Below are 51,153 nucleotides of genomic sequence, written 5' to 3'. Positions count from 1 at the left end.
CCGAGATCGAGAACACGTCCTCGATCGGCATCAGGAACGGCTTGTCCAGCGGACGCACCGGCGTCGGGATGTAGGCGTCGACCTGCGCCATCAGCTCGCGGATCGCGTCCTCGCCGATGGTCTTGTTGGAGTCTTCCAGCGCGGCAAGCGCCGAGCCCTTGACGATCGGAATGTCGTCGCCGGGGAACTCGTTCTTGGTCAAGAGCTCGCGAACCTCGAGCTCGACCAGCTCGAGCAGCTCGGCGTCGTCGACCTGGTCGACCTTGTTCAGGAACACCACGATCGACGGCACGCCGACCTGGCGGGCGAGCAGGATGTGCTCGCGCGTCTGCGGCATCGGGCCGTCGGCGGCCGACACGACCAGGATCGCGCCGTCCATCTGCGCGGCGCCGGTGATCATGTTCTTCACATAGTCGGCGTGGCCGGGGCAGTCGACGTGGGCATAGTGGCGGTTGGCCGTCTCGTATTCGACGTGCGCCGTCGAAATCGTGATGCCGCGCGCCTTCTCTTCCGGCGCCGCGTCGATCTGGTCATAGCGCTTGTATTCGCCAAAATACTTCGTGATCGCCGCCGTCAGCGACGTCTTGCCATGATCGACGTGGCCGATCGTGCCAATGTTCACATGCGGCTTGGTGCGCTCGAATTTACCTTTTGCCATAGTCTCTTTCCTTGGACGGCCTGGACATTCAGTTCAGTCGAATGCGGGGCGATTAGCGACAACGGCTGAAAAACACAAGTGCCTTGTGGCTGAGCGCCCTCGCCCGGTCCGAACCCATGATCCGATTTCGGGGGGATGTGGCGTGGATATAGGGTCGCCCGGTGGAAAATGAAATGGGCGAAAGCCGCCCCGGCCGCTGGCCCATTGCCGCTGTGGCGTCGGTCTGATTTTCTTCGCCGCATGCAGTTCATCCCGACGAACATCCGCGGCCCGCTGTTTATGGTCGTCTCGACCGGGTCCTACCTGGTCAACGATACGATGATGAAGCTCGCGACCACCGGCCTGCCGCCTTACGAGGTGCTGTTCCTGCGCGGCGTCGCGGCGGCGCTCTGGGGAATTCCGCTGCTTGTCCTGCTCGGCTATGCCAGGCAGGTCCCTTTGATCTTCGAAAGGAAGGTGCTGCGCCGCAACCTGCTCGAACTGGCGGCGATCCTTTGCTACGTCGTGGCGCTCGCCAACATGCAGATCGCCGATTCAACGGCGCTCGGGCAGATCACACCGCTGCTGATGCTGGTCGGCGCCTCGGTGCTGTTCGGCGAGCGTATCGGCGGCGCGCGCATGGCGCTGATCGGGGTCGGCTTCATCGGCGCGCTGATGGTGGCGCAGCCGACGATGCAAGGGATTTCGGTCTATGCCTTGCTGGCGCTCGGCAACGCGGTCCTGTCGGCCGCGCGAGATCTTGCCGGCCGCAAGGTCGGCGCCGAGGTGCCGGGCATGATCGTCGCCATTTCCGCGGTCGTGGTCGTGCTGGTCGGCTCCGGCGTCGCGCATCTCGTTTCCGAGCCCTGGGTCATGCCGGAGCCCCGCCACCTCTTGCTCATCGCCGGCGCCGGACTGTTCCTGATCTTCGGCCATTTCTTCATCTTCATGGCCTATCGCGTCGGACCGACGAGCGCGGTGGCGCCGTTCTATTATTGCTTCACCGTGTGGGCGGTCATCTCGGGCCTGCTGGTGTTCGGCCAGTTTCCGAACGCGCTCGCCGTCTGCGGCATCCTGCTGGTGGTGGCCAGCGGCCTTGCCATCGTGTCGCTGGACGAAAGAAGGCGCCGGCTGATACCGGTTGCCTAGGCCAGGCAGCCAAGCGTTTGACTCCCAGGATTTCTGGGCGGCACTTCCGTGACTTTCATTCGGGAAATCTGGAGCGGGTAGCGGGAATCGAACCCGCATATTCAGCTTGGAAGGCTGCTGCTCTACCACTGAGCTATACCCGCGCCTTACACTGAAGTACCGGATTCACCCAAAAAGCGCCATGCGCTTTTCGGTCCGAGACTTTTTCGTTTCAGGGCTTCCGGGCCGGCAGTGGTGGAGAGGGTTGGATTCGAACCAACGTAGGCTAAGCCAACGGATTTACAGTCCGTCCCCTTTAACCACTCGGGCACCTCTCCAGTCTGCCGCCGGAGCCATGCAACGAGGCATTGCCGATCCGGAGCCCGAGTAGAAGTCTTCTCCGAAATCAGCGAAGCGCCTTATGGCGGCAAGGCTGGTGGGTGTCAACCGCACGTCCCGGCAAAATGCGCTGAATTTGACAGCATCCTCGGCAAGCCGGCTTCTGCCAGTATCCATGGCCCGACGACACGGCTATAGAAGCCCGCCATGAGCAAAGTCAACAAGCCCGGAACACCCAAAGACACTCACTACGCCAAGCTGCGTCGCGCCCACCGCGACCAGAAGGCCGGCGGTGCACCCGCATTCCGGCCGCGCCAGCCGCTGCCGCCGGGCGAATCCCCCGGCGACGGCTTGGTGCGGCTCTATGGCCTGCACACGGTGCGAGCCGCGCTCGACAATTCCCGGCGCAAGATCAGGAAGATGCTGGTGACGCGCAACGCCGCCGAACGGCTTTCAATCGCCGACCTTGCTGCCCTGCCCTTCAAGGCCGAGCTGGTCGAGCCAAAGGACATCGACAGGATCACCGGGTCGGATGCCGTGCATCAGGGCGTGCTGGTCGAGGCCGAGCCGCTGAAGCCGAAGCGCCTTGACGCGCTCGGCGACACAAGGCTGGTGCTCGTGCTCGACCAGGTCACCGATCCGCACAATGTCGGCGCGATCCTGCGCTCCGCGGTCGCCTTCGGCGCCGGCGCGCTGATCACCACGGCCCGCCACAGCCCGCAGGAATCGGGCGTGCTGGCGAAATCCGCCTCCGGCGCGCTCGAACATATCGACCAGATCGAGGTGAAGAACCTCGCCGACGCACTGGGACAACTGCACGAGGCCGGCTTCCAGACCATCGGGCTCGATTCCGACGGACCGGCCGAGCTGGAGAAAACATTCGCCGGCGACAAGATCGCCCTGGTGCTGGGCGCCGAAGGCAAAGGCCTGCGTCAGAAGACGCGCGAGACGGTAACGGCGCTGGCCCGCCTCGACATGCCGGGTGCAATCCGCTCGTTGAACGTTTCCAACGCGGCGGCGGTGAGCCTTTATGCGGCGCGCGCATTCCTGAAGCGCGGCTGAGACCGAAGCGGCAGTCCGCCTTAACCGGAAAGATCAAGAACGAGAAACGGATCCCAGCAACAACGCTGGAAGCCGTTCTCGGACAGGAAAGGAGCAGGCGGCTTGGGAACGTTGCGCCGCCCTCTCCTGATCCTATGCTGCCTTGCCTTTGGTTTCCGCCGCGTCGCCGCCGACCTCGAAATTCGCCATTCGCTCCAGCGCCCTGACCAGCGCCGAGTGATCCTCCTTCGCACCGCCATTGGCAGCGCAGGAATTGAACAGCTGCTGTGTGGTCGAGGTGTTGGGCAGCGAGACGCCAAGCGCCTTGGCGCCCTCCAGCGCCAGGTTGAGGTCCTTCTGGTGCAGTTCGATGCGGAAGCCCGGCGCGAAGGTTCGCTTGATCATGCGCTCGCCATGCACTTCGAGGATGCGCGAGGCGGCGAGCCCGCCCATCAGCGCTTGGCGAACCTTGGCCGGATCGGCGCCCGCCTTCGAGGCGAAGACGAGGGCTTCGCCGACCGCCTCGATCGTGAGGGCAACGACGATCTGGTTGGCGACCTTGGTCGTCTGGCCGACGCCGTTCGGGCCGACGAGCGTGATGTTTTTTCCCATCTTCTCGAACACCGGCTTTGCACGCTCGAAGGCTTGTTCCTCGCCGCCGACCATGATGGTGAGCGAGGCGGCCTTGGCGCCGACCTCGCCGCCCGATACCGGCGCGTCGAGATAGTTGCAGCCGAGATCGTTGATCTTTTTCGCGAATTCCTTGGTGGCGATAGGTGAGATCGAGCTCATGTCGATGACGAGCTTGCCCTTGGACAGGCCGGAGGCGACGCCGTGCTCGCCGAACAGGACGTCGGCGACTTGAGGCGTATCAGGCACCATCGTGATGATGATATCAGCCGCCTTCGCCACGGCGGCATGGCCGGTGACGGTCTTCAGCCCCTTGCCGATCAGGTCAGCCGGCGGTTTGGAGCGATGGTCGCTGGCGACTACGGGGTAGCCGGCATCGAGCAGATGCCCCGCCATCGGCGCGCCCATGATGCCGAGGCCGATAAAGCCGATGGTTTCCATTTGTTCGCTCCTGAAATTCGTAACTGCAACTAGCCGAAGGTACGGCGCTGCCCCTCATCCGCCTGCCGGCACCTTCTCCCCGTATAGTGACGGGGAGAAGGAAGACTTTAGGCGGCCGCGCTGCCCTGGCCGGCCAATGCCTTGAACCAGCCCAGCCCTGCGTCCGTGCCGGCCTTCGGCTTGTATTCGGCGCCAATCCAGCCGGCATAGCCGAGCCGGTCGATGTGCTCGTAGAGGAAGGGATAGTTGATCTCGCCCGTCCCCGGCTCGTGACGGCCGGGATTGTCCGCAAGCTGGATATGCGCGATGCGGCCGAGGTTTGCCTCGATGGTACGGGCGAGATCCCCCTCCATGATCTGCATGTGGTAGATGTCGTATTGCAGGAACAGGTTCTTCGAGCCTATGCGGTCGATCAGCGCCAGCGCCTGGTCCGAATAGTTCAGGAAGAAGCCGGGAATGTCGCGCGTGTTGATCGGCTCGATCAAAAGCCGGATGCCGGCCTGCTCCAGCTTCTCGGCCGCGAAAGCCAGATTCTCGGCAAAGACGTTCTCCAGCACCGCGCGATCGGCTCCCTGTGGGGCGATGCCGGCAAGGCAGTTGATCTGCTCGCAGCCGAGCGCATGCGCATAGGTGATGGCCTTGGCCACCCCTTGCCGGAATTCCGGTACCCGATCGGGAAGCACGGCAATGCCGCGCTCGCCCTTTGCCCAGTCGCCCGGCGGCAAGTTGAACAGAACCTGCGTCAGCCCGTTCTTCTTCAGGCGCGCGGCGACGACGTCCGGCGCATGATCGTAAGGGCCGATATATTCGACGCCCTTGAAGCCGGCGCGGGCAGCGGCATCGAAGCGGTCGAGGAACTCGTGCTCGCCGAAGAGCATCGACAGGTTGGCTGAAAAACGCGGCATTCTTTTTCTCCTTCTCCCCGCCGGGCTCAATCCAACATCATGATCGCCGTCGGCGCATCCTCATTGCGTTCGGCCAATTCCTCGAACTCGGTGATCTTGTCGATTTCCGTGCCCATGGAAATGTTGGTGACGCGCTCGAGGATGAATTCGAGCACGACCGGAACCTGGTGCTCCTTCATCAGCCGCTGCGCCTGCTTGAAGGCGCCGGCGAACTCTTCCGGCTTACGCACCCTGACCGCCTTGCAGCCCATCGCCTCTGCGACCGCGACATGGTCGACGCCGTAGCCCGCTTCCGGATCGTTCGCCCGGTTGACGTTCTCGAAGGCAAGGCTGACCTCGTAGTCCATCGAGAACCCGCGCTGCGCCTGGCGGATCAGCCCGAGATAGGCGTTGTTCACGACGACGTGGATATAGGGCAATTTGTGCTGCGCCCCGACCGCCAGTTCCTCGATCATGAACTGGAAATCGTAGTCGCCGGAGAGCGCGACGATATCGCGGTCCGGATCGGCCGCTCGCACGCCGAGGGCGGCCGGCAGCGTCCAGCCGAGCGGGCCCGCCTGGCCGCAATTGATCCAGTTGCGCGGCTTGTAGACATGCAGGAACTGCGCGCCGGCGATCTGCGACAGGCCGATCGTGGTGACATAGGTGGTGTCGCGGCCGAAAGCCTTGTTCATCTCCTCATAGACGCGCTGCGGCTTCAGCGGCACCTGCTCGAAATGCGTCTTGCGCTTCATCGTCTTCTTGCGCTGCTGGCATTCCTTCGCCCAGCCCGACCAGTCGCGCAGCTTGCCCGCCGTCCGCCATTCGGTGGCGACGTCGAGCAGCATCTTCAGCGCCGCACCGGCATCCGAGACGACGCCGAGGTCCGGTGCGAAGACGCGGCCGATCTGGGTAGGCTCGATATCGACATGGATGAATTTCTTGCCCTTGGTGTAGACGTCGACCGAGCCGGTGTGACGGTTGGCCCAGCGGTTGCCGATGCCGAAGACGAAGTCGGCTTCCAGCATCGTCGCATTGCCATAGCGATGCGAGGTCTGCAGGCCGCACATGCCGGCCATCAGCCGATGGTCGTCGGGGATCGTGCCCCAGCCCATAAGCGTCGGAATGACCGGCACGCCGGTGACCTCGGCGAACTCGATCAGCAGGTCGGACGCGTCGGCATTGATGATGCCGCCGCCGGCGACGAGCAGCGGCTTTTCCGCCTGATTGAGCATCGCCAGCGCCTTCTCGGCCTGGCCGCGCGTCATCGCCGGCTTGAACGGGGCGAGCGGCTCGTAGGCGTCGATGTCGAATTCGATCTCGGCCATCTGCACATCGACCGGCAGGTCGATGAGGACCGGACCCGGCCGCGACGAGCGCATCAGATGAAAGGCCTTCTGCAGCGCCATCGGCACCAGATAGGGTTCCATGACGGTGACCGCCCATTTGGCGACCGGCGAGGCGATCGCGGCGATGTCGACGGCCTGGAAATCCTCCTTGTTGAGGCGCGCGCGGGGAGCTTGGCCCGTTATGCACAGGATCGGAATGGAATCGGCCGCCGCCGAATAGAGCCCGGTGATCATGTCGGTGCCGGCCGGGCCGGAGGTACCGATGCAGAGGCCGATATTGCCGGCCTTGGCCCGCGTATAGCCTTCGGCCATATGCGAGGCGCCTTCAACATGGCGCGCGAGAACGTGGCGGATGGTGCCCCTTGCCTTCAGCGCCGAGTAAAGCGGGTTGATCGCCGCGCCCGGCACGCCGAAGGCGCACGAAATGCCCTCCTTTTCGAGAACGAGAACGGCAGCGTCGACAGCGCGCATCCTGGCCATTTGCAAAGCCTCCACGAATTTGTTGGTGGCTGAGAATGCCAGTACGCTCGCTATTTTTCAATTTTTTCAGAATATTTTTTCATTTCTAGAAATTAGCTTTTACGCTATGATTTCACTACGTTTCCCGTTTTCCAAGAATTCAGCCTCGTGGAGCGGTGAAAAACTTTTTCATTGCCAAATCGGCGAAATCGGCGAGAATGCCCACCATGGAAACCAGCGAAAAACGGCAGCGCGGCCGTCCGCGCTCCTTCAACGGCCCGTCCGAAGCCGCCTCCGTGCAGTCGCTCGACCGCGCCTTGCGCATCCTTGCCATCGTCGCCGAAGGCAGCGGCCTGTCGCTGAGCGAGATATCGGCGCAAAGCGGCCTTGCCGCCTCCACCGCCTACCGCATGCTGACGACGCTGGAGAACCACGGCATGGTCGAATTCGACGGCACCGACCAGCTGTGGTCGATCGGCGTCGAGACCTACCGCATGGGCGCCGCGTTTCTGCGCCGCCGCAAACTGGTCGATCGCGCCCGCATCGTCATGCAGGAACTGATGGAAAAGACCGGCGAGACCTCCAACCTCGGCGTCGCCGAGGACGACTGCGTCGTCTTCGTCAGCCAGGTCGAGACGCACCAGGCGATCCGCGCCTTCTTCCGGCCGGGCACGCGCAGCTCCTTCCATGCCTCCGGCATCGGCAAGGCGGTGCTGGCGCATCTCGATCCCGAGCGTGTCGCCGCCATCCTGCGTCGCGCCGGGCTCGAGCGCTTCACCGACAAGACGCTTTCCGACATCTCGGCGCTGGCCCGCGACCTTGTCGCGATCAAGCATCGCGGCTGGTCGGTCGACGACGAGGAGCGGCACCCGGGAATGCGCTGCGTGGCCGCCGCCATCTTCAACGAGTTCGGCGAGCCGATCGGCGGCGTTTCGGTGTCCGGGCCCACCGTTCGGGTGACGCCGGAGCGTCTGGCCGAGATCGGTCCGCTGGTGCGCGAAGCGGCGACCGAGATAACCAGGATGATCGGCGGGCATTCTTCACAAGGCGCTGCCGAGGCATCGCTGTTCGAGGTCAGCGCCACGCGCTTGCCTTGACTCTGGCCCGACTTGACACCGGTCCGGCAACGGCCGAAGTCTGCGCCTCCGATCCATTCCCGCCCGGAAACGCATGAGCCTCCAGTCCGTCAAAGCCTTCTTCGCCGAGCATGCCCCCGACATCGCGGTGATCGAAACGCCGACAAGCTCGGCGACCGTGGCGCTCGCGGCCGAAGCGCATGGCGTCGAGCCGGGACAGATCGCCAAGACGATCTGCATGCGGGTCGGCGAGCGGGTGCTGCTGGTGGTCGCCCGCGGCGACGCGCGCATCGACAACCGCAAATCGCGCGACGCCTTCGGTGGCAAGCCGCGCATGCTCGATGCCGAACAGGTGGCCGAGATCACCGGCCATCCGGTCGGCGGCGTCTGCCCCTTCGGCCTCGCCTCGCCCCTGCCGATCTACTGCGATGTGTCGCTGCGCGCCTTTGACGAGGTCGTGCCGGCCGCCGGCACCACCAATGCCGCGGTCAGGATCGGCGTCGATCGCATGGCGGGCCTGGTCAGCGCCGAATGGTGCGACATCTGCCAGTAGCTACCCGTTTGGCAGCGCGCTCTTGCCCGCGATCTCGAAGAAGTCGAGCAGGATCGCCAGGCCGACGCCGCTTGCAGTGAAGATCAGGCCGGTGATGAAGATGCGGTTGGCCCGCTCGTAGATCGGCTTTTGCAGCGAGCTTACGTCGAGCAGCAAGGACAGCGCCCGCATCTGCAGCGCGATGCCGATCAGGATCGGCAGCACCGCCAGCAGATGGTAGGTTTGCCATGGGATCGGGTTGGCGGCCCAATGGGTGATGAAGCCCAGCGAAAATGCCAGCAGGATGCCGACGGTGGTGACCGTGCCGTTGCGGAAAACGGGCTCGATCAAGTCTTGCTTCGGATCCTGTTCGTCCAAGCGTCCCTCCTCGGTTTGGCCGTTGGGGCGAGATTAGACGCTCGGAAAATCGCTGTACACCGCCGAGGGCGGAGGCTTTTCAACTTGAAAGCCTTGTCAACGCAACAGGGCCAGCCCCCCGACGGCAGAAGAAGGGGCCACGGAGAAGCCCCTTCTTCCGGTTGCCTGAGGCGGTTCACCTCCTCTCAGAGCTGGCAGTAATGACGATAGCCGTCGTAGCCGGCATAGGTGTCGGAGTACGGGTCGTAGCTGGCGTAGCGGGCGAGGCAGCGGCGGACGTGCGAGGAACCGCCGCCATATTCGTCGACATAGACGGGCTGCGGCTGCTGCTGGGAGAGCAGGCTGCCGAGCACGAACCCGCCGACGCCGGCAGCGATGCCTATGCCGATTTCGCGGTTGTGATGGTGGCTGTGGGCGGCCGAGGGCTGCACGGTGCCGACGAGCGAGCCGGCGGCGACGGAGGTGGCGATGAGGCCGGAAACAATGGTGCGCTTGAACATGACGATCTCCTGTTTCATGGAGAGGCGACATCCGCCTCTTGATCATCAGTCGTCGCGGCTTGGAAAAAGGTTCGAAGTTTTTTGAAATTTTTTCGAGCGGCGGAAAATAGTCCGTTCGGCGCGTGGACTTTGCGTCCGTCAAAGTCGACGATGCCCGCCGACAGCCTCTGTCATCGACCTGCAGATCTCTTTGGAGGTCAACCGCCCCGGCCGGTGATGTGGCGGAGCCAGAAGGCGAGCGCGATGAAGCCGATGATGGTGGTGACGCCGGTCCAGTCGATGCTGGCCTTCTTCAGATCGCTGACGAGCTTGACCACGAGAAGCCAGGCCACCACGACAAGCGGGAAGATGATGATGAGCCGGATCATGCGAAAACCCTCGACCAGGTAATTGCATCTCTCCAGGATATAGGAAGCCGGCCGGCCATTTTCAGCATGCCACCCGGCCACCCTCGCAGGGTCCAATAGCCGCCGCGAACGGAGTTTTGTCTTTACTGGCGCACGGAATATGCTACCGGAGCGCCATGCCCTTGTAGCTCAGCTGGTAGAGCAGCGGTTTTGTAAACCGAAGGTCGGCGGTTCGATCCCGTCCGGGGGCACCAGCTGTCTGATCAACTTCCAGTCTGATGCCGCAGATCAAGAGGGGTAACGGGCGCGTTCGGGAGTGCCGCGTTCCGGCATCTCGCCGCTGTTTCCATAGCTTTGAAGGAGGCGATGAAATTACCCACACGGTTACCCCGTGGGGTGGCCACATTGGAATCTCGCACTCCGCTTTCCTCGCTCACGTTGCAGCGCCTGTCTGAATGCTTGCTGCTCTCCATCAGTCGGCAGCTTGCAGTGCGGCCTCTTGGCGAATTGTCGAACCCTGACTCCCGATGGCCCACTGATAGGAATTGCGCCGTGAGCGGGTGCTCTCAGCGTGATGGAGTGGGAAAATGTCTGTATGTGAAACTGAACATTGGGTCCTCGACTGTGGTTCAGGCGGGTGTGCGCTTTGGGAGGGGGAGGCTGGCGAGGTCCTGTTCTGGAAATGCTACCCCACCGTCGTGTCGGCGAGCCAAGTGGTCTCCGCGCGGAGGAAATCTCCTGGTGCTGAGCGGCTTGTTCTGGATCCTTCGCAAAAGATGACACTGTGCTACTCGGACCTAGATAAGTCGCAGATCGCCGAGGCCTTTAGGGAGTTGACCGGCCGCTCGGTCGTCGCATCGCAGACCGGAGACGCCGGCGTTCGGACGTTGTGCCAGACCGGCACCTTCAATGAACTGCTTCAGGCAAGCGGGCTGGTTCTTCAGAAGTAAGCACGCCTCGGAAGACGCAAAACGGCCGTCCCACGGTTGCAGTGGCTCATTGGGGGCGGTTCGTTGCGAATTTCGCGGCTAGTGTTGTTCGGTTTTGCTGCTTACCTAAGGCCTTCCGGCTCGACTACGCGCGCGACGTTCCTCTACGAAGCACTCGCGACTTGGCGAGGTGCGCTTGTCCTGGTGAATGTGTTGCTTACCCTGACCGATCTGTAGACATAGGCGGCCCAAATCCCGGTAAAGACGAACGAAGCCAGGGGCGTTGCCAGCGCATCTCCGGCAAGTACCTGGTTGACCGGGACAGCAAGCACAGTTGAAATCCACGCCGTATCCAAAATGAAAGCGGCAGGAATCGCAAACCACTGGACTAGAAACAATTGCGGGAAGCGGTGGCTTCGCCGCAGCATCGAAACGAGCACAACCAGCTGAAGCGCCAGAAATGCGAGATTGAGAGCAACCTCGCCATAAACCGCCAGGGGTCCGTTTGGCAGAGTCATGAGTTGTTGGAAGCCTTCGGCCGAATTGCCCAGGCCGGCGAGTGTGCGCAGTGGTGCCAGTGCCTGACCTATCGCCAGCAGCATCAACCAGCCTCCAAACCCCACCAGGTCCGCCGGGCTCTGTGAAGGTTTTCTTGCAGACTGGACAGCGAAGAAGACAGGCACGCCGATCAGCAGCAGCACTATTGCCCAATGCCAAATGGAAAACTGCATTTCATACCCCCCCTGATGCACCAATAAAGTGCATCAGATTTCAATCACATCTCAAGGGGGAAGTTCTCTAAGGCGCTCGCCGAGCGGCATTTCGCCATTCAACCAATTCCGGTGTTGCCCTCCGCACGATGGCCATTTGTGCGAGCAGCTTCGGTAGCCGTCGAACTTGATGTCATGCGACAAGTCGCCGTCCGTTGGCGGATCATCGAACCGCTCCAGTTCCGTCTCAATGAACTTCAGCCGCTCACTGGCGTTAGGCTCGCTACTCCTGACCGCGCTTCAAGCCAGGCAAGGCGATCCGCTTCCAGGTATTTTAGCAAAGTTGTATAAGTGCGTTTGTAAGCCCAGGGCGTTGGCCATAAAGATGTTCTGACGACCTGCACGTGACCCAAGGCCTGCCGCGCGGATGATTTGGGTGATTTATGTCCTACGAAGGTTACCACGAGTGGAAAGGATGGGACAAAGATCAATTCGGCAGATACGACAAAGGAGAGGATCTTTTTTATGACCTTGAGGTGGCGACGCTGCTTCCGAGCCCTAGCGAAAGCGTGTCGTCGATCTTTGAAATTGGATTCGGCAATGGGTCGTTTCTCGGCTGGGCACGCGAGAAACAATATGACGTATTTGGATCAGAGCTTCAGCCAGAGCTGATTGGCCGCGCTCTGGATATGGGCTTCATAGTGAAAGATGGCATTGAAAATATGCCGGCGAGTTCGTTAAGCGCTGTGGTGGCATTCGATGTTTTCGAGCATATCCCTTACACGGAGCTACTGAAAACATGTAAATTTGCCTTCTTTGCTCTGAAACCGGGTGGCTATTTGATAGCCAGGTTCCCTAACGGCGATAGTCCATTCTCCCTTCCGATCCAGAATGCAGACGTAACGCATGTGCATGCCCTCGGTTCTGGCATCATACGTGAATTGATGCGTTCGGCTGGCTTTGTGATCGAAGAGCTTCGCGCGCCTAAGGAATCTCCCGTAACGTTGAAATCCAAGATCGCGCTTCCGATTAAGAAGGTAATGCGTTCGCTGTTCGCATACTATGTGCGGTTTGCGTATTTAGGCGGCGCTACCCCATCAACGTTCGCGCTGAACTATCTTCTGGTAGCTCGAAAACCGCACAAGGTATGAATTGCTCCGCACGATCCCGAAATCACAGATTCCAGAGAGTCTCTCGTGGAAGAGATCGATTCCAACAGCAGCGCCAACCTTAGGATCGTGATCAATTCGCCGCCTCCCCGGTTTTTGTCGCTGAGACGATCGCCGCCACCAAAATCCGGTTCTGCCGTCGTATCGCCGCGCGCAGCTCCGGTATTCTCGCCTCCTCCCGCTTCACGAACTCGATGAACATCATGTTCATGTTGTTGAAGATCAGTTCGCCCAACGCCGCCCCGTCGATGTCGGCGCGCACCAGGCCGATCTCCTGCAGGCGGGCTATCAGCGCGCGGATCTGCTCGGTCAATTCCCGGTCCAGCCCGGTGTAGGCCTGGCCGAACGGGCTGTCGGGCTGTTGCGTCGAGATCGCCATCGCCTGCCGCCACATCTCCTTGCTCAGATAATGCAGCGAATGCTCGATGTAGATGCCGAGCAGCGTGTCCAGCGCATCGCCGACATTGGCCGGCGGGCTGGCGACCACGCCTCGTCCGGCATTCAGCACCTCGTTGACCTCCATCGAGACGATGGCGCCGAGTATGTCACCCTTGTTCTGGTAGTAATTGTAGATCGTACCGATCGACACCTCGGCTTGGGCGGCGATCGTTTCGATTTTGGCGCCCTCATAGCCGGCCTCGCGGAAAAGTGCGGCCGCCGCCTCGATAATGCGCCGGTGCCGATCCGCCTTCTGCCTTGCTCGCAATCCGCTCATATCGCTTCCTTGCCACAAAAACAGAATTGACTCAATTTTAGAATTGGTTCAATTTTTCATTAACAAGCCAGCAAGGCAGGGAGAACACTCGAATGTCACTGAAAACCACCAATCCGCTTTCCGCTCTGAAGTCGCAGCTTGCCGCCGCCTGCGCGGCCACGGCGCTGCTGTTCGCGGCGGGCGCCGCTCAGGCCGCCGACCTCAACGCGCTGATCTGGTGCGACCATGCCGATCCGGCACTGCTCGAACCCTTTGAGACGGCCAACAACGTCAAGGTCAACGTCAAGGAATTCGAAGGCACCGGCGCAGGGCTCGCCATCGTCGAGCAGTCGCAGCCGGGCGACTGGGACGTGATGGTGATCGATTCCATCGATGTGCCGCGCGGCGTCGAAAAAGGCCTGTTCGAGCCGCTGCCGGAAGACAAACTGCCCCTCACCGACCTCTTCCCCGAAGTAAAGATGGACGGCTCTACGGTCGTCGGCGGCAAGCGCTACGGCATCACCGAAAAATTCGGCTACAACACAATCGGCTTCAACAAGACCAAGGTCGACCCGGCCGACATGCAGTCGCTGGCGGCACTCACCAGCGACAAGTACAAGGGCAAGGTCGCCATTTACGACTATTATCTTCCGGTCATCGGCATGGCGGCTCTTGCCATCGGCAAGAAGACGGCGGATCTCACCGAGGCCGACCTTCCCGCCATCAAGGCCGAGCTGCTCAAGATGAAGGCCAACGCCAAGCTGGTTGGCGAGGTCACCGCCAGCCAGACCGCTTTGGCCACCGGCGAGGTCGACATCCTGGCCGGCGGCGGCGAATGGGTGACAGCCGGTCTCGCCAAGGAGAACCCGGCGCTGGACTTCTCCATCCCGAAGGAAGGAGCGGTGCTGTGGTCGCAGTCACTCGCCATGTTCAAGGATTCCAAGAACAAGGACATGGCGCTGAAATTCATTGAGTACATCATGAGCCCGGAAGGCCAGGCGCGGCTTGCCACCTCCTCCTGCTACTGGGGCATGCCCGCCAACAGCAAGGCGGCGCTGAGCGACGAGCAGAAGAAGATCCTGCGCTTCGACGAGCAGCCCGGCTTCCTCGCCCGCGCCCAGGCCTATCCGGCGCCGAACCCCGACCTCGACAAGAAGATGCAGGACGTCTGGACCGAAATGCTGCAGGCGCAGTAAGCGGCCGATGAGCGTTGCGGAAAACAAGTCGCGCCCCCTGCCCCGGGGGGGCCGTGCCCTGCCCTGGGCGCTGGTCACGCCGGCGCTCGGCTGGACGCTGGCGTTCTTCGTGCTGCCCTTCATCGCCATGGGGCTTTCCAGCCTCACGGCGCATGAAGGCGGCGGCGTCACTTTAGCCAACTACAGCCAGTTCTTCACCGATCCATCCTACTGGCGGGCGATGGTGAACTCGCTGGAAGTGACGGCGATCGTCACCGTCATCTCGATCCTGCTCGCCTATCCCTTCGCCTGGATCCTCGCCGAACAGGTGCCGGAACGCTGGCAGCGGCTGGCGCTGATGCTGGCCGTGCTGCCGTTCTGGACCTCCTATGTCGTGCGCTCCTATTCGTGGCTGCTGGTGCTGGCACAGAACGGCGTCATCAACCGGACGCTCATAGGCCTTGGCCTCATTGCCGAGCCGCTGCAGCTTGCCAACACGCGTTTCGCCACCGTCACCGGCTTCGTGCACTTCTTCGTCATGCTGTTGACGCTCACCATCTTTGCCAACCTCAAGCAGCTCAGCCCTAGCTATCGCAAGGCGGCCGCCGACCTCGGCGCCGGGCCAGTGCGCACCTTCCTGCATGTCGTGCTGCCGCTGACCTTGCCCGGCATCATGGTCGGCGCCTTCCTCACCTTCGTGCTCTGCATCGGCGACTACATCACGCCGCAGATCCTCGGCGGCAACAATGAGCTGGTCATGCCGCAGCTCGTCATGATGCAGATCGGAAGGCGTGGCGATTTCCCCCTCGCCTCGGCGCTGTCGATCATCCTGATGGCGGTCGTAACCGTCGCCTACCTCGCCTGCGCCCGCTGGCTGAAGATCGAGCGGGCCTGACCATGCGCGCAATCGTCCGCACCGCTGCCTGGCTCTACGCGATCGCCATCTACGGCTTCATCTTCCTGCCGGTGATCGTGCTGGTGCTGTTTTCGCTGCAGGCGACGTCCTTCCCGATCCCGCCCTTCACCGGACCGTCGCTGCGCTGGTATCAGGCGGTGCTTTCCGACACGCGGCTGACTTCGGCGCTGGTCAATTCGCTGCTGGTGGCGATCCTCTCCTCGGCTGCCTCCGTCACGCTCGGCTTCCTCTCGGCCTGGGGTTTTGCGCGCTTCACGCTGCCCGGCTCGGCCCTGCTGCGCGGGCTGATCACGCTGCCGCTCACGGTCAGCTACCTCATCATCGGCATGGGGCTTCTGGTGCTGTTCAACTGGGCCGGAGTGCCGAAATCGCTGCTCGCCGCCGGCATCGGTCATGTCGTGATCAACCTGCCGCTCTGCTTTGCCATCATCTACAGCCAGATGGGCGACCACCAGATCAACATTGAGCGCGCCGCGCGCGACCTCGGCGCGCCGGAATGGAAGGTGCTTTTGCTGATCACGGTGCCGGTGATGGCGCCGGCGATCTTTGCCGGCTTCTTCCTGTCGATGACCTTCTCCTGGGACGAGTTCGTCATCTCCTTCCTGCTCACCCGTTTCGACACCACGCTGCCGGTTGAGATCTGGAACCTGCTGCGCTCCGGCCTCAATCCCAAGACCAATGCCGTCGGCTCGCTGGTCTTCGCCGTCTCCATCGTCCTGGTGGTGTTTTTCGAGCTGACGCTGCTGCGGAGAAAGCCGGCATGAGCACATCCCTGGTCGACATCCGCAACGTCTCGCATCGCTTCGGCCAGCAAGCGGTGTTGAAGAACGTCTCGCTGACCATCGAGCCCGGCAGCTACACCATCCTGCTTGGGCCGTCCGGCTCCGGCAAGACGACGTTGCTCTCCATCCTCGGCGGCTTCGTCACGCCCAGCGAAGGCAAGGTGTTCATTCGCGGCGAGGACTGCACGTCCGTGCCGCCGGCCAAGCGCCCGACCACCACGGTGTTCCAGGACTATGCGCTGTTTCCGCACATGAGCGTCGGCAGCAACGTTGGCTTTGGCCTGCGCATGCAGGGCGTCGACGCCGCAACGCGCACCGCGAAGGCGCGCGAGGCGCTGGCGCTGGTCGGGCTGGCCGCCGCCTTCGACAAGAAGCCGCATCAGCTCTCCGGCGGCCAGCGGCAGCGCGTAGCGCTTGCCCGCGCCCTGGTCATCGAGCCGGCCGTGCTTTTGCTCGACGAGCCGCTCGGCGCGCTCGATTTGAAGCTGCGTCGGCAGATGCAGGACGAATTGAAGGCGATCCAGAAGCGGGTCGGCACCGCCTTCGTCCATGTCACCCACGACCAGGAAGAGGCGATGGCGCTGGCCGACCATTGCGTGGTGATGAATGACGGCCGCATCGAGGATGAAGGCGCGCCCGAGCTAGTCTATGCGCGGCCGGCGACGCGCTTTTCCGCCACCTTCATGGGCGAAAGCACAATTCTTACCGGAACCGTGACGGAGGCGAAGGACGGGTCAGTTACTATCGCGACGCCGGCCGGCGCGATTTCGCTGCCCGGCAGCGCGGCGGCAGGTGCGAAAGTCGCCCTTGCCGTTAGGCCGGAGCATCTTGTCCTCGGCGAAGCGGAAGGACACGTGTCGCTCGGCGCCGCCAAGGTGAGCGACGTCGTCTTCCAAGGCAGCTTCAAACGCGTGCTCGCCACCTCGACTTTCGATCCCGCCCTGCAGTTCATCGCCAAGGCGCCCGCCTCGGCGACCGTCAAGCCCGGCGACACGGTGGCGGTTTCATGCAAGGCTGCCGACATCATCCTGCTGGCGAACTGAGCGGCGAACATGCTTCCGGTCATCGAGGCCCCGGACTGGTACGAAACCATTCGCATGGGCGACGGCGTGACGCTGATCCATGAGCCGTGGATAAAGCCGTTCTACCGCTGCAACATCTGGCACGTGCGCGGCCGCGACCGCGATCTGCTCTTCGATACCGGCCTCGGTCATTTCAGCCTTCGGCGCCACGTGCCTCTGGTCACTGAACGCAAGCTCGTCTGCGTCGCCAGCCACACCCATTTCGACCATATCGGCTGCCACCACGAATTCCCCGACCGCTGCGTGCATTCCGCCGAGGCAGCGATCCTCGCCGACCCGCGCAACGAATGGACCGTTGCCGACCGCTATGCCACCGACGCGATGTTCGATGGCATGCCGCAAGATTGGGACACGGCGCGCTACAAGATCCCGCCGGCGCCGGCGGGTCGCATGCTGGAGGGCGGCGATGTCGTCGATCTCGGCGACCGCGCCTTCGAGGTCATCCACACGCCCGGCCATTCGCCGGGCGGCATCGCGCTCTTCGAAAAAAAGACCGGCATCCTGCTGTCGGGCGACATCGTCTATGACGGGCCGCTGATCGACGACGTCTACCATTCGCTGGTCGACGACTATGTCGCGACGCTGCTTTCCATGCGCGACCTCGACGTTTCGGTCGTGCATGGCGGCCATTTCCCGAGCTTCGGCAAGGTGCGCTACCGCCAACTCATCGACGAGTATCTGGCGCGCAAACGCCAAGCCGGCTGCCATCTGCGGCAGCCCGCCTGAGCGAGCACTAGCGCATCAAGTCAAAGTGCCGGGGAAATGCCTGATGCAGCAGCAGCAGCATGGTCTTGCGCAGCACATTGGTGTCACGGCCGGAGGGGTTCAGGTGATCCCAGTACCATGCGCCGTGCACCAGATAGTTCAGGCTCTCCGACAGGGTGTTTATGTCGACGCCGGCATAGCCGCCGCTGCGCGAGATCTCGATCAGCAATTCGCGCGCTTCGGCGGTGTAGGCAAGGTCGCTCGGCAAGCCGATTTCATTGTAAATCTGCATGCTCTTGCGGTCGCTGGAGAACACGACGAAGACGGAAACCCATTTCGGATGCTGGCGGGCGAAGCGTTGCGCGCAGTCGACGGCGCCCAGCAGCCTGTCGACCGGCGACAGGCCGGGCGCCCGCACCAGGGTGGCCCACAGCTCATCATATCGATCGCTGAGATATTGCAGGACGGCCCGGAACAGGTTCTCCTTGCTGCGGAAATGAAAAACGACGAGCGCGTTGGACGAGCCGACCTGCTCGGCGATGCGCTGCATGGTGACGCTCGCCAGCCCTTCCTCGGCGATGAGGTCGATCGTGGCATCGATGATGCGCTGGACGCTCGCCTCGCCGCGCTCGCGCCGACGGTCCTTGGGTGGCGCGGCATCATTCGCCGACCCCCTGCCCTCAGCCATCGTGGGCCGCTTTCCGGCAGTTGCGGTTGCCTTGCGCTGCGCCATTTTCATCGGCCTTTTCTAACCTGCGGCGGAACCTCCGGTCCCACCGCCATTTTGCGACATCGGGCGTCCGCCCGCCAGAACCCACGCAAGAGAGCCCGGGATCGCTCAAAGCGAAGGGCGGGTCGCGGCACTGCCATACCATTGGCCCCGGGCCGTCTCATAAGCCATCGCCGCGCGAAATACATCGGCGTCGCGATAGGTGCGACCGACGATCTGGATGCCTGTCGGCACGCCGCTCGCCGCCCTCCCCGACGGCATGGAAAGGACCGGACAGCGGCTCATCATGTTGAACGGGGTCGTCATCACCCAGCCGAGCGACGGGTTCACCTGCTTTCCGTTGATCTCGACAGTGTCCGTGGTCTGATCGAACTCGGCCGACACCGCGGGAAGTGCGTTCGTCGGGCAGATCAGCACATCGTATTTTTCGAGCAACGGACCCAGTGTCTGATACATCCGGGCCGCCACTTCCAGGGTTCCGACAAAGTCCGTGGCCTTCGATTTGCGCCCATCCTCGGCGAACCGCCGCGCATAGCTGGTCATGTCCTCGCCATGCTCCTCGAGCAGTTGCGACAGCGAGGCGCCGAAGAGATGCTCCAGATAGGTCATGCCGGCCTTGAGCACCTCATCGCCCCAGCCCAGGTCGACTTCCTCGACCGTGGCGCCGAGCGAGCGGAAGACATCGCATGCGGCAAGCGTGTTCCTGCGCACATCGGCATCCACTTCGAAGGAACCGAGGTCCATCGAGAAGGCGATCTTCCAGCCCTTGATCGGCTTGTAGTCGAGCGGCAGGCGCAGCTTCGGGCGCAGCGTGGCGATATCCAGCGGGCTCGGTCCAGCCATGACGTTTTGCAGCAGGATCGCGTCCTTGACGTTTCGCGCCAGCGGTCCGGTGTGGCAATAGAAGTCCAGGTTGAAAGGCGGCTCGTCGGGATTGCGGCCGTAAGGCGGCTTGAAGCCGACAAGGCCGCACGCAGATGCCGGGATGCGGATCGATCCGGCGATGTCCGAACCGGTCGCTATCGACGACGTGCCCGAGGTCAGCGTCGCAGCCGCCCCCCCGGACGAACCGCCCGGCGTGAAATCCGGATTCCACGGGTTGCGGGTGACCCCCCATCGCCTCGACCAGGTGTAGCCGGCGCAGCTGAATTCGGGCGTCGCCGTGCGCGCATGCACGATGCCGCCGGCCTTGATGATGCGCTCGTTCATCGTCGAGGTATGGCCGCATACGGCATCCCTGGTCAGCAGCGAGCCATGCGATGTCGGCTTGCCCTTGATGTAGCTCTCGTCCTTGATGCCGATCGGCAGGCCCTCGAGAGCCCCGGTCCTTGCGCCCCTGGCGTATTTCGCCTCTGCCTTCCTGGCCAGACCGATGGCCTCCTCGAAATGCGTGAAGGTGAAGCAGTTGATCGTCTCCTTCGTGGCCTCGGCGCGGTCGATGACGGCCCGCATCAGTTCCACCGGCGAGAGCTTCTTTGCCTTGAACAGCCGCAGCGCCTCGCTGGCCGGCATGTAGCAGAGATCGAGATCGGTCATGGGCAGTCTCCTGCGGTCGGCGGAACCGCGCTTGGTGCGAAGGGACACACCGGACCGCGCGTCGCGGTCCGGCGACTGTGGCCGGACAGACTTCGGCGCGGCTATTTCTGGAGATCGGTCCAGATCCTCGTATAGAGCGCCTGCACGTCCGGCGGACAGGTCGGCATGAACTTGCCCTTGGCGGCGAATTCAGCCGGAACCTCGACCTCCGGCGCACCCTTCATCTCGTCCGGCATGAACGGCTCGGAGCCCTTGATGCCGTTCGCGTAGTGCGCAAACGCCGAGATCATCGCCGCGTTCTGCGGGTCCATGATGAAGTTCTGGAACAGCTTGGCGTTCTCGACATTCTTTGCGTCCTTGAGAACCGCGACATTGTCCATCCAGATCGGATAGCCTTCCTTCGGATAGCCGTAGACGATCTTGTCGTTCTCCATCCGCTCGCGCAGCGATATGCCGTTCCAGTTCACGCCGGCCGCGATATCGCCCCTGCCGAGGCCGTCGACGGCCGCATAGTCGAACGACAACCATTTCGCCTTGGCCTCGACCAGCTTGTCGCGCACCTTCTTCAGCACCTGCTTGTCGTCGGTGCAGTATTCGCCGCCGAAATAGGAGATGGTGAGGAAAAAAATGTCGCCCATCTCCGGCACGACGTTGATCTTGCCGACGAGTTCGGCGGGCGGATCGAGGAAAACGGCCGACGTGTTCGGGTCGCCGGAATAGACCGACTTGTTCACCGAGACGCCGGTCGTGCCCCATTGCCAGGGAACGGTGTATTTGCGGCCCGGATCGAACGGCACGTCGACCCATTTCGGATCGACGTTCTTGAAGTTCTCCATTTTGTTGGGATCGGTCTCCAGCAGCAGGCCTTCGCTGATCCAGACCGGCATGACACTGGCCGACGGCACGACGATGTCGTAGCCCGAAGCGCCCTGGCGCACCTTGGCCAGCGCCGTGTCGTTGGAGTCATAGTCGGTGACGGTGACCTTGACCTTGTAGGTCTCCTCGAACTTCTTGATGAGGTCGGGATTGGTGTAGTTGCCCCAATTGTAGATGTTGAGCTCGCCGTCGGCGCGGGCTGCGCCTGTCGCGGCCATCAGCGACAGCCCGGCGACAGTCGCGATCGATTTCCAGTTCATGCTGTTCTCCCATTGTTGGGACCGGCCGCAAGAGCGGCCTCGGGTCCGACGAAAATAGTTCCTCTCATGCGTGGCCATTCACCGGCGGAGCCGGCTGTCCAACTCGATCGTCAATGTTAGCAGTAACTATGACTAAATATACAGTCAATATCTTTTTAACGCCGCGATCCCGGTTGGACTGCCGCAGGCGCAATCACTGATTGGCACGGCAAAGTGCGCGCCGGCGACGTCTCGCAGCCGTCGGAAACCCGGACCAATGCGCCGATGCGCCGGCAAACGTCTCATGGTATCGTCAAGGACGAGGGCATTGATGGATTGGGGCAAGCTTGGCGTGAACTGCCGCGGCTTGCAGGGTTAGGTCGGGGTCATGCGCCTTTTTTGGGCGACCGTGCTGCTGATGATCATGGGGCTCGTCTCCGCCGTGCGCGGCGGAGAGCGTATCGCCTTGACCGTCGCCGCTCCGGCTCATGACGGCGCACCCACCCTCGCCAAAGTCGATCGGATCGCGGCAAGCTTGCGGCTGATGGGCTTTACTGTCCAGTTGCTGGATGACGGCGAGCGCCGAACCGGCCTGCAGTCCGTCAGGCTAAGCCTGCAGGAGCTGATGCCAACGGAGACGAATTCCGCACCACAGGGCTTGGGCATATGCGCGCCAAAACTGTCATCCTGATTGTTCTCGCCGGCATGTTGGGCGTGCTTGCGGTAGTTTTCGCCAACAGCTGGCTGGCCGACCAGCGGAGTGCAATGGCACCGATGGCCAATGCGCCCGTCACCGCGACGCCGACGGAGAACGAGGCGAACGACGGCGGCTACGACAGCCCACAGGCCGGTCTTGGAAATGGCGGCTCGGGCAGCGGCGGCAGCGGCGGTGGTTCGGGTGGCGTCGGTTTGGCCGCCGGCGGCAGTTCGGGCAGCGGCGGCGGCGGTTGGGACAGCGGCCAGGAGCCTTATCCGATGGACGTCGCTCCGGAGACGAGCGAGGCCGAGGAAGCCGCAGCCTACGAGGCATACAAGCGCGAGCAGGCCCAGCGCGAGGCCTATGAGCAACAACTGCGGGCACAGGCTGAGGCGCTCAGGGCCGAAATGGAGCGCGCCGCGGAAACCGCCAAGGCCTCGGCCCCGGACCAGCCGTCGACGAGCGCTGGCCCCCCGCCCGCCGGCAACACCGAGATCGATCCCGGTGACGGTGTTCCGCCCCTGCCCCCTGATCCGGCACCGGCCTCAGCCCAGGACCAGCCCTCGACCGGGCCGGTCTTGGTTCCTGCCGGCGGCGCGGAGGTCGATCCCGACGATGGCAACCTTCCACCCCCGCCGCCCGCTCCGGAGCCGGCCACGGAGCAGGTCGTCCGGCACCCGGCCATCGATGCGCCGGACGAGGTGGTGGCGGGTGACGTCGTGACAGTATCGATCGCGTTGACCGAGGAGCAATTGACGCCAGAGGTCAAGGTGAAAGCCGCACCCGGCACGACAGTGACCGAGGACGGCGCACTGCGCATGGCGATGCCTGCCGGCACGGAGCAATGGCCGATCGACATCGATCTTTTCGCCTCGGGCTTCGATCTCGCCGATGGCGGCAAATGGAGCCGGCCAGCCACGCTCTATCGCAAAGGCGACAGCGATTTCGTCCGCTTCGAGCTCAAGGCGCGGCCGATCGGCCAGGACAGCAAGCCAGGCCAGTTCATCGCCCGCATCTACAGCGCCGGACGTTTCCTCGGCTCGGCATCGCGGCCCGTCACCATAGCGCGAACGCGGATACCCGCTCCCGGCGCCGAAACCGCCACCCCTGCCCCGACAATGCTGCTCGCCTCGGCGCCGAGACAGCCATTGACCGGCAGTATCGACCTCAACGGCGCCGGCGACGTGCCCGATCTCGACGTCACCATCCTCTATGACGATCCGAGCGGCCTCGGCTCCGGACAGATCATCATCCATTCGCCGCATCTGGCCGGACCGGTGACCGACAGTTTCTCGACGCCGCCGGAGATGGCGGCATGGCTGGAGTCCGAATACCAACGCCTGCTGCAGCTCGGCCTCAGCCTGCGCGGCGCGGTTTCGTTGCAGCAGCCTGCCGCAAGCAATGACCCGGAAGCGCAAAAGCGCTTCGTCATGCTCGCCGCCGAAGGCTTCGGCGATGTGCTCTATCGCGACTATGTGCCGAAGGTGTTCAAGCATGTTTTCTGGTCGTTGCGTGCTAAGGGCGAACTGCGCTCGATCCAGATCACCTCGAACAGCCCGACACTGCCCTGGGAATTGATCCGCCCGCGAAGCGACGACGGCGCGACGCAGGACGGCTTCCTCGGCATGGGCTATCGGCTGGCGCGCTGGGCGCCGCGAAGCATGTCCTCGCAGGTCGACAATCCGCTCGACCGGCTGGTCTTCACCGGGGTTGCGGCGGTAGCGCCCTCCTACGCCGACAAGCAGTCGCTGTCGTTCCAGCAGATCGAGATAGAGGCGCTCAGCAAGCTTTCCGGTTATCGCCGCTTCGACGGCGATTTCGTCTCTTTCGAAAGGCTCGTCGGCGAGGTCTCGACCGGCTTCATCCATTTTTCCGGCCATGGCGAGGTCAACCAGCCTGGCAGCGGCCGGCCGGTTTTTGCCATCGACCTCGTCGACCAGTCGCTCGATCCCGACACCTGGCGCGCGCTGGTCGCGGCCGCGCACGGGACGGGCAATCCCTTCTACTTCTTCAACGCCTGCGACAGCGGACGCTCACAGATGTTCGGTGGCTTCGTGCAGGGCTGGGGACCGGCGGTGCTGGCGAGCGGCGCATCCGGTTTCATCGGCGGCATGTGGCCGCTGACCGACCGCGCCGCGGCCGCCTTCTCTGCCGATTTCTACGGCGGCATCACCACCCGGCTCAAGGACGGGCCGGTCTACCTCGCCGAAATCCTGCAAGGCGTGCGCAAGCGCTTTTACGAAACGGGTGACCCGACCTACCTTGCCTATACTTTCTACGGCAACGCCAATCTTCAGGTCGTGACGCAGTAGGAGCCGGAAGCGCGGCCACGTGGGATAGCGATCTTACAGCGCTCTTTGCGGACAAGGCATTCCGGCGGTGTCGCCGCAACGCGAGGCCGTCGGCTGGGGCCGGGAACTCATATCTTCCGAATGCCGTACCAGTTCGGCGAAGACGAGGGCAAAACTTCCCAGCATCAGGAAGACGATAATCATGCGTGTCACCGGCAATAGACAGGTCTCGACTTGCTGGCCCCCGCCAACCCATCCACTGCCGGCTAACATGGCCCATCCGGCTTTACGAGAGCTTAAGCTTCGTCTTAACCATCACGTTCGGCCATCTGGCGACACAATGCGCGAGCAACTGCCTTTCATTGCCGTCCTGTGCCGCCCTTTGCAGATGCGGGCGGCCCATGCTACCCCGGCGCTGGCGCGGTCCGGAAACGGGCCGCCGCCAGCCGCTCGTCATCGGGAAGCCATGAGCAAAGCCGCCAGCCATTTCGCCTTCGTCTCGTCCGACACCGCCGACGCCAAAGCGGCGCTGGAAAGCCTGTCGTCGCACTATGGGCAGACATCGGTCGAAGAGGCCGAGATCGTCGTCGCCCTCGGCGGCGACGGCTTCCTGCTGCAGACGCTGCGTGACACGATGAGCAGCGGAAAGAAGGTCTACGGCATGAACCGTGGCACCATCGGCTTCCTGATGAACGAATACCGCGCCGGTGGCCTTGAGGAACGCATCGCCGCCGCGGTCGCCGAGACCATCCGTCCGCTGGAGATGCTGGCCGTGACGCATGAGGGCGAGACCGTCTCTGCGCTGGCGATCAACGAAGTGGCGCTCTGGCGCCAGTCCTACCAGACGGCCAAGATCCGCATCACGGTGGACGAGCAGGTGCGGCTCGAGGAACTGAACTGCGACGGCGTGATGATCGCGACACCCGCCGGCTCGACCGCCTATAACCTCTCCGCGCACGGCCCGATCCTGCCACTCGACGCGCCGCTGCTGGCGCTGACGCCGGTCAGCCCGTTCCGTCCGCGCCGCTGGCGCGGCGCCCTGCTTTCCAACAAGGCGACGGTGCGCTTCGACATACTGGAAGCCGAAAAGCGGCCGGTGAACGCGGCCGCCGACCATACCGAAGTGAAGGCCGTGGCCTCGGTCACGGTGCGGGAGTCACCGACCGCGACGGCCACGCTGCTGTTCGATCCCAACCATTCGTGGAACGAGCGCATCCTCGCCGAACAGTTCCGCTACTGAGCCGGCGCCAGGACAGGGCCTCGATTAAGCATCGCGATTAAGCTTACGTCTTCACAATCGCAGCATTTCCGGCCGTTTCTGTTGACAAATCGTGGGCTTGCGCCTAACTCCAACGCCGATCTTGCAGGCGCGCGGCGCCTGCCGCGACGGATACCGTTGCGCTTCCCCCTGTAAAAGCCAAAGACAGCCAAACTTGTCCTCAGACACCCAGACTGCTCAAGAAGCGTTGACATTCGCGGACCTCGGCCTTTCGCCGAAGGTCCTTTCCGCGGTCACCGATGCCGGTTACACCAAGCCGACGCCGATCCAGGCCGGCGCCATCCCGCATGCCTTGCTGGGCAAGGATGTGCTGGGCATCGCCCAGACCGGCACCGGCAAAACGGCATCCTTCGTGCTGCCGATGCTGACGCGTCTCGAGAAAGGCCGCGCCCGCGCCCGCATGCCGCGCACGCTGATCCTCGAACCGACGCGCGAGCTTGCCGCGCAGGTCGAGGAAAACTTCGTCAAATACGGCAAGAACCACAAGCTCAACATCGCGCTGCTGATCGGCGGCGTCTCCTTCGACGAGCAGGACAAGAAGCTGGAGCGCGGCGCCGATGTGCTGATCGCGACCCCCGGCCGCCTGCTCGATCACCGCGAGCGCGGCAAGCTGCTGCTCAACGGCGTCGAAATCCTCGTCATCGACGAGGCCGATCGCATGCTCGACATGGGCTTCATCCCCGACATCGAGCGCATTTGCGAGATGATCCCGTTCACGCGTCAGACGCTGTTCTTCTCGGCGACGATGCCGCCCGAGATCACCAAGATGACGGAAAAGTTCCTGCACGCACCGGTGCGCGTCGAGGTCTCGAAGGCCGCCTCCACCGCGACCAGCATCACACAACGCCTGGTCAAGTCCGGCTCCAAGCCCTGGGACAAGCGCGAGACGCTGCGCAACCTGATGAAGGCCGAAGACGCCGAACTGAAGAACGCCATCATCTTCTGCAACCGCAAGGTCGAGGTCTCGGAACTGTTCCGCTCGCTGCTGAAGTACGATTTCGATGCCGGCGCCCTGCATGGCGACATGGACCAGCGCGCGCGCATGCAAATGCTGGCCAATTTCCGCGACGGCAAGTTGCGCTACCTCGTCGCTTCGGACGTCGCCGCACGCGGCCTCGACATCCCCGATGTCAGCCACGTCTTCAATTACGACGTGCCGATCCACGCCGAGGACTATGTCCACCGCATCGGCCGCACCGGCCGCGCCGGACGCGCCGGTAAATCCTTCACCATCGCCACCAAATCGGACACCAAATACATCGATGCGATCGAGCGGCTGATCGGCAACAAGATCGAGTGGCACGACGGCGACCTGTCGACGGTGGTCGCCAGCGAAGGCGAGGACGAAGCGCCCCGCCGTGGCCGCGGCGCGCCGCGCCGCGCCGGCCGCAAGGACGAGGAACGCAAGGACAGGGGCGAGCGCAAACCGCGCGAGCGCCATGCCCGGCACGGCGAAGACACGCCGGCCCCGGCCCGCGAGGAGCAGCCGGTCGCGGCCGAGGCAACGGTGGCCGATATCGGCGAGCGGCGCGCGCGCAAGGAAGCGATCCGTTCCGAAAACAGCGAGCGCAGGGGCGATCGCAACGACCAGCGCGGCGAGCCGAAGCGGGAGCGCGACCGCCCTGCCCGCCACCGTCAGGAAGAAGACGACGCCACCGTCGGTTTTGGCGACGACATGCCCGCCTTCATGCGGATCGTCGCCAAGGTCTGATCTCTGTTCCGTTTCGACAAAAGGCAAGCCGAGCACTCGGCTTGCCTTTTCTTGTCTGGACGGCCTTGCGGGCCCTCACATCGGGCCGGGCATCATCTTGGTCGGCTTCTCCAGCATCGGGAACTCGGCCTTGTTGCATTTCACGTTCGGGTTGGTCGGGCTGAACACGCCGTTCGGGTTGTCCTTGAGCCAGGCGTGAAGGTCGTAGTGGACGAACTCCTTCGGGATGAGCGGATAGTGTCCCTCCATCGGCCCCATGAATTTCTGGCCGAATAACGAAGGTGCTTCCTTGACGTCCGGTGTCAGCGGCACCAGCCATTCGACCCCGACCAGCTTCAGGCCCTTCTTGGTCGGCTCATAGATCAGCACGTTGGGGCGCATCGGATCGAGTTTCTGCCCGACGCTGGGAACATTGACGAAGTGGATGCCCATGGCGCCCTTCGGATAATCCATCGTGCCGGCTATCTTTTCGCCGCTGTAGTAGACGCAGCCGACAGTCGACAGATAGAGGTCGCGGATGGCGGCGGTGTAGTCCTCGTATTTGGCGAGCGACTTTTTCAAGGCCTCGATGTCGGCCTTGCCGGCATCCTCGGCCTGAGCCGTGGCCGCGCCAAGCCAGGCGCCGATAAGACCCGTCAGAGCGAGGACACCGAAGCGAACTGTTTTCGTCATGCATTCCTCCCAGATTTTCTGATCTGGCCGTGCAAGACCGAGGCGTCGAACTTCTTGATTGCGCGGCCGATTGTACCGCCCCGTCCCTCTGGAACGGTCCGATGCTATTCCTTTCCACTATCCCGGAAAAGCAGTTCGTTAGAACTAGCTAATTCTTCAGGACGACTGGGTGAACTGAAGGCTGCCAATGTCGGTTCAAACGAAAACGGCCCCCGTGGGGGCCGTCTATACGTTTCGATGCCGAAGGGCTCAGGTGAGCGGCGAAAGCTGGATCTCGACGCGGCGGTTCTGCGCGCGGCCCTGTGTCGTCGCGTTGGACGCGATCGGCCGGGTCTTGCCGAATCCGGTGACGGCGAAGCGGCGCGAATCGACACCTTGCCCGGAGAGATAGTTGGCGACCGCGAGCGCGCGGCGCTGCGACAGGTCGAAATTGTGTTCGTCGCCGCCGGTCGAATCGGTGTGGCCGAAAACGTCGACCGTGGTCTGGCGGAACTTGTTCAGCACCAGCGCCACCGAATTCAGCACCGGATAGAAGCCGGGCTTCACCGCGTCCTGGTCGATGTTGAAGGTGATGTCGGATGGCATGTTGAGGATGATCTGGTCGCCGGTGCGCGTGACGCTGACGCCGGTACCCTGGAGCTGACGGCGCAGCTCGGCCTCGTTCTGGTCCATCGTGGCGCCGATGGCGCCGCCGGCGAGCGCGCCGATACCGGCGCCGATCAGCGCGTTGCGGCGGTCGTTGCCGCCGGCCAGAAGGCCAAGCCCGGCACCCGCGATCGCGCCAAGGCCGGCGCCGGCCGCCGTGTTGGAAACCTTCTGCTCACCGGTGTACGGATCGGTGGTGGTGCAAGCGCTCACCAATACAGCCGTCGCCACGACGACGAGCACAGTCTTCTTCATGAGAATGTCCCTCTCCAAACCGCGGCCATTGCAGCCGCGCCATATCAGCCCTTCCGGCGGTCTTGTAGCATGAAATACGGCGAAAAGCGGAACGGCAAAATGCCGATCAGAGCTTTTCCATCGTCGCCATGCGCGGCTGTTCCGGCCAGTGCCCCCTACCAGAGATTCTTGCCGTCGATGACGACGACCTCGACCTTGTCGAGATCGAAATCGTCGAACAGGCGCGAGTTCACGCTGATCTTCGGGTTGTCGAAGTCCGGCTCACCGGTCGACCAGTCGGGCGTTTCGGTGAAGGTGCCGCAGCCGCAGGTGGCGCAAAAGCCGTGCTTTATGGTCTTTGAGCCCCAGCGGTAGAACGAGACGTTTTCGGGCGGGCTGGTGAGCTTGAATTGCTCGGGCACATAATAGGCCCAGAGCGAGCCGCGTTTCGAACAGAAGGAGCATGTGCAATGCGTCACTGTTTGCGGCGCTTCTGAAACCTCGAATGTCGTCGCCTTGCAGTGGCAGCTTCCCTTGATGGTCATGAACGAATTCCTCTCCGTTGCCCGCCGTCCACCGCGGCAAGGCAACATAAAGAATCGCTCCTGACAACCGCCTGTCGGCAGGCTTGCCTGCCCGCTCTCAAAAACTGGAAAGCCCGATGCCCCTTGACCCGCAGGTCGGATGCCCGTCGCCTCAATAGGAGCGCGGCGGCACGAACAGGCAGATGGTCTTGCCGGCATCGAGTCCCGCCTGATGCGCGCACCAGTGGAATTCGCCGTCGGGGCTGTCCTTGACGCGCTTGTCGGTCATGGGAACCACCTCGCCCGTGCCGGCGATCACATAGCCCTCCGGCTTCTCCAGGACTTCGCCGGAGTGGGTCGTGCGGCAATCATAGTTGGCGCAGCACGAGAACGGATAGCTCCAGCCTTGCGGCAATGCCGCCGTAGGCTTGGCGTCATGCGCGAGCGCAGGCGCCGTCGACACCACGACCACCGCGGCCAGGAAAAACAGGAAGCGGCCAACCGGTTCAACGGCTTTGGCCTGTCGAATTGTGGCAGCAAACATGGGAACGTTCCTTTCAAACGAGCTCCAAGCCTTTCGCTTGCCCGTTCCCGGAACGTGTCTTCCCACTGGCCGGATCGTCAGGTCGCAGATACGCCGCGTCCGGCCATAAATGCTTCTATCCCCTCAGCCCGAATGCTGGGCTGATTCCTTGGCCGGCGCAAGAAGCGGCCGCATCGGCAACGCCGCGCCGCACGCCAAACCTCTGCAGCCAGAATCGTGCGCCGGCTTGGTTAACGAGCCGTTAGCGACGGATGTCTGGTGCCGGACAACGAAATTCGGATGAAGCTGGTTCCAGCCGTTCAACCGGGAATATGCTCATCATACTGCGGCAGGTCGTCGGTGACTGTGAACCATTTCGCCTTGGAACCGACGAAGATATGCGCCGCCGGGCGGATGCTCGGCGTATCCACCAGCGTCCCCATGGTGACGTGGACGTAGGCGCCCGCCCGCACCACCGAATAAAGCAGCGAGCCGCACTGCCCGCAGTGCTTGTCGTGAGCGCCGCTCGGATCGCCGAAGACCAGCAGCCTGTCGTCGCCGGCGGTCAGGCGCAGCTTGTCCCGCTCGATGCCAGCGAAGGGCTTGAAAGCCGACCCGGTGGCGCGCTGGCAGTTCGAGCAGTGGCAGTTCAAGGCATAGACGAATTCGTCTGCCACCTCGTACTGGACGGCGCCGCAAAAGCACTTTCCGGAAAGCCTGTGAGTATTTGCCTTGTCCGGCTTGGTCACAAGCGCCTCCTTCATCTGGTGCTCAAGGTGTCGGGCCGGCCTCACCTGAATATGGACATATCCTAGTCGAGATCCGCCACCGCTTCGCCCGCCCCACCCTCGATGCGGTGCGACAGCGAGGCTTCCATGAACTCGTCGAGGTCTCCGTCGAGAACGCTCGACGGGCTGGTGCTTTCGACGCCGGTGCGCAGGTCCTTCACAAGCTGATAGGGCTGCAGCACGTAGGAGCGGATCTGGTGGCCCCAGCCGATGTCGCTCTTCGATGCCTCGGTGGCGTTGGCCACCGCCTCGCGCTTCTTCAGCTCTTCCTCGTAGAGGCGCGAGCGCAGCATCTCCCAAGCCTTGGCCCGGTTCTTGTGCTGCGAGCGCTCGGCCTGGCAGGCGACTGCGATGCCGGTCGCGAGATGGGTGATGCGGACCGCAGAATCGGTGGTGTTGACGTGCTGGCCGCCCGAACCCGACGAGCGGTAGGTGTCGATGCGGACATCCGATTCCGAGACGGCGATGTCGATCGTATCATCGATGACCGGATAGACCCAGACGCTGGCGAAAGACGTGTGGCGCCGCGCATTGCTGTCGTAGGGCGAGATGCGCACCAGCCGGTGGACACCCGATTCGGTCTTCAGCCAGCCATAGGCGTTGTGGCCCTTGATCAGCACCGTGGCCGACTTGATCCCCGCCTCTTCGCCGTCGTGCACTTCCAGCACCTCGACCTTGAAGCGGCGGCGCTCGGCCCAGCGCGTATACATGCGCAAAAGCATCGAGGCCCAGTCCTGGCTCTCGGTGCCGCCGGCGCCGGCATGGATTTCGAGATAGGTGTCGTTGGCGTCGGCCTCGCCCGAAAGCAGCGTCTCGACCTGGCGGGCCTTGGCCTCGCCCTGCATCGAGCGCAGTGCCGCCTCTGCCTCGGCGACGACGCCTTCGTCGCCCTCTTCCTCGCCCAGTTCGATCAGGCCGATATTGTCTTCAAGCGCCTGGGTCAGGCCCTTGACGGCGGCGATGCCATCTTCGAGCTCCTGGCGCTCCCGCATCAGCTTCTGCGCTTCCAGCGGCTCGTTCCAGAGGCTGGAATCCTCGGCGCGGACGTTCAGGTACTCAAGCCGCTTGATGGCCTGGTCCCAGTCAAAGATGCCTCCTCAGCAGGGTTATGGCCTGCCTGATCTCGTCGACGATGTTGAGCGTTTCCGCGCGCATGGCTGCCAGTTCTGTCCAGTTGATTTTGGTCGGCGCGATACATAGGGACGGCACCGCCGCCTGTAAAGCGAAATGGCCGGCCGGATCGTGGTCCGGCCGGCCTCATTCGATGCGAGCCCGTCAGTAAAGCCCGCCGCCGCCATCCTGGATGGCTTGCGTGGCTTGCGGCGACAGCGCGCCGCCGGCGCCGTTCGAACCGTCGGCCCCCATGCCGATCACCCAATAGCTGTCGGCGGGGCCGGTGCCCGGCTTGAAGGCTTCGATGATCGTGCCTGCCTCGCCTTCGGCCGCCTTCATGCCGGTCTTGCGGTTGATGGCGATCAGCTTCATGCCTTCCGGAACCTGGAAGTCGATGTTGGGCGTGCCGTCCAGCGCCACGCGCATGAAATCCTTGAAGATCGGCGCCGCCAGACCGCCGCCGGTCGCGCCCTTGCCAAGCCCTTTCGGCGTGTCATAGCCCATATAGAGGCCGACTACGAGGTTCGGCGTATAGCCGATGAACCAGGCATCCTTCTCGTCGTTGGTCGTGCCGGTCTTGCCGGCGATATGGCGGCCGAGCTCGGCGATGGTGGCGCCGGTGCCGCGCTGCACCACGCCTTCCATCATCGAGGTGATCTGGTAGGCCGTCATCGGATCGAGCACCTGCTCGGAATTGTCGACCAGTTCCGGTTCGGACTGGTTCTTCCATTCGGCGGCGTTGCAGCCTTCGCAACCGCGCTCGTCCTGCTTGAACACCGTCTTGCCGTAGCGGTCCTGGATGCGGTCGATGAGCGAGGGTTTGATCGACTTGCCGCCATTGGCCATGATCGAATAGGCCGACACCATGCGCATCACGGTCGTCTCGCCTGAGCCGAGCGCCATCGGCAGGTAGGGCGCCAGATGGTCGTAGACGCCGAAGCGCTCGGCATATTCAACCACCAGCTTCATGCCCATGTCGTTGGCGAGCCGCACCGTCATCAGGTTGCGCGACTTCTCGATACCGGAGCGCAGCGTCGCCGGACCGGCCGCCGTGCCGTCGTAGTTCTTCGGCGTCCAGGTGGTGTTGCCGCTCTGGATGGTGATCGGGCCGTCCATGATCACCGAGGCCGGCGTGTAGCCATTGTCGAGCGCGGCCGAATAGACGATCGGCTTGAACGACGAGCCCGGCTGGCGCATCGCCTGGGTCGCCCGGTTGAACTCCGATTGCGCATAGGAGAAGCCGCCGACCATGGCCAGAACGCGGCCGGTGTGCGGATCCATGGCGACGAGGCCGCCTTCCACTTGCGGAACCTGACGCAGACTGTAGGCGCTGTCCGAGCCTTCGTTCTTCTGCACGAAAATGACGTCGCCGGGCTGCAGCACATCCGCCGGCGATTTCGCCTTGACGCTCTTGCCGTCGACGATGTGGCGCATGGCAAAACCCATGTCCTCCTTGCTGACGGTGCCTTCGACGCGCTCCTTGACGATGTCGCCCGAGACCTGGCGCGCCGGCTGCAGACCGATAGAGAGGCCGGTGTCGGAGCTGTCGAGGACGACGGCGAGCGACCATTCCGGCACGTCCTCCAGCCCCTTGACGTTGCCGAGCGGCACGCCCCAGTCGCCGGAGACATCGATGTGGGTCACCGGTCCGCGATAACCGCGCAGCGTGTCGTATTTCAGCAACCCGTTCTGCATCGCCTTGCGGGCAATCAGCTGGATCTTCGGGTCAAGCGTCGTGCGCACCGAAAGACCACCCTCGTAGAGCGCATTCTCGCCATAGCGCGCGATGATCTGGCGGCGCACTTCCTCGGTGAAATACTCGCCCGCGAACAGATAGGAGCCGTTGCGGCGCGGCGTCACGCCCAGCGGCTCGGCCTTGGCCTTGTCGCCTTCCTCGCGCGTCACGTAGCCGTTCTCGACCATCTGGTCGATGACCCAGTTGCGGCGCTCCAGCGCGCGGTCGGCATGCTTGAACGGGTGGTAGTTGTTGGGGCCCTTCGGCAGCGAAGCAAGGTAGGCCGCTTCCGCGACGGTGAGCTCGTTGACCGACTTGTCGAAATAGGTCAGCGCCGCGCCCGCCACGCCATAGGCGCCGAAGCCGAAGAAGATCTCGTTGAGATAGAGCTCGAGGATGCGATCCTTCGAATAGGCCTGCTCGATGCGGAAGGCCAGGATCATCTCCTTGATCTTGCGCTCGTAGGTCTGGTCCGAGGTCAACAGGAAGTTCTTCGCCACCTGCTGCGTGATCGTCGAGGCGCCAACCTGGCGCCTGCCCGAGCCGAAGTTCTGCAGGTTGACGATGATGGCGCGACCGAGGCCGGTCACATCGATACCGGGATGGTTGTAGAAGTTCTTGTCCTCGGCGGACAGGAAGGCGGCCTTCACTCGATCCGGAACCGCCTGGATCGGCAGATAGAGGCGCCGCTCGCGCGCATATTCGGCCATCAGCGCGCCGTCGGAAGCATGGATGCGCGTCGTGACCGGCGGCTCGTATTTGGCCAGCACTTCGTAGTCGGGCAGGTCCTTCGCCAGATGGCTGATGTAGATCGCCACGCCGGCGGCCACGATAAGGGCCAGCGTCGTGCCGATGCCGAAGAAATAGCCGATGAGACGAATCATGCCCGCTCCAGTCCGTGGTTCGGGAATTTCCTAAACGAAGCCGCCTGTCGCGCAAGCTTCAGGGACGGTCCCAATCCGCAATGGGAAACCCATGTCGCCACCATGTGGACAAAATACGGCAGCACGGGGTTTTCGGCTTCCCTCCGCGGAAATTATAGCGCCGGGTGTTGTCGCCATGCAACGCCGCCTGTGGTTGCAGGCGGCAGCAACGTCAGCCCCCGGTTCCCGTTCCGGCCTTCGCTGAAGCGAACAGCGCGACGGCATTGGTTATGCTCTGCGCAGCCTTGCCGCGCCAGTCGGCGCTGAGCAGTTGCGCTTCGTCCTTGGCGTTTGACAGATAGCCCAGTTCGACCAGCACCGAAGGCACGTCCGGCGCCTTCAGCACCTTGAACCCGGCGGAGCGCTGCGGGTTGTTGATAAGGCCGACGCTGCTCGAAAGCTGCCCGACCAGGGTGTGGGCGAAGCTCATCGAGAAGCCGTGCGTCTCGCGGCGGATCAGGTCGATCAGGATGTCGGTCACTTCCTTGTTTTCGTCCTTGATCTCCATGCCGGCGAACTGATCCGAGAGGTTTTCGCGATCGGCAAGCGCCTGTGCCTCGGGATCGGAAGCCTTGTCTGAAACGGTATAGACGGTCGCGCCGCGAATGCCCTTGACGCTGATCGTGTCGGCATGGATCGAGATCAGGAGGTCGGCTTCATGCTGGCGGGCGATGCGCACGCGGTCGTCCAGCCGCAGGAACTCGTCCTTCTCGCGGGTCATGAACACATCGTACTTGCCGACCGCGACGAGCTTGTCGCGCAATTCGGTGGCAAAGGCGAGCGTGACGTTCTTCTCGATGGTGCCGTTGAGCCCCTCGGCACCGCCGTCGACGCCGCCATGACCGGGGTCGATGACGACGGTGAAGCGATGGCCGGGATTGGAGATCGGTCCGGTTCCGACCCTGCCGCCCTTGTCGGTCGATACTGTCGAGCCGGTGGTCAACGCCTGGTTGGCGAGGGCGGCATCGAATTCGCGCGCCGAGGCCGCCGACATGTCGATGGCGATGCGATAGCCGCTACCGTCGTCGTTCTTGAGCACGTCGAGCTTGTCGACCGAAAACGGCCCCTTGCCGGTGAGGATCAGCCGCGATCCCTGGCCCTGATCGCCGTAGCGGACTGCCCGGACAAGGCCCCGCGCCTTCACGTCCTTGGCGCCAATGGCGAATCTGGTGCGCGGCAGGTCGACGACGAGGCGATTGGGACCGCGCAGCAGGAACCATTTGACGTCTGGCTCGCGGTCGAAAGTCATGACGATGCGCATCTTGGTGGCATCACCCGCCATCTTGAAGCCGGTGGCGCCAAGCGGCGCGTCGGCGGCGCGGGAAACGCCCGAAAACACGAGGAAAGCCGCCATCAGCACAAGCACGCAGGCGGCATGCAGGATAGGCCAAGCGGCGCAACGACCCTTGTTTGCGGTGCCTGCCAGTCCCATCTCTTTCCAGTCGCTCCCGGTTTGGCGCCAGGCGCCGGGTCGTTTCATCGAAGTGCCGGTTAGGCCGCGAACTCGATTAACGATTGGTATCCAGAGAAGGTTAACCAAGCCTTTTCACGCAAGGAACCGACGGCCGGGCTTCCCTAAGGGAACTCCTTTTTGCCGGCATCGGAAATCGGGGTTGCCTTCCCTGCCGCCAAATCATAAAAGCGATGGTGGATCACTGCAATCCTGGAACCGCTTCCTCCGCAGCTTCCTGCTACAGGTCAGATGAAAGGCGGCTCCTTTCGCTTCCAGCGAAAAGGCTTCAGGTGATCGCGACGAATTTCGCAGGCGTGCGCCCGTGGCGGGGGAATCGCCTGCGTGAGGAAAACGGCCGGGTTGTCCCGTGCCGGCTCTGTATGAGCAAACAAGCTGGTCCGGTTCGTCCGGGCTTTGGTTCAAAAGGTTCTGCTGGTGCCGATGGCTTCAAGCGCAATCATGGAAAGGTCCGCAACGAACCGCGCCATTGTGGCTGCGGGCGGCACCGCCATGGCGCTCAAGCGGCGGCCGGCGGACGTTCAATTGTCCGGCACCCATGTTTACCCAGGACCGAAGCAGCGGGCTTTGCCCCGCAGGCTGCGGCTGGCGGCTGCCGGGGGGAAACGAAATAATGCCCAACAAGATGCTGATAGACGCCTCCCACCAGGAGGAAACACGCGTTGTCGTCATTCGCGGTAATCGTATTGAAGAATTCGACTTTGAATCACAGGACAAGAAGCAGCTCAAAGGAAACATCTACCTCGCCCGCGTAACGCGCGTCGAACCGTCCCTGCAGGCAGCTTTTGTCGAATATGGCGGCAACCGTCACGGGTTCCTCGCCTTTAGCGAAATCCATCCCGACTACTACCAGATCCCGGTCGCCGACCGTCAGGCGCTGCTGCGCGCGGAAGCGCAGGAGGCCGAGGACGACGACGATGAGGACGGTGACGGCGAGGAGCACCAGGCCCGCGATCGCGGCCGGCGCGGCCGCCGGCGCGGCGGCAAGAACCGCGATCGCGGCGAGCACAAGCGCGAGGCGAGCGCCGCTGGTTCGGACGAGAACGGCGAAAGCAGCGAGGCGACAAGCAGCGAGGCGACAAGCAGCGAGGAAGCCGCGGTTGCCGGCGAAGACGTCGTCGAGGCGGTCGCCGAGACCGTCGAGGTCAGCACTGAGGCCGAGACAGAGCAAGGCGGCCAGGACGAAGGCGCTGCCGGGCATGGCGATGAGGCCGCTTCTGACGACAACGGCGAATCTTCGGAGGGCGGCCCCACCTCGATCGCCGCCAGCGTCGACGCCGATGTGATTTCCGAGGCGGTTCCGCAACCCGAACAGAACGGCGAAGCGCCTTCGAGCGACGACGACCGCGGCATGCTGGAAGAGGTGCAGTCCTCGCATCCCGACGACCACGAGATCGAATCGGTCGGCGCCGAGGATGCGCTGGAAGAAGTCCGCAACCGCCGCAAGCCGGTGCGCCGCCAGTACAAGATCCAGGAAGTGATCAAGCGCCGTCAGATCCTTCTGGTGCAGGTGGTCAAGGAAGAGCGCGGCAACAAGGGCGCCGCGCTCACCACCTATCTGTCCCTGGCCGGCCGCTATTCGGTGCTGATGCCGAACACGGCGCGCGGCGGCGGCATTTCGCGCAAGATCACCAACGCCCAGGATCGCAAGCGGCTGAAGGAGGTCGTGGCCGATCTCGAAGTGCCGCAGGGCATGGGCGTCATCCTGCGCACCGCCGGCGAGAGCCGCACCAAGGCCGAGATCAAGCGCGACTACGAGTATCTGATGAGGCTTTGGGAAAATGTCCGCAACCTGACGCTCCAGTCGACGGCCCCTGCCCTGGTCTATGAGGAAGGCAGCCTGATCAAGCGCTCGGTGCGCGACCTCTACAACAAGGACATCGACGAGATCCTGGTCTCCGGCGAGGACGGCTATCGCGAGGCCAAGGACTTCATGCGCATGCTGATGCCGAGCCACGCCAAGGTGGTTCAGCCCTATCGCGACACGACGCCGATCTTCGTTCGCAACGGCATCGAGGCGCAGCTCGATCGCATGCTGCAGCCGCAGGTGACGCTGAAGAGCGGCGGCTACATCATCATCAACCAGACCGAGGCGCTGGTCTCCATCGACGTCAATTCGGGCCGCTCCACCAAGGAGCACTCGATCGAGGACACCGCGCTCCACACCAACCTGGAAGCGGCCGAGGAAGTCGCCCGGCAACTCAGGCTGCGCGACCTTGCCGGCCTGATCGTCATCGACTTCATCGACATGGAGGAGAACCGCAACAACCGCTCCGTCGAGAAGCGGCTGAAGGATCACCTCAAGAACGACCGCGCCCGCATCCAGGTCGGCCGTATCTCGCATTTCGGCCTGATGGAGATGTCGCGCCAGCGCATCCGCGCCAGCGTGCTGGAATCGACCATGAAGCCCTGCCCGCATTGCGGCGGCACCGGCCACGTGCGTTCCGACTCCTCGGTGGCGCTGATGGTGGTCAGGGCGATCGAGGAATTCCTGCTCAAGGATTCGCGCAGCCACATCACGGTGCGCACGCCGTCCGCGACCGCGCTCTACGTGCTCAACCACAAGCGCGGCACGCTGGTGGAGCTCGAAAGCCGCTTCGGCCTGACCATCACGATCGAGGCCGACGATACGGTCGGCGCGCAGCACTATGCGATCTTCCGCGGCGCGATCGCCGAAAAGCCGGAGGGCTTCGTCGAAGCGCGCAGCCTGCCGACCTATGTCGAGCCGGAGGAGCCCGAGGACGAGATCGTCATCGAGGACGAAGACGAGGCACCCGCCGCCCAGGCCGAACAGCCGCGCCATCCCCAGCAGCAGCAACCGCAGCCGAGGTCCGGCGAGGATGGCGAAGGCCGTGACCGCAAGCGCCGCAAGCGCCGCCGGCGGCGCGGCGGCAAGGATCGCGATCGCGAACACGGCGAACGGGAGCATGGCGCCCATGCGGACGCCGTTTCCGCGCCGGCTCCTGCCGATGGCGTTCCCGCCACTGCAAGCGACGAAGCAATCGAAGCGGGCGACGAGGCTCCGGTCGGCATTGCCGAGGCCGCCGAGGCAGCGGATGACGGTCAGGGCAAGAAGCGCCGGCGCGGCAAGCGCGGCGGCAAGCGCAATCGCCGCGAAGAGGGCGAAGGCGTTGACGCGGCTGCCGGCGAGGAAGCCGACAGCGTCGAGACCGTTGCGTCGGAAGACGAAGCTGTCACAGCCGAACCCGTGGCAGTTGTACCCGTCGAGGCGCCGCCCGTGCCTGCTCCCGCCAATGACGACGCGCCAAGCACCGAGAAGCCAAAGAAGCCAAAGCGTGCATCGAGATCGAAGAAGGCCGTGGAGGCAGTTGCCGCCGAGACGGTGGCAGAGGTCGTGACGGAAGCCCCGGTCAAGGACCCGGCACCGGTCGAGCCGGCGCCAGCCGCTACCGCTCCGGCAGCGTCCGAGGAAGAAGCATCGGTCCGCTCGAACCGGCGCAAGCCGGCGGCGGTGGATGCTCCCGTCGTGCCGGTGATCTCGTCAAGCGTCAGCGACGAAGCCAAGGCCGAGGACAAGCCGAAGCGCGCCGGCTGGTGGCAGCGCAAGGGCTTCTTCTAAGCTTTTCAGTTGCTTGGACTGATTTTCTGACAAGAAAATCCCGCGTCGTGCACGACGCGGGATTTTTGTTTGGGCGCCAGGATCTTCTGGGCGCAAGGATCCGCCGGCGCTAAGCCGCGAAGATCGCTAAGGCGCGAAGATCGACCAGTTCATCATCCTCGCCAGCTTCTCCAGCGCGATCGAGCCAAGCTTGGAATTGCCGTTGGCATTGAGGCCCGGCGACCAGACGGCGAGCGAAGCGACGCCCGGCACGATCCCCAATATGCCGCCGCCGACGCCGCTCTTGCCGGGGATGCCGACGCGAAAGGCGAAATCGCCGGAGCCGTCATAGTGGCCGCAGGTCAGCATCATCGCGCCGATGCGGCGCGCCCGCTCGGCCGACACCACCGAATGTCCGGTTGCCGGGTTCTTGCCGCCATTGGCCAGGAAGCGGCCGGCCATCGCCAGTTGCCGGCAGCTCATGGCAATGGCGCAGTGATGGAAATAGACGCCCAGCGCCAGTTCCGGCGCATGGTGGAGATTGCCGAAGGATTTCATGTAGTTGGCAAGTGCGAAGTTGCGGTAGCCGGTGGCGCGTTCAGAGGCCGCGACCTCGCGGTCGATGATGATCGTCTCGTCGTCGGCCAGGAACTGGATGAAGCGCAGGATTTCGCCGATCGCCTCGCGCGGCTGGTGGCCGGCCAGCAATATGTCCGAGACGACGATGGCGCCGGCATTGATGAACGGATTGCGCGGAATGCCGTTCTCATGCTCGAGCTGAACGATCGAGTTGAACGGATTGCCCGACGGCTCACGACCGACACGCTGCCACAGCGCATCGCCGACATTGCCGAGCGCAAGCGTCAGCGTGAACACCTTGGAGATGCTCTGGATCGAGAAGGCTTCTTCGGCGTCGCCGGCGAGCAGCACGCGGCCGTCATTGGTGACCGCCGCGATGCCGAACTTCCTCGGGTCGACCTTGCCAAGCTGCGGGATATAGGTGGCGACGTCCCCGCGGTCCGTGCGCTCGGCCATTTCGGCGGCGACTTCGGCGAGCGCCTGTTCGAGTTCCGGCATGACGTCCCCGCTATTTCAGCCAGCGCTCGATGCGCGCCATCGACTCGACCATGTCGTCGTGGCTGCCGGCATAGGAAAAGCGCATCGTGCGATGGCCTTGAAGCGGATCGAAGTCGCGGCCGGGCGTTGCCGCCACATGCGCCTCGGCAAGCATGCGACGCGCGAAGGCCATGCTGTCATTGGTGTGCCTTGTGACGTCGCAGAAGGCGTAGAAGGCGCCGTCCATCGGCGCGGCAAGCGCGAAGCCCAGTTCCGGCAGGCGCTTCATCAACAGCTCGCGGTTCCAGGCGTAGCGTGCCTTCACCGCTTCCAGCTCCTGTGTCGCCTTGAACGCCTCGATCGCGGCGATCTGCGACAGTTCCGGCGGCGATATATAGAGGCTCTGGGCGACGCGCTCGACCGGGCGCACCAGCGCTTCCGGCAGCACCATCCAGCCGATGCGCCAGCCGGTCATGCAATAGTATTTCGAGAAGGAATTGATCACCGTCACGCCCGAACCGTAGGCGAGCGCCGTCGTGTCCGGCGCGGCATAGGCGAGCCGGTGGTAGATCTCGTCGGAAATAACGGCGATGCCGAGTTCTTCCGCCGTCGAAACCAGCGCGGCTAGCTCGTCGGCCGGGATTACGGCGCCGGTCGGATTGGCCGGACTGGCGAACAGCACCCCCTTCAGCGGCCTTTCGCGGTGCGCGGTTCTCAGATGCTCGGCATGAAGATAGGCATCGCCGCCAAGCTCGACCTCGACGATCTCGATGCCCAGCGCGGCCATGATGTTGCGATAGGCCGGGTAGCCGGGCGCGGCGATGGCGACGCGGTCGCCCGGGTCGAACATCGCCAGGAAAGCCAGGTTGAAGGCCGCGGACGACCCTGTGGTGACGGCGATTCGGCTGGCGGGCACATCGAGGCCGTAATGTTCGCCATAATGCCTGGCGATCGCCTGGCGCAGGTCCGCCAGGCCCAGCGCATCGGTGTAGCCGATACGGCCGACCTTCAAGGCCGCGGCGGCAGCCTGCCGCACACCTGCCGGCGCCGGGTCAGACGGCTGGCCGACCGCCATCGAAACCACCGGCACGCCGGTCGCCTTCAGCCGGTTGGCCTCGGCCAAGATGTCCATGGCGTGGAACGGCTCGACCTCGCCACGGCGCGAAAGCGAAACAACCATTTTCAAATCCAACACGCCAGGATCCGCCCTGGCAGCGCCGCACAAATGCCCGATTGATGTGGGGATCACAAGCGCAGGAAGTTTTCGGTGCCGACTTTTCATCCTTCGCCCGCTCGTCTACCAGTGGACCTGTCATGTTGAGCCGACCCAGATCGACCACTGCCAGATCGACCATTGCAGGAACCGCGCGCGGCTTCGTCACGCTTTTGCTTGCCGCCGCCGTCGCGATCTCCGGTTCGGTCGACGCGTTTGCGCAAAACGTGCCTATCGTGCGCGACGCCGAGATCGAGGCGCTGGTTCGCGACTATGCGCGGCCGATCTTCAAGGCGGCGGGCCTTGCCAATGACGGCATCGATATCGTGCTGGTCAACGATCCGAGCTTCAATGCCTTCGTTACCGGGCGCCGCATGTTCATCAACACCGGCGCGCTGATGACGGCGGAAACGCCCAACGAGATCATCGGCGTCATGGCCCATGAAGCCGGCCATATCGCCGGCGGCCACCAGCAGAAGCTGCGCGACCAGCTGGAGCGCGCCAAGACGATGGCGATCATCGCCACGCTGCTCGGCGCCGGCGCCATCGTGGCCGGCGCCACCACCAACAGCCGGGGCCTCGCCGGCGCCGGCATGGGTGTCGCGGCGGGTGGCGGCGAGATGGCGCAGCGCAGCATCCTCGCCTATCAGCGCACCGAGGAGACGACCGCCGACCGCTCGGCGATCACCTATCTCAACGCCACCGGCCAGTCCGGCATGGGCATGTTGAAGACCTTTTCCCGCTTCCAGAGCGCCTTGTCGCTGTCCGGCACCCAGGTCGATCCTTACCGCATCAGCCATCCGATGCCGCAGGAGCGCATCGCCAACCTCGAAACGCTGGTCAAGCAAAGCCCCTACGTCAACAAGCTCGATCCGCCGGCGCTGCAGCAGCGGCATGACATGATGCGCATCAAGATCGCCGTCTACATGCAGGGACAGGCGGCCGCCTCGCGTCTGATGCGCAAGAACCCGGGCAGCCTCGCCTCGCGTTATGGCGATGCGCAGATCGCCTATTTGTACGGCAACCTCAATGCCGCGCTCGCCAAGACCGCCGCCTTGATCAAGGAACAGCCGAAGAACCCTTACTTCCAGGAGTTGCGCGGCGACATACTGATGAAGGCGAACAAGCCGAAGGACGCCGCTGACGCCTACGCCAAGGCGGTCAGCCTCGATCCGGCGAAATCGGGACTGCTGCCGGTCTCGCTTGGCCAGGCATTGATGGCGATCGGCACCCCGGAATCGCTCAAGAAGGCGGCCGCGCAGATCAGCAACGGTCTCGGACGCGACAAGGAAAACGCCGCCGGCTACCGTTACCTGGCGCAGGCCTATGGTGAGCTCGGCGAGATTCCGGCGGCCGATCTCGCCACCGCCGAAGGCCATTTCTATTCCGGCGACTACAGGAACGCCAAGATCTTCGCCATGCGCGCGCAGCAGAAGATGAAGCGTGGCGAGCCGGGCTGGCTTCGCGCCCAGGATATCATAAACTACGCGCCTTCGGGCAAAACCAAGTGAACCTTCCGGCCGCGCCAGGCGACTGAAGCGGACCGCAACAGGCAAAAAAGGGATCGAGGATCATGAACAAGGCAATCCTGCTTGGCACGACGGGGGCGGTGGCGGCCCTCGCCATGCTGGCGGTCGGCTTCGCCGCCGGAAATCCGCAGGTGGCAAAGGCCGATACGGCGCAGGTCGCCGAGGCGGCGTCCCCGGACACCAAGATCGACCGCAAGGAAGTGGAAGGCATTATCCGCGACTATCTGCTGAAGAACCCGGAAGTGCTGCTCGAGGTCCAGGACGCGCTCGAGGCCAAGCAGAAGGAAGAGCAGCGCATTGCCGCCCTCGGCGTCATCAAGAACGCCAAGGACGAGATCTTCAACTCCACCTTCGACGGCATCGTCGGCAACCCGAACGGCAAGGTCACCATCGTCGAGTTCTACGATTACAATTGCGGCTTCTGCAAACGCGCCATCGAGGACATGCAGGCGCTGACCAAGGCCGACCCTGACCTGCGCTTCGTGCTCAAGGAATTCCCGATCCTCAGCCCGGATTCGCAGAAGGCCAGCGTCGTCTCCATGGCCTTCCACCTGATGATGCCGGAGAAGTATGGCGCTTTCCACACCGCGCTGCTCGGCGGCCAGGGCCGCGCCACCGAGTCGATCGCCATCAAGACCGCGGTCTCGCTTGGCGCCGACGAGGCCAAGCTGCGCGAGAAAATGAAGGATCCCAGCATCAACGAGGCGCTGGCCCGCACCTATGATCTTGCCACCAAGCTGTCGATCACCGGCACCCCCTCCTATGTGGTCGGCAACGAGGTGGTGTTCGGCGCGCTCGGAAAGGACGTCCTGACCGAAAAGATCGAGGCGGCGAAGGCCGCGCTCTGACCCCCGTCGGGCCCTTGCGGCAGGCGGTTTTCCGCCTGTTGTGGACAGCGAAAGAACGCACTTGCGCTCTTTTCGCGGGCGTCTATGCCCATTATAGAGGCCCAGTGCGCCGGCTTGGGGCCGGCGCCGGGAAAGGTCGGCATTCTTGAAAACGGTTTTCGTCCTGAACGGTCCCAACCTGAACGCGCTCGGCAAGCGGGAGCCCGGCATCTATGGCGGCAAGACGCTTGCCGCCATCGCCGACGACTGCAAGAAGGCAGGCGCCGACCTTGGGCTGGAGATCGATTTCCGTCAGTCGAACCATGAGGGCGACCTCGTCGACTGGATCCACGAAGCCGGCGACAAGGCTGCGGGCATAGTCATCAATCCGGGCGCCTACAGCCACACCTCGATTGCCATTCACGACGCCATCCGCGCTGTCGCGCCGCTGCCCGTCGCCGAAGTCCATCTCTCCAACATCCATGCGCGGGAACCGTTCCGCCACGTCTCCATGGTCGCGCCGGTCGCCGTCGGCATGATCTGCGGGTTCGGGCCGCTCGGCTACACGCTTGCGCTGCAGGCGCTGGCGGCACGCCTGTGACCGGCCAACAAACAGAAGGCTCGAAAATGTCTATAAAGAAGACCGGTGTTGACCAGCAGCTGATCCGCGATCTGGCGGGCATACTGAACGACACCAACCTCACCGAGATCGAGGTCGAGCTCGGTGACCTGAAGGTGCGCGTGTCGCGGCAGGCGCAGACCGTGCACGCGGTGGCGGCTCCCGCGGCCGCCTATGCGCCGGCGGCAGCCCCGGCGCAGTCCGCGGCGGCGGCCGCCGCGGCGCCGGCCGCCGACCAGTCGAAGAACGCGGTGCCCTCGCCAATGGTCGGCACCGCCTACCTGGCGCCCTCGCCCGACGCCAAGCCGTTCATCGAGATCGGCCAGAAGGTCAAGGAGGGCCAGACGCTGCTGATCATCGAGGCGATGAAGACGATGAACCAGATCCCCTCGCCGCGCGCCGGCACGGTGACCGCGATCTTGTTCGAGGACGCCCAGCCGGTCGAATACGGCATGCCTCTCGTCGTCATCGAGTAGAGCCGGGAATGTTCCAGAAGATCCTCATCGCCAATCGCGGCGAAATCGCCCTCAGGGTGCTGCGCGCCTGCAAGGAGCTCGGTATCCAGACCGTGGTGGTGCATTCGACGGCCGATGCCGACGCCATGCATGTCAGGCTGGCCGACGAGAGCGTGTGCATCGGTCCGCCGCCGTCACGCGACAGCTACCTCAACATCCACCAGATCGTCGCCGCCTGCGAGATCACCGGCGCCGACGCCGTGCATCCGGGCTATGGCTTCCTGTCGGAGAACGCCAAGTTCGCCGACATCCTCGCCGCCCACAATATCACCTTCATCGGCCCGACCGGCGACCATATCCGCATCATGGGCGACAAGATCGAGGCCAAGCGTACCGCAAAGCGCCTGGGCATTCCGGTCGTTCCCGGCTCCGATGGCGCGATCAGCGAAGAGAAGGAAGCCAAGCGCGTCGCCGCCGAGATCGGCTACCCCGTCATCATCAAGGCTTCGGCCGGCGGCGGCGGGCGCGGCATGAAGGTGGCGCGCAGCGAGGCCGACCTCGAGATCGCCCTGCAGACGGCAAAGTCGGAAGCCGGCGCCGCCTTCGGCGACGACGCCGTCTATATCGAAAAATACCTGGAGAAGCCGCGCCACATCGAATTGCAGGTATTCGGCGATGGCGCCGGCCGCGGCGTCCATTTCGGCGAGCGCGACTGCTCGTTGCAACGCCGCCACCAGAAGGTCTGGGAAGAGGCGAATTCGCCCGCGCTCAACGCCGAGGAACGCGCGCGCATCGGCGGCATCTGCGCCAAGGCCGTCGCCGATCTCGGCTATTCCGGCGCCGGCACCATCGAATTCCTCTATGAGGACGGCGAGTTCTATTTCATCGAAATGAACACCCGCCTGCAGGTCGAGCATCCGGTGACGGAGGCGATCACCGGCATCGACCTCGTGCACGAGCAGATCCGTGTCGCCTCCGGCGGCGGTCTCTCGGTCCGGCAGGAGGACATCAAGTTCAACGGCCACGCCATCGAATGCCGCATCAATGCCGAGGACCCGCGCACCTTCACGCCCTCGCCGGGCACCATCACCCATTTCCACACGCCTGGCGGGCTCGGCATCCGCGTCGATTCCGGCGTCTATTCCGGCTACAAGATCCCGCCCTACTACGACAGCCTGATCGGCAAGCTGATCGTGCATGGCCGCAACCGCGTCGAATGCATGATGCGGCTGCGCCGGGCGCTGGACGAATTCGTCGTCGACGGCATCAAGACGACGCTGCCGCTGTTCCGCGACCTGGTCGGCAACCCCGACATCGCCAATGGCGACTACGACATTCACTGGCTGGAAAAATATCTGGCTAAAGAGGAATAGCCGCTGAGCTTGCAGTTATAATGCCGCGATGACCCGTCCTTATGCGCCCGGCTATCGCATCCCGACCGACCTGTTGCTGAAAGCCTATGCGTCGGGCGTCTTCCCGATGGCCGAAAGCGCCAGCGATCCGGAAGTGTTCTGGGTGCGACCGGAGACGCGCGGCATCATTCCCCTCGATGGCTTTCATACGCCGCGCAGCCTGAAGAAGACGATCCGCAAGCACCCGTTCGAGATCCGCTACGATTTCGATTTCGTGGCGACGATCGACGGCTGCGCCGAAAGGCGAGAGGAACGCCGCTCGACCTGGATCAACGCGCCGATCCGCGAGGCCTATGTCGATCTCTATCGGCTCGGCCATTGCCATTCGGTCGAGGCCTGGCGCGAGGAAAGGCTGGTCGGCGGCCTCTACGGCGTCTCGCTCGGCCGCGTGTTCTTCGGCGAAAGCATGTTCGCCAAGGAAACGGACGCGTCCAAGACCTGTCTCTATCACCTGGTCGAGCGGTTGAAGGCGCGCGGCTTCGCGCTGCTGGACACCCAGTTCACCACCGAGCACCTCAAGCGCTTCGGCGCCGTCGACGTGCCGCGCGGCCAATATGAGAAGATGCTGGCCGAGGCCTTGAAGGGCGAGGCCATCTTCTCGCCATGAGGCCTTAGCGATCAGCCTTTTGCTGAAGCCTCTATCGGCGTTTGCGCATGGAACATCATCTTCCAGCCATTGGTGCGATGCACGTAGCCGGTGCTGACCAGCGCGTTGTAGATTTCGCCATTCTCGCGCGTCGCGTGCGCCTCGTAGGTCAGCATGACAATGTCGCTGCCGGGTTCGACCATGCCCTTTAGGTCGATGTCGAGATCGCGCCAGCGACGTGGCTTGCTGGCGGTTTTAGCCAGATCGGCATTGCTGATCGCATGCGCCATCTCCGGAAAGGCCACGAGGCATTCGGCATCGGCGTTGGCCGCATAGTAGGCCGCATCGCCGGTCCAGAATCCCCTTTCGAGGTCTAGCAATTCCTTCTTGCTGACCGTCATGTGCTTGGTTGCTGACATCGCAAGATCCTCCATGCGCAACAGTGCGCAATCGCTCTTTGCCAACGTGTGGCGAACGAAGCGGTTCCCCGAATCTGCTGTTGGATCAGTTGGCCTCGCCGCTATCCGGCTCGGTCGCAGCCGGAGTGGCGGCGGCTTTCGACTTGGACGTATCGACCTGTGACGCACCGGTCTTGGCGGCCTCGGGCGGCGGCACGTCCGACTTCTGCTTGCAGCCCTTCAGCCAGACGTCATAGACCGCATGCTCGACGGCGTTGAGGCCGGGGCTCTCGGCGAACATCCAGCCGGTGAAGATGCGGCGGATCTTGCGATCGAGCGTGATCTCGTCGACCTCGACGAAGGAATCAGTCTTCGGTTCCTCGGTCTCCGGCCGCGAATAGCAGATGCGCGGCGTCACCTGCAGGGCGCCGAACTGCACCGTCTCGTCGATATAGACATCGAAGGTGATGATGCGGCCGGTGATCTTGTCGATGCCCGCGAACTCGGCCACCGGATTGGTGATGCGGTCGGCAGCCACCGGCGCCGCCTGTGTCTGCGCGGCCGCAAACGTCACCGTGCAGACGGCGAGCGCGGCTGTTGCCGCCGCCACGGCGCCCATCGAGATTCGGCTGAAGATGCTCATGCGAGGATACCGGTGGTTGCGCCCGGGTGATTCTTTCACGCCAAGGCTAGTCGCCGTTTTCAGATCAGCAAGCAGCTAAACGTCAATTGTGGCGACAAAGGACCGATCAGCACCTTGACCGTGGATTACGAACCGGGCGTCCAGGCGTCATAGTCGCCGGTCACCTGCGGGCGATGCTGGTTGGTGAGCACCGAGCCCTTCGGACGGTAGGCGGCGGGGCTGCCGGTGAGGTTCGCCTGGTGCGGTTTCTGCCATTCGCGCGGCCGGTAGTCGTCGCTCGGCGGCGCCACGTCGACACGGTGATGGATCCAGCCGTGCCAGCCCGGCGGGATCTTCGAGGCTTCCGAGTAGTCACGGTAGATGACCCAGCGACGGGTGCGGCCTTCCGAATCGATGCCGCCCTCGTAATAGGCGTTGCCGGCTTCGTCCTGGCCGACCTTCCTGCCGTGGCGCCAGGTGTGGAAGCGCGTTCCCAGCGTCTGGCTGTTCCACCAGGTGAAAAACTGCGTAAGGAAAGTTTTCATCCAAGTCCTCGCGGCGGCAGCGGCTGCGCCTTTATCCTGCTTATGGCGTCAGGTAACCGCGAAGGCAAGGGTTTTGCCGTGGCCGCAATGTAAATGGTTCGTGCGCTAAATCGATACAGCGGCGCGGGCGGTCGCAGCCATGCTTGCCAAGCAGTTCCCATATTTCTAAAGCTCTGCTCGCCCGCCAACGGGCGCCTGGTCGGTGCCCGGCTGAGGGAGGTGAAGATTGGTCCAAGACCCGCCCGCCACTGGCCGGATCAGCGCCGACGCCATTCGCCGTCGCAAGGGCGGCGTGCCGATCGTCAGCCTGACCGCCTATACCTATCCCTTCGCCCGCCTGCTTGATCCTCACGTCGACCTGCTCTTGGTCGGCGACAGCGTCGCCATGGTGCTGCACGGCCACACGACCACGCTCGGCGCATCGCTGGAAATGATGATCGCGCACGGGCAGGCCGTGATGCGCGGCTCCACCAGGGCCTGCGTGGTCGTCGACATGCCGGCCGGCAGCTATGAGACTTCGGCGGCTGAGGCCGTCGCTTCGGCGCGGCGGATCGTCGAGGAAACGGGCTGCCAGGCGGTCAAGCTGGAGGGCGGCGTCGACATGGCCGGGCAGATCGCCGCGATCGTGGCCAGCGGAATCCCGGTCATGGGCCATATCGGCCTGCAGCCGCAATCGGTGGAGAAGGATGGCGGCTACAAGATCAAGGGCCGGACCGAGGACAATGTCGCGACCCTGTTCCGCGACGCCGAAGCGGTGGAAAAGGCCGGCGCCTTTTCCGTCGTCATCGAGGGCACGGTCGAAAGCGTCGCGGCTGACCTTACCCGCGCCATCGCCATTCCCACCATCGGCATCGGCGCCAGCCGCGACTGTGACGGCCAGATCCTGGTCATCGACGACATGATCGGTCTGACCGTCGACCGCGTGCCGAAATTCGTCAAGGAATATGCCCACCTGCGCGATGTCGTCTCGGACGCCGCCGCCCGCTACGCGGCGGAGGTGCGCGACCGCGCTTTTCCCGGCCCGGACCACGTCTTTGCCGCCACACCCGATAAGGATAACGTATGAGCCGACCGATCGTCGTCGAAACGGTTTCCGCCCTTCGCGCGCAAATCCGCGACTGGCGGCGCGAGGGCCTCGGCATCGCCATGGTGCCGACCATGGGCGCGCTGCATGACGGCCACATCTCGCTGGTCAGGATGGCGCTCGCAAGCGCCGAGCGCTGCGTCGTCTCGATCTTCGTCAATCCGACGCAGTTCGCGCCGACGGAAGATCTCGACAAATATCCGCGCCAACTTGCCCGCGACCTCGACCGGCTGGCCGAGGCTGGCGCGCATCTCGCCTTCACGCCTGGCGTCGCGGAAATGTACCCGGCCGACTTCGCCACCAGGATTTCGGTCGGCGGCCCCTCCTCCGGCCTGGAATCGGAGTTCAGGCCGAGTTTCTTCGACGGTGTCGCCACCGTCGTGGCCAAGCTCTTCCTGCAGGCGGCTCCCGACCGTGCCATCTTCGGCGAGAAGGACTATCAGCAGCTTTGCGTCGTCAGACAGCTTTGCCGCGATCTCGACCTGCCCGTCGACATCATCGGCGCGCCGACGGTCCGCGACGCGCATGGCCTCGCCATGTCCTCGCGCAACGCCTATCTCGACGAGAAAGGCCTTGCGGTGGCGCGCCAGCTCAACGTGGTTCTGCGTCGGACGGCTGCCGCGCTCACAGCCGGCGCCGACGAAGCCGGCGCGACCGCCGAGGTCCGGCAGGCGCTCATCGAGGCAGGCTTCCAGAAGGTGGACTATGTCGCCGCGCGCGAAAGCCTGACACTCGCTCCCTGGCGGCGCGATCGCGAAGGCCGCTTGCTCGCCGCCGCCTGGCTCGGCACGACCAGGCTGATCGACAACTTGGAAATCCCTGCCAGCACGCAGCCGCCCTGAGGCGCTCGGTCATACCTTTCGTCCGCGGCGCAGACCCCGCAGTGAACTATCCGAGCGCCTTCTCCAGGATCAGCGCAGGCAGCCCTGATCCGCCGCCGCAATCGGCGGCTTTGCCGGCGGACGCAAAGCCTTGCGATCGGTAGAAGGCGATTGCCGCCGCGTTGGCCTCTTCCACTTCGAGGCGCAGCTTGCTCGCCTCCGGAAAGCTGACCTCGATCTCGTCGAGCAAGGCCGTGCCGATCCCTTGCCGCTGGCAGGCCGGGTGCACATAGAGCTGGTGCAGGAGGACGATCTTCGGGTCGGTGGTGGCGGCGGCGAAAGCCATGCCGCCGAGCCGCTTGCCGTCGTCGGCGACCAGGAATTCGGAGTTCGGCCGCGTCAGCCACGCCTTCAGCGAGGCGATCGAATGCCAGTCGTCGGTGATCGCCGTCACCCGTTCGACGCCATAGATGGCGTCATAGCTCGCGTGCCACGTCTCGACCAGCAGCGCGCGGATCGCAACAAGATCGCGCTCGC

50 protein-coding genes and 3 tRNA genes (1 of these 53 only partly in view) are annotated in these 51,153 nt (G+C 63.7%); 25 read left to right on the top strand and 28 right to left on the bottom strand.

Annotation, left to right across the window (positions count from 1 at the left end; translation table 11 throughout):
* Nucleotides 1-658, bottom strand: a 658-nt coding sequence (locus EN786_RS25120) for a GTP-binding protein (RefSeq protein WP_135908969.1), incomplete at its 3' end; no start/stop codon positions are given.
* A gap of 240 nt (nucleotides 659-898) precedes the next feature.
* Here EN786_RS25120 and EN786_RS25115 point away from each other — a divergent pair.
* On the top strand, nucleotides 899-1,786 hold the full coding sequence (locus EN786_RS25115) for a DMT family transporter (protein WP_127287118.1): 888 nt from the start codon (nucleotides 899-901) through the stop codon (nucleotides 1,784-1,786).
* 69 nt (nucleotides 1,787-1,855) lie between these two features.
* Here the strand turns inward: EN786_RS25115 and EN786_RS25110 are convergent.
* Both EN786_RS25110 and EN786_RS25105 read right to left on the bottom strand, forming a co-directional pair.
* Nucleotides 1,856-1,929, bottom strand: a tRNA-Gly gene (locus EN786_RS25110).
* Between the two features lie 89 nt (nucleotides 1,930-2,018).
* Nucleotides 2,019-2,103: transfer RNA gene (locus EN786_RS25105), tRNA-Tyr, on the bottom strand.
* 208 nt (nucleotides 2,104-2,311) lie between these two features.
* Between EN786_RS25105 and EN786_RS25100 the strand changes: the two genes are divergently transcribed.
* Nucleotides 2,312-3,166 carry an RNA methyltransferase gene (locus EN786_RS25100; RefSeq protein ID WP_135908967.1) on the top strand — a complete coding sequence of 285 codons (855 nt, stop codon included), beginning with the start codon at nucleotides 2,312-2,314 and terminating at the stop codon, nucleotides 3,164-3,166.
* Between the two features lie 132 nt (nucleotides 3,167-3,298).
* Here the strand turns inward: EN786_RS25100 and EN786_RS25095 are convergent, their stop codons facing one another.
* The 3 genes from EN786_RS25095 to gcl all read right to left on the bottom strand — a co-directional run bounded on the left by EN786_RS25095 (nucleotide 3,299) and on the right by gcl (nucleotide 6,929).
* On the bottom strand, nucleotides 3,299-4,216 hold the full coding sequence (locus EN786_RS25095) for a 2-hydroxy-3-oxopropionate reductase (RefSeq protein ID WP_127311453.1): 918 nt from the start codon (nucleotides 4,214-4,216) through the stop codon (nucleotides 3,299-3,301).
* A gap of 107 nt (nucleotides 4,217-4,323) precedes the next feature.
* The gene (gene otnI, locus EN786_RS25090) at nucleotides 4,324-5,121 is read right to left on the bottom strand and encodes a 2-oxo-tetronate isomerase (RefSeq protein WP_127311452.1); all 798 of its coding nucleotides are present in this window, start codon (nucleotides 5,119-5,121) and stop codon (nucleotides 4,324-4,326) included.
* 26 nt (nucleotides 5,122-5,147) lie between these two features.
* Nucleotides 5,148-6,929 carry a glyoxylate carboligase gene (gene gcl / locus EN786_RS25085; protein ID WP_135908965.1) on the bottom strand — a complete coding sequence of 594 codons (1,782 nt, stop codon included), beginning with the start codon at nucleotides 6,927-6,929 and terminating at the stop codon, nucleotides 5,148-5,150.
* Between the two features lie 206 nt (nucleotides 6,930-7,135).
* Between gcl and bhcR the strand changes: the two genes are divergently transcribed.
* Together bhcR and EN786_RS25075 are read left to right on the top strand one after the other, a co-directional pair.
* Entirely contained in the window at nucleotides 7,136-8,005 is an 870-nt protein-coding gene (gene bhcR, locus EN786_RS25080; RefSeq protein WP_127287297.1) for an HTH-type transcriptional regulator BhcR, read from the top strand.
* Between the two features lie 73 nt (nucleotides 8,006-8,078).
* Nucleotides 8,079-8,537, top strand: a complete 459-nt coding sequence (locus tag EN786_RS25075) for a YbaK/EbsC family protein (RefSeq protein ID WP_127312139.1) — start codon at nucleotides 8,079-8,081, stop codon at nucleotides 8,535-8,537.
* On the opposite strand, the gene EN786_RS25070 is transcribed toward EN786_RS25075, so the two are convergent.
* From EN786_RS25070 to EN786_RS37790, 3 genes are all read right to left on the bottom strand, one after another.
* Nucleotides 8,538-8,894, bottom strand: coding sequence for a hypothetical protein (locus tag EN786_RS25070; RefSeq protein ID WP_127287295.1), 357 nt, complete (start codon nucleotides 8,892-8,894; stop codon nucleotides 8,538-8,540).
* A 185-nt stretch (nucleotides 8,895-9,079) separates the two neighbouring features.
* Nucleotides 9,080-9,412 (bottom strand): BA14K family protein, encoded by a 333-nt coding sequence (locus EN786_RS25065; protein ID WP_245493450.1) that lies wholly within the window; start codon nucleotides 9,410-9,412, stop codon nucleotides 9,080-9,082.
* Nucleotides 9,413-9,591: 179 nt separating this feature from the next.
* Complete coding sequence (locus EN786_RS37790) at nucleotides 9,592-9,762, bottom strand: hypothetical protein (protein ID WP_189340672.1); 171 nt, start codon at nucleotides 9,760-9,762, stop codon at nucleotides 9,592-9,594.
* Nucleotides 9,763-9,919: 157 nt separating this feature from the next.
* Here EN786_RS37790 and EN786_RS25060 point away from each other — a divergent pair.
* Both EN786_RS25060 and EN786_RS25055 read left to right on the top strand, forming a co-directional pair.
* Nucleotides 9,920-9,995: transfer RNA gene (locus tag EN786_RS25060), tRNA-Thr, on the top strand.
* Nucleotides 9,996-10,328: 333 nt separating this feature from the next.
* Nucleotides 10,329-10,691, top strand: coding sequence for a hypothetical protein (locus EN786_RS25055; protein ID WP_127284027.1), 363 nt, complete (start codon nucleotides 10,329-10,331; stop codon nucleotides 10,689-10,691).
* 143 nt (nucleotides 10,692-10,834) lie between these two features.
* On the opposite strand, the gene EN786_RS25050 is transcribed toward EN786_RS25055, so the two are convergent.
* Complete coding sequence (locus EN786_RS25050) at nucleotides 10,835-11,401, bottom strand: DUF2569 family protein (protein WP_127311779.1); 567 nt, start codon at nucleotides 11,399-11,401, stop codon at nucleotides 10,835-10,837.
* 422 nt (nucleotides 11,402-11,823) lie between these two features.
* Between EN786_RS25050 and EN786_RS25045 the strand changes: the two genes are divergently transcribed.
* Nucleotides 11,824-12,531, top strand: coding sequence for a class I SAM-dependent methyltransferase (locus tag EN786_RS25045; RefSeq protein ID WP_127311778.1), 708 nt, complete (start codon nucleotides 11,824-11,826; stop codon nucleotides 12,529-12,531).
* A 91-nt stretch (nucleotides 12,532-12,622) separates the two neighbouring features.
* Here EN786_RS25045 and EN786_RS25040 read toward each other — a convergent pair whose 3' ends face one another.
* Nucleotides 12,623-13,264: a TetR/AcrR family transcriptional regulator gene (locus EN786_RS25040; protein ID WP_127284024.1), complete on the bottom strand. Its 642-nt coding sequence runs from the start codon at nucleotides 13,262-13,264 to the stop codon at nucleotides 12,623-12,625.
* 92 nt (nucleotides 13,265-13,356) lie between these two features.
* Here EN786_RS25040 and EN786_RS25035 point away from each other — a divergent pair, with 92 nt between their 5' ends.
* From EN786_RS25035 to EN786_RS25015, 5 genes are read left to right on the top strand one after another with little or no spacing between them, the layout of a single operon-like run.
* Entirely contained in the window at nucleotides 13,357-14,439 is a 1,083-nt protein-coding gene (locus EN786_RS25035; RefSeq protein WP_135908963.1) for a spermidine/putrescine ABC transporter substrate-binding protein, read from the top strand.
* A 7-nt stretch (nucleotides 14,440-14,446) separates the two neighbouring features.
* On the top strand, nucleotides 14,447-15,313 hold the full coding sequence (locus EN786_RS25030; protein WP_127309509.1) for an ABC transporter permease: 867 nt from the start codon (nucleotides 14,447-14,449) through the stop codon (nucleotides 15,311-15,313).
* Between the two features lie 2 nt (nucleotides 15,314-15,315).
* Entirely contained in the window at nucleotides 15,316-16,098 is a 783-nt protein-coding gene (locus EN786_RS25025) for an ABC transporter permease (RefSeq protein ID WP_135908961.1), read from the top strand.
* A complete protein-coding gene (locus EN786_RS25020) occupies nucleotides 16,095-17,159 on the top strand; it encodes an ABC transporter ATP-binding protein (protein ID WP_127309507.1) in 1,065 nt (354 codons plus the stop codon). The genes EN786_RS25025 and EN786_RS25020 overlap by 4 nt, the downstream gene beginning before the upstream one ends.
* Before the next feature lie 9 nt (nucleotides 17,160-17,168).
* Nucleotides 17,169-17,924: an MBL fold metallo-hydrolase gene (locus EN786_RS25015; protein WP_127309506.1), complete on the top strand. Its 756-nt coding sequence runs from the start codon at nucleotides 17,169-17,171 to the stop codon at nucleotides 17,922-17,924.
* A 7-nt stretch (nucleotides 17,925-17,931) separates the two neighbouring features.
* Here the strand turns inward: EN786_RS25015 and EN786_RS25010 are convergent, their stop codons facing one another.
* From EN786_RS25010 to EN786_RS25000, 3 genes are all read right to left on the bottom strand, one after another.
* Entirely contained in the window at nucleotides 17,932-18,591 is a 660-nt protein-coding gene (locus EN786_RS25010) for a TetR/AcrR family transcriptional regulator (RefSeq protein WP_245478185.1), read from the bottom strand.
* A 150-nt stretch (nucleotides 18,592-18,741) separates the two neighbouring features.
* Nucleotides 18,742-20,169, bottom strand: a complete 1,428-nt coding sequence (locus tag EN786_RS25005) for an amidase (protein WP_127284018.1) — start codon at nucleotides 20,167-20,169, stop codon at nucleotides 18,742-18,744.
* Nucleotides 20,170-20,270: 101 nt separating this feature from the next.
* Nucleotides 20,271-21,305: an extracellular solute-binding protein gene (locus EN786_RS25000; RefSeq protein ID WP_127309505.1), complete on the bottom strand. Its 1,035-nt coding sequence runs from the start codon at nucleotides 21,303-21,305 to the stop codon at nucleotides 20,271-20,273.
* 388 nt (nucleotides 21,306-21,693) lie between these two features.
* On the opposite strand from EN786_RS25000, the gene EN786_RS24995 reads away from it, so the two are divergent.
* From EN786_RS24995 to EN786_RS24975, 4 genes are all read left to right on the top strand, one after another.
* Entirely contained in the window at nucleotides 21,694-21,975 is a 282-nt protein-coding gene (locus EN786_RS24995; protein WP_127309504.1) for a hypothetical protein, read from the top strand.
* A complete protein-coding gene (locus tag EN786_RS38715) occupies nucleotides 21,951-24,293 on the top strand; it encodes a CHAT domain-containing protein (RefSeq protein ID WP_127309503.1) in 2,343 nt (780 codons plus the stop codon). The genes EN786_RS24995 and EN786_RS38715 overlap by 25 nt, the downstream gene beginning before the upstream one ends.
* A gap of 445 nt (nucleotides 24,294-24,738) precedes the next feature.
* Entirely contained in the window at nucleotides 24,739-25,512 is a 774-nt protein-coding gene (locus EN786_RS24980) for an NAD kinase (RefSeq protein WP_127309501.1), read from the top strand.
* A 193-nt stretch (nucleotides 25,513-25,705) separates the two neighbouring features.
* On the top strand, nucleotides 25,706-27,262 hold the full coding sequence (locus EN786_RS24975; RefSeq protein WP_189340336.1) for a DEAD/DEAH box helicase: 1,557 nt from the start codon (nucleotides 25,706-25,708) through the stop codon (nucleotides 27,260-27,262).
* 75 nt (nucleotides 27,263-27,337) lie between these two features.
* On the opposite strand, the gene EN786_RS24970 is transcribed toward EN786_RS24975, so the two are convergent.
* The 8 genes from EN786_RS24970 to EN786_RS24935 form a co-directional block, all read right to left on the bottom strand.
* Nucleotides 27,338-27,934, bottom strand: a complete 597-nt coding sequence (locus EN786_RS24970; protein ID WP_127309499.1) for a hypothetical protein — start codon at nucleotides 27,932-27,934, stop codon at nucleotides 27,338-27,340.
* Nucleotides 27,935-28,183: 249 nt separating this feature from the next.
* Nucleotides 28,184-28,834, bottom strand: coding sequence for an OmpA family protein (locus EN786_RS24965; protein WP_127285898.1), 651 nt, complete (start codon nucleotides 28,832-28,834; stop codon nucleotides 28,184-28,186).
* A 155-nt stretch (nucleotides 28,835-28,989) separates the two neighbouring features.
* Nucleotides 28,990-29,358, bottom strand: coding sequence for a GFA family protein (locus EN786_RS24960; RefSeq protein WP_127309498.1), 369 nt, complete (start codon nucleotides 29,356-29,358; stop codon nucleotides 28,990-28,992).
* A 151-nt stretch (nucleotides 29,359-29,509) separates the two neighbouring features.
* Entirely contained in the window at nucleotides 29,510-29,881 is a 372-nt protein-coding gene (locus tag EN786_RS24955; RefSeq protein WP_127309497.1) for a hypothetical protein, read from the bottom strand.
* A gap of 299 nt (nucleotides 29,882-30,180) precedes the next feature.
* Entirely contained in the window at nucleotides 30,181-30,624 is a 444-nt protein-coding gene (locus tag EN786_RS24950; protein ID WP_127309496.1) for a GFA family protein, read from the bottom strand.
* 47 nt (nucleotides 30,625-30,671) lie between these two features.
* A protein-coding gene (gene prfB / locus EN786_RS24945) for a peptide chain release factor 2 (protein WP_127285894.1) occupies nucleotides 30,672-31,803 on the bottom strand; the annotation gives its coding sequence in 2 pieces (ribosomal slippage) (nucleotides 30,672-31,736 and nucleotides 31,738-31,803; 1,131 coding nt in all).
* A 120-nt stretch (nucleotides 31,804-31,923) separates the two neighbouring features.
* Nucleotides 31,924-34,380 carry a penicillin-binding protein 1A gene (locus tag EN786_RS24940; protein WP_127309495.1) on the bottom strand — a complete coding sequence of 819 codons (2,457 nt, stop codon included), beginning with the start codon at nucleotides 34,378-34,380 and terminating at the stop codon, nucleotides 31,924-31,926.
* Between the two features lie 211 nt (nucleotides 34,381-34,591).
* A complete protein-coding gene (locus tag EN786_RS24935) occupies nucleotides 34,592-35,851 on the bottom strand; it encodes an N-acetylmuramoyl-L-alanine amidase (protein WP_127286961.1) in 1,260 nt (419 codons plus the stop codon).
* Between the two features lie 652 nt (nucleotides 35,852-36,503).
* Between EN786_RS24935 and EN786_RS24930 the strand changes: the two genes are divergently transcribed.
* Nucleotides 36,504-39,470 (top strand): ribonuclease E/G, encoded by a 2,967-nt coding sequence (locus tag EN786_RS24930; RefSeq protein WP_135908959.1) that lies wholly within the window; start codon nucleotides 36,504-36,506, stop codon nucleotides 39,468-39,470.
* 126 nt (nucleotides 39,471-39,596) lie between these two features.
* On the opposite strand, the gene EN786_RS24925 is transcribed toward EN786_RS24930, so the two are convergent.
* Complete coding sequence (locus tag EN786_RS24925) at nucleotides 39,597-40,526, bottom strand: glutaminase (protein ID WP_127286053.1); 930 nt, start codon at nucleotides 40,524-40,526, stop codon at nucleotides 39,597-39,599.
* A gap of 10 nt (nucleotides 40,527-40,536) precedes the next feature.
* Nucleotides 40,537-41,685 (bottom strand): aminotransferase class I/II-fold pyridoxal phosphate-dependent enzyme, encoded by a 1,149-nt coding sequence (locus EN786_RS24920; protein WP_127310734.1) that lies wholly within the window; start codon nucleotides 41,683-41,685, stop codon nucleotides 40,537-40,539.
* A gap of 134 nt (nucleotides 41,686-41,819) precedes the next feature.
* On the opposite strand from EN786_RS24920, the gene EN786_RS24915 reads away from it, so the two are divergent.
* The 6 genes from EN786_RS24915 to aat all read left to right on the top strand — a co-directional run bounded on the left by EN786_RS24915 (nucleotide 41,820) and on the right by aat (nucleotide 47,167).
* Nucleotides 41,820-43,229 (top strand): M48 family metalloprotease, encoded by a 1,410-nt coding sequence (locus tag EN786_RS24915; RefSeq protein ID WP_127310733.1) that lies wholly within the window; start codon nucleotides 41,820-41,822, stop codon nucleotides 43,227-43,229.
* A 62-nt stretch (nucleotides 43,230-43,291) separates the two neighbouring features.
* Complete coding sequence (locus EN786_RS24910) at nucleotides 43,292-44,095, top strand: DsbA family protein (protein ID WP_127286056.1); 804 nt, start codon at nucleotides 43,292-43,294, stop codon at nucleotides 44,093-44,095.
* A 145-nt stretch (nucleotides 44,096-44,240) separates the two neighbouring features.
* Entirely contained in the window at nucleotides 44,241-44,675 is a 435-nt protein-coding gene (gene aroQ, locus EN786_RS24905; RefSeq protein WP_127310732.1) for a type II 3-dehydroquinate dehydratase, read from the top strand.
* A 26-nt stretch (nucleotides 44,676-44,701) separates the two neighbouring features.
* Nucleotides 44,702-45,169, top strand: a complete 468-nt coding sequence (gene accB / locus EN786_RS24900; RefSeq protein WP_127286058.1) for an acetyl-CoA carboxylase biotin carboxyl carrier protein — start codon at nucleotides 44,702-44,704, stop codon at nucleotides 45,167-45,169.
* Between the two features lie 8 nt (nucleotides 45,170-45,177).
* Nucleotides 45,178-46,521 (top strand): acetyl-CoA carboxylase biotin carboxylase subunit, encoded by a 1,344-nt coding sequence (gene accC, locus EN786_RS24895; protein ID WP_127392477.1) that lies wholly within the window; start codon nucleotides 45,178-45,180, stop codon nucleotides 46,519-46,521.
* A 28-nt stretch (nucleotides 46,522-46,549) separates the two neighbouring features.
* Nucleotides 46,550-47,167: a leucyl/phenylalanyl-tRNA--protein transferase gene (aat, locus tag EN786_RS24890; RefSeq protein WP_135908957.1), complete on the top strand. Its 618-nt coding sequence runs from the start codon at nucleotides 46,550-46,552 to the stop codon at nucleotides 47,165-47,167.
* An 11-nt stretch (nucleotides 47,168-47,178) separates the two neighbouring features.
* Here aat and EN786_RS24885 read toward each other — a convergent pair whose 3' ends face one another.
* From EN786_RS24885 to EN786_RS24875, 3 genes are all read right to left on the bottom strand, one after another.
* A complete protein-coding gene (locus EN786_RS24885) occupies nucleotides 47,179-47,565 on the bottom strand; it encodes a hypothetical protein (RefSeq protein ID WP_126054370.1) in 387 nt (128 codons plus the stop codon).
* An 85-nt stretch (nucleotides 47,566-47,650) separates the two neighbouring features.
* On the bottom strand, nucleotides 47,651-48,187 hold the full coding sequence (locus EN786_RS24880; protein ID WP_127310729.1) for a DUF2155 domain-containing protein: 537 nt from the start codon (nucleotides 48,185-48,187) through the stop codon (nucleotides 47,651-47,653).
* A 125-nt stretch (nucleotides 48,188-48,312) separates the two neighbouring features.
* Nucleotides 48,313-48,711, bottom strand: coding sequence for an NADH:ubiquinone oxidoreductase subunit NDUFA12 (locus EN786_RS24875; RefSeq protein WP_127310728.1), 399 nt, complete (start codon nucleotides 48,709-48,711; stop codon nucleotides 48,313-48,315).
* Nucleotides 48,712-48,937: 226 nt separating this feature from the next.
* On the opposite strand from EN786_RS24875, the gene panB reads away from it, so the two are divergent.
* Both panB and panC read left to right on the top strand, forming a co-directional pair.
* On the top strand, nucleotides 48,938-49,777 hold the full coding sequence (gene panB, locus EN786_RS24870; RefSeq protein ID WP_135908955.1) for a 3-methyl-2-oxobutanoate hydroxymethyltransferase: 840 nt from the start codon (nucleotides 48,938-48,940) through the stop codon (nucleotides 49,775-49,777).
* Nucleotides 49,774-50,637 (top strand): pantoate--beta-alanine ligase, encoded by an 864-nt coding sequence (gene panC, locus EN786_RS24865; RefSeq protein ID WP_135908953.1) that lies wholly within the window; start codon nucleotides 49,774-49,776, stop codon nucleotides 50,635-50,637. Before panB ends, panC begins: the two co-directional genes overlap by 4 nt.
* A gap of 46 nt (nucleotides 50,638-50,683) precedes the next feature.
* Here the strand turns inward: panC and EN786_RS24860 are convergent, their stop codons facing one another.
* Nucleotides 50,684-51,153, bottom strand: the 3' portion of a protein-coding gene (locus tag EN786_RS24860) for a GNAT family N-acetyltransferase (protein ID WP_127311637.1). The gene runs 19 nt beyond the window's last position; only the last 470 of its 489 coding nucleotides appear in the window; its start codon lies beyond the right edge, outside the window; its stop codon occupies nucleotides 50,684-50,686.

Source organism: Mesorhizobium sp. M4B.F.Ca.ET.143.01.1.1 (assembly GCF_004792275.1).
In the GTDB taxonomy this organism is placed as follows: Bacteria; Pseudomonadota; Alphaproteobacteria; order Rhizobiales; family Rhizobiaceae; genus Mesorhizobium; species Mesorhizobium abyssinicae.
This window is presented reverse-complemented; position numbering and strand designations above follow the sequence as displayed.

Coding starts and splice junctions, on each gene's coding strand:
- EN786_RS24915 (WP_127310733.1), top strand. CDS start 41,820: ATGTTGAGCCGACCCAGATCGACCACTGCCAGATCGACCATTGCAGGA.
- EN786_RS24925 (WP_127286053.1), bottom strand. CDS start 40,526: ATGCCGGAACTCGAACAGGCGCTCGCCGAAGTCGCCGCCGAAATGGCC.
- EN786_RS24880 (WP_127310729.1), bottom strand. CDS start 48,187: ATGAGCATCTTCAGCCGAATCTCGATGGGCGCCGTGGCGGCGGCAACA.
- EN786_RS24910 (WP_127286056.1), top strand. CDS start 43,292: ATGAACAAGGCAATCCTGCTTGGCACGACGGGGGCGGTGGCGGCCCTC.
- EN786_RS25005 (WP_127284018.1), bottom strand. CDS start 20,169: ATGACCGATCTCGATCTCTGCTACATGCCGGCCAGCGAGGCGCTGCGG.
- EN786_RS24875 (WP_127310728.1), bottom strand. CDS start 48,711: ATGAAAACTTTCCTTACGCAGTTTTTCACCTGGTGGAACAGCCAGACG.
- EN786_RS38715 (WP_127309503.1), top strand. CDS start 21,951: ATGCGCGCCAAAACTGTCATCCTGATTGTTCTCGCCGGCATGTTGGGC.
- EN786_RS24970 (WP_127309499.1), bottom strand. CDS start 27,934: ATGACGAAAACAGTTCGCTTCGGTGTCCTCGCTCTGACGGGTCTTATC.
- accC (WP_127392477.1), top strand. CDS start 45,178: ATGTTCCAGAAGATCCTCATCGCCAATCGCGGCGAAATCGCCCTCAGG.
- EN786_RS25015 (WP_127309506.1), top strand. CDS start 17,169: ATGCTTCCGGTCATCGAGGCCCCGGACTGGTACGAAACCATTCGCATG.
- EN786_RS24885 (WP_126054370.1), bottom strand. CDS start 47,565: ATGTCAGCAACCAAGCACATGACGGTCAGCAAGAAGGAATTGCTAGAC.
- panC (WP_135908953.1), top strand. CDS start 49,774: ATGAGCCGACCGATCGTCGTCGAAACGGTTTCCGCCCTTCGCGCGCAA.
- EN786_RS24955 (WP_127309497.1), bottom strand. CDS start 29,881: ATGTTTGCTGCCACAATTCGACAGGCCAAAGCCGTTGAACCGGTTGGC.
- EN786_RS25020 (WP_127309507.1), top strand. CDS start 16,095: ATGAGCACATCCCTGGTCGACATCCGCAACGTCTCGCATCGCTTCGGC.
- aat (WP_135908957.1), top strand. CDS start 46,550: ATGACCCGTCCTTATGCGCCCGGCTATCGCATCCCGACCGACCTGTTG.
- EN786_RS24935 (WP_127286961.1), bottom strand. CDS start 35,851: ATGGGACTGGCAGGCACCGCAAACAAGGGTCGTTGCGCCGCTTGGCCT.
- EN786_RS24960 (WP_127309498.1), bottom strand. CDS start 29,358: ATGACCATCAAGGGAAGCTGCCACTGCAAGGCGACGACATTCGAGGTT.
- EN786_RS25050 (WP_127311779.1), bottom strand. CDS start 11,401: ATGCAGTTTTCCATTTGGCATTGGGCAATAGTGCTGCTGCTGATCGGC.
- EN786_RS25035 (WP_135908963.1), top strand. CDS start 13,357: ATGTCACTGAAAACCACCAATCCGCTTTCCGCTCTGAAGTCGCAGCTT.
- EN786_RS25030 (WP_127309509.1), top strand. CDS start 14,447: ATGAGCGTTGCGGAAAACAAGTCGCGCCCCCTGCCCCGGGGGGGCCGT.
- gcl (WP_135908965.1), bottom strand. CDS start 6,929: ATGGCCAGGATGCGCGCTGTCGACGCTGCCGTTCTCGTTCTCGAAAAG.
- EN786_RS25100 (WP_135908967.1), top strand. CDS start 2,312: ATGAGCAAAGTCAACAAGCCCGGAACACCCAAAGACACTCACTACGCC.
- EN786_RS25025 (WP_135908961.1), top strand. CDS start 15,316: ATGCGCGCAATCGTCCGCACCGCTGCCTGGCTCTACGCGATCGCCATC.
- EN786_RS24920 (WP_127310734.1), bottom strand. CDS start 41,685: ATGGTTGTTTCGCTTTCGCGCCGTGGCGAGGTCGAGCCGTTCCACGCC.
- EN786_RS25065 (WP_245493450.1), bottom strand. CDS start 9,412: ATGAAACAGGAGATCGTCATGTTCAAGCGCACCATTGTTTCCGGCCTC.
- EN786_RS24950 (WP_127309496.1), bottom strand. CDS start 30,624: ATGAAGGAGGCGCTTGTGACCAAGCCGGACAAGGCAAATACTCACAGG.
- EN786_RS24940 (WP_127309495.1), bottom strand. CDS start 34,380: ATGATTCGTCTCATCGGCTATTTCTTCGGCATCGGCACGACGCTGGCC.
- EN786_RS25045 (WP_127311778.1), top strand. CDS start 11,824: ATGTCCTACGAAGGTTACCACGAGTGGAAAGGATGGGACAAAGATCAA.
- EN786_RS25075 (WP_127312139.1), top strand. CDS start 8,079: ATGAGCCTCCAGTCCGTCAAAGCCTTCTTCGCCGAGCATGCCCCCGAC.
- accB (WP_127286058.1), top strand. CDS start 44,702: ATGTCTATAAAGAAGACCGGTGTTGACCAGCAGCTGATCCGCGATCTG.
- EN786_RS25095 (WP_127311453.1), bottom strand. CDS start 4,216: ATGGAAACCATCGGCTTTATCGGCCTCGGCATCATGGGCGCGCCGATG.
- EN786_RS25040 (WP_127284024.1), bottom strand. CDS start 13,264: ATGAGCGGATTGCGAGCAAGGCAGAAGGCGGATCGGCACCGGCGCATT.
- EN786_RS24965 (WP_127285898.1), bottom strand. CDS start 28,834: ATGAAGAAGACTGTGCTCGTCGTCGTGGCGACGGCTGTATTGGTGAGC.
- EN786_RS25000 (WP_127309505.1), bottom strand. CDS start 21,305: ATGAACTGGAAATCGATCGCGACTGTCGCCGGGCTGTCGCTGATGGCC.
- EN786_RS25115 (WP_127287118.1), top strand. CDS start 899: ATGCAGTTCATCCCGACGAACATCCGCGGCCCGCTGTTTATGGTCGTC.
- EN786_RS25055 (WP_127284027.1), top strand. CDS start 10,329: ATGTCTGTATGTGAAACTGAACATTGGGTCCTCGACTGTGGTTCAGGC.
- EN786_RS37790 (WP_189340672.1), bottom strand. CDS start 9,762: ATGATCCGGCTCATCATCATCTTCCCGCTTGTCGTGGTGGCCTGGCTT.
- otnI (WP_127311452.1), bottom strand. CDS start 5,121: ATGCCGCGTTTTTCAGCCAACCTGTCGATGCTCTTCGGCGAGCACGAG.
- EN786_RS24980 (WP_127309501.1), top strand. CDS start 24,739: ATGAGCAAAGCCGCCAGCCATTTCGCCTTCGTCTCGTCCGACACCGCC.
- EN786_RS25010 (WP_245478185.1), bottom strand. CDS start 18,591: ATGGCTGAGGGCAGGGGGTCGGCGAATGATGCCGCGCCACCCAAGGAC.
- EN786_RS24930 (WP_135908959.1), top strand. CDS start 36,504: ATGCCCAACAAGATGCTGATAGACGCCTCCCACCAGGAGGAAACACGC.
- bhcR (WP_127287297.1), top strand. CDS start 7,136: ATGGAAACCAGCGAAAAACGGCAGCGCGGCCGTCCGCGCTCCTTCAAC.